This window comes from Cytobacillus sp. FSL K6-0129, assembly GCF_038007625.1.
Lineage (GTDB): Bacteria > Bacillota > Bacilli > Bacillales > Cytobacillaceae > Cytobacillus > Cytobacillus kochii.
Map to the genome: position 1 here is coordinate 922743 of NZ_JBBOXM010000001.1, position 57671 is coordinate 980413.

47 protein-coding genes and 1 riboswitch (1 of these 48 only partly in view) are annotated in these 57671 nt (G+C 35.9%); of the genes, 10 read left to right on the plus strand and 37 right to left on the minus strand.

Translation table 11 applies throughout. The features are described 5' to 3' along the window. Nucleotides 1-285 precede the first annotated feature (285 nt). The 10 genes from MHI57_RS04465 to MHI57_RS04510 all read right to left on the minus strand — a co-directional run bounded on the left by MHI57_RS04465 (nucleotide 286) and on the right by MHI57_RS04510 (nucleotide 12484). A complete protein-coding gene (locus MHI57_RS04465; RefSeq protein ID WP_340975230.1) occupies nucleotides 286-1515 on the minus strand; it encodes a Zn-dependent hydrolase in 1230 nt (409 codons plus the stop codon). Between the two features lie 21 nt (nucleotides 1516-1536). After that, nucleotides 1537-1749 (minus strand): hypothetical protein, encoded by a 213-nt coding sequence (locus MHI57_RS04470; protein ID WP_095373056.1) that lies wholly within the window; start codon nucleotides 1747-1749, stop codon nucleotides 1537-1539. Between the two features lie 13 nt (nucleotides 1750-1762). Further along, nucleotides 1763-3235 (minus strand): NCS1 family transporter, encoded by a 1473-nt coding sequence (locus MHI57_RS04475; protein ID WP_180316961.1) that lies wholly within the window; start codon nucleotides 3233-3235, stop codon nucleotides 1763-1765. A gap of 92 nt (nucleotides 3236-3327) precedes the next feature. After that, on the minus strand, nucleotides 3328-4737 hold the full coding sequence (gene hydA / locus MHI57_RS04480; RefSeq protein ID WP_307313519.1) for a dihydropyrimidinase: 1410 nt from the start codon (nucleotides 4735-4737) through the stop codon (nucleotides 3328-3330). Between the two features lie 24 nt (nucleotides 4738-4761). Beyond that, nucleotides 4762-6048 carry an NAD-dependent dihydropyrimidine dehydrogenase subunit PreA gene (preA, locus tag MHI57_RS04485; RefSeq protein WP_340975234.1) on the minus strand — a complete coding sequence of 429 codons (1287 nt, stop codon included), beginning with the start codon at nucleotides 6046-6048 and terminating at the stop codon, nucleotides 4762-4764. 19 nt (nucleotides 6049-6067) lie between these two features. After that, nucleotides 6068-7435 (minus strand): NAD(P)-dependent oxidoreductase, encoded by a 1368-nt coding sequence (locus MHI57_RS04490; RefSeq protein ID WP_307313514.1) that lies wholly within the window; start codon nucleotides 7433-7435, stop codon nucleotides 6068-6070. Between the two features lie 704 nt (nucleotides 7436-8139). Beyond that, nucleotides 8140-8538, minus strand: coding sequence for a VOC family protein (locus MHI57_RS04495; protein WP_095373052.1), 399 nt, complete (start codon nucleotides 8536-8538; stop codon nucleotides 8140-8142). 282 nt (nucleotides 8539-8820) lie between these two features. Then, entirely contained in the window at nucleotides 8821-10707 is a 1887-nt protein-coding gene (gene htpG, locus MHI57_RS04500; RefSeq protein ID WP_224938390.1) for a molecular chaperone HtpG, read from the minus strand. A gap of 112 nt (nucleotides 10708-10819) precedes the next feature. Continuing rightward, nucleotides 10820-11605: an SDR family oxidoreductase gene (locus MHI57_RS04505; RefSeq protein ID WP_340975238.1), complete on the minus strand. Its 786-nt coding sequence runs from the start codon at nucleotides 11603-11605 to the stop codon at nucleotides 10820-10822. A 12-nt stretch (nucleotides 11606-11617) separates the two neighbouring features. Further along, the gene (locus tag MHI57_RS04510) at nucleotides 11618-12484 is read right to left on the minus strand and encodes a MurR/RpiR family transcriptional regulator (protein ID WP_340975239.1); all 867 of its coding nucleotides are present in this window, start codon (nucleotides 12482-12484) and stop codon (nucleotides 11618-11620) included. A gap of 223 nt (nucleotides 12485-12707) precedes the next feature. Between MHI57_RS04510 and MHI57_RS04515 the strand changes: the two genes are divergently transcribed. Continuing rightward, entirely contained in the window at nucleotides 12708-14084 is a 1377-nt protein-coding gene (locus tag MHI57_RS04515) for an aspartate aminotransferase family protein (protein WP_281202563.1), read from the plus strand. Nucleotides 14085-14430: 346 nt separating this feature from the next. Next, nucleotides 14431-14601 carry an aspartyl-phosphate phosphatase Spo0E family protein gene (locus MHI57_RS04520; RefSeq protein WP_224938394.1) on the plus strand — a complete coding sequence of 57 codons (171 nt, stop codon included), beginning with the start codon at nucleotides 14431-14433 and terminating at the stop codon, nucleotides 14599-14601. A gap of 42 nt (nucleotides 14602-14643) precedes the next feature. Here the strand turns inward: MHI57_RS04520 and MHI57_RS04525 are convergent, their stop codons facing one another. The 4 genes from MHI57_RS04525 to tenA all read right to left on the minus strand — a co-directional run bounded on the left by MHI57_RS04525 (nucleotide 14644) and on the right by tenA (nucleotide 20755). After that, nucleotides 14644-15459, minus strand: a complete 816-nt coding sequence (locus MHI57_RS04525; RefSeq protein ID WP_224938395.1) for an ATP-grasp domain-containing protein — start codon at nucleotides 15457-15459, stop codon at nucleotides 14644-14646. A gap of 593 nt (nucleotides 15460-16052) precedes the next feature. Further along, complete coding sequence (locus MHI57_RS04530) at nucleotides 16053-18188, minus strand: peptidoglycan D,D-transpeptidase FtsI family protein (protein ID WP_251161753.1); 2136 nt, start codon at nucleotides 18186-18188, stop codon at nucleotides 16053-16055. A gap of 296 nt (nucleotides 18189-18484) precedes the next feature. Beyond that, the gene (locus MHI57_RS04535) at nucleotides 18485-19765 is read right to left on the minus strand and encodes an MFS transporter (RefSeq protein ID WP_340975243.1); all 1281 of its coding nucleotides are present in this window, start codon (nucleotides 19763-19765) and stop codon (nucleotides 18485-18487) included. 300 nt (nucleotides 19766-20065) lie between these two features. Beyond that, nucleotides 20066-20755, minus strand: coding sequence for a thiaminase II (tenA, locus tag MHI57_RS04540; RefSeq protein ID WP_340975244.1), 690 nt, complete (start codon nucleotides 20753-20755; stop codon nucleotides 20066-20068). Between the two features lie 123 nt (nucleotides 20756-20878). Continuing rightward, nucleotides 20879-20988, minus strand: a riboswitch (TPP riboswitch). Between the two features lie 348 nt (nucleotides 20989-21336). Between tenA and trhA the strand changes: the two genes are divergently transcribed. Next, nucleotides 21337-21972 (plus strand): PAQR family membrane homeostasis protein TrhA, encoded by a 636-nt coding sequence (gene trhA, locus MHI57_RS04545; RefSeq protein WP_307313496.1) that lies wholly within the window; start codon nucleotides 21337-21339, stop codon nucleotides 21970-21972. 122 nt (nucleotides 21973-22094) lie between these two features. On the opposite strand, the gene MHI57_RS04550 is transcribed toward trhA, so the two are convergent. The 8 genes from MHI57_RS04550 to MHI57_RS04585 form a co-directional block, all read right to left on the minus strand. Continuing rightward, the gene (locus tag MHI57_RS04550; RefSeq protein WP_340975245.1) at nucleotides 22095-22841 is read right to left on the minus strand and encodes a GNAT family N-acetyltransferase; all 747 of its coding nucleotides are present in this window, start codon (nucleotides 22839-22841) and stop codon (nucleotides 22095-22097) included. A gap of 137 nt (nucleotides 22842-22978) precedes the next feature. After that, entirely contained in the window at nucleotides 22979-24466 is a 1488-nt protein-coding gene (locus MHI57_RS04555) for an AbgT family transporter (protein ID WP_251162016.1), read from the minus strand. Nucleotides 24467-24811: 345 nt separating this feature from the next. Further along, on the minus strand, nucleotides 24812-26134 hold the full coding sequence (locus MHI57_RS04560) for a hypothetical protein (RefSeq protein WP_095373043.1): 1323 nt from the start codon (nucleotides 26132-26134) through the stop codon (nucleotides 24812-24814). 78 nt (nucleotides 26135-26212) lie between these two features. Continuing rightward, nucleotides 26213-27502 carry an amidohydrolase gene (locus tag MHI57_RS04565; protein ID WP_340975246.1) on the minus strand — a complete coding sequence of 430 codons (1290 nt, stop codon included), beginning with the start codon at nucleotides 27500-27502 and terminating at the stop codon, nucleotides 26213-26215. Between the two features lie 15 nt (nucleotides 27503-27517). Then, nucleotides 27518-28714 (minus strand): M20 metallopeptidase family protein, encoded by a 1197-nt coding sequence (locus MHI57_RS04570; protein WP_095373041.1) that lies wholly within the window; start codon nucleotides 28712-28714, stop codon nucleotides 27518-27520. A 152-nt stretch (nucleotides 28715-28866) separates the two neighbouring features. After that, nucleotides 28867-29919 carry a bifunctional transcriptional activator/DNA repair enzyme AdaA gene (locus MHI57_RS04575; RefSeq protein ID WP_095373040.1) on the minus strand — a complete coding sequence of 351 codons (1053 nt, stop codon included), beginning with the start codon at nucleotides 29917-29919 and terminating at the stop codon, nucleotides 28867-28869. Between the two features lie 120 nt (nucleotides 29920-30039). Then, a complete protein-coding gene (locus tag MHI57_RS04580) occupies nucleotides 30040-30612 on the minus strand; it encodes a histidine phosphatase family protein (RefSeq protein ID WP_095373039.1) in 573 nt (190 codons plus the stop codon). Nucleotides 30613-30946: 334 nt separating this feature from the next. Continuing rightward, entirely contained in the window at nucleotides 30947-31411 is a 465-nt protein-coding gene (locus MHI57_RS04585; RefSeq protein WP_340975247.1) for a GNAT family N-acetyltransferase, read from the minus strand. A 218-nt stretch (nucleotides 31412-31629) separates the two neighbouring features. Between MHI57_RS04585 and MHI57_RS04590 the strand changes: the two genes are divergently transcribed. The 3 genes from MHI57_RS04590 to MHI57_RS04600 all read left to right on the plus strand — a co-directional run bounded on the left by MHI57_RS04590 (nucleotide 31630) and on the right by MHI57_RS04600 (nucleotide 35329). Continuing rightward, on the plus strand, nucleotides 31630-32346 hold the full coding sequence (locus MHI57_RS04590; RefSeq protein ID WP_340978544.1) for an NAD-dependent deacylase: 717 nt from the start codon (nucleotides 31630-31632) through the stop codon (nucleotides 32344-32346). 487 nt (nucleotides 32347-32833) lie between these two features. Then, nucleotides 32834-35050, plus strand: coding sequence for an MMPL family transporter (locus MHI57_RS04595; RefSeq protein WP_340975248.1), 2217 nt, complete (start codon nucleotides 32834-32836; stop codon nucleotides 35048-35050). 60 nt (nucleotides 35051-35110) lie between these two features. Continuing rightward, entirely contained in the window at nucleotides 35111-35329 is a 219-nt protein-coding gene (locus MHI57_RS04600) for a methionine aminopeptidase (protein ID WP_095373037.1), read from the plus strand. A gap of 73 nt (nucleotides 35330-35402) precedes the next feature. Here MHI57_RS04600 and MHI57_RS04605 read toward each other — a convergent pair whose 3' ends face one another. From MHI57_RS04605 to MHI57_RS04620, 4 genes are all read right to left on the minus strand, one after another. Next, the gene (locus MHI57_RS04605; RefSeq protein WP_340975249.1) at nucleotides 35403-36497 is read right to left on the minus strand and encodes a metallophosphoesterase; all 1095 of its coding nucleotides are present in this window, start codon (nucleotides 36495-36497) and stop codon (nucleotides 35403-35405) included. 161 nt (nucleotides 36498-36658) lie between these two features. Then, complete coding sequence (locus MHI57_RS04610) at nucleotides 36659-36919, minus strand: hypothetical protein (protein ID WP_289433941.1); 261 nt, start codon at nucleotides 36917-36919, stop codon at nucleotides 36659-36661. 43 nt (nucleotides 36920-36962) lie between these two features. Next, nucleotides 36963-37979: a FecCD family ABC transporter permease gene (locus MHI57_RS04615; RefSeq protein WP_411675031.1), complete on the minus strand. Its 1017-nt coding sequence runs from the start codon at nucleotides 37977-37979 to the stop codon at nucleotides 36963-36965. Between the two features lie 2 nt (nucleotides 37980-37981). Continuing rightward, nucleotides 37982-39004, minus strand: coding sequence for a FecCD family ABC transporter permease (locus MHI57_RS04620; RefSeq protein ID WP_370873264.1), 1023 nt, complete (start codon nucleotides 39002-39004; stop codon nucleotides 37982-37984). Nucleotides 39005-39113: 109 nt separating this feature from the next. Between MHI57_RS04620 and MHI57_RS04625 the strand changes: the two genes are divergently transcribed. Continuing rightward, on the plus strand, nucleotides 39114-40085 hold the full coding sequence (locus MHI57_RS04625) for an ABC transporter substrate-binding protein (protein ID WP_370873272.1): 972 nt from the start codon (nucleotides 39114-39116) through the stop codon (nucleotides 40083-40085). Between the two features lie 47 nt (nucleotides 40086-40132). Here the strand turns inward: MHI57_RS04625 and MHI57_RS04630 are convergent, their stop codons facing one another. Continuing rightward, nucleotides 40133-40891: a TerC family protein gene (locus MHI57_RS04630; RefSeq protein ID WP_095373031.1), complete on the minus strand. Its 759-nt coding sequence runs from the start codon at nucleotides 40889-40891 to the stop codon at nucleotides 40133-40135. 299 nt (nucleotides 40892-41190) lie between these two features. Here MHI57_RS04630 and MHI57_RS04635 point away from each other — a divergent pair, with 299 nt between their 5' ends. After that, nucleotides 41191-41436: a methionine aminopeptidase gene (locus MHI57_RS04635; RefSeq protein WP_095373030.1), complete on the plus strand. Its 246-nt coding sequence runs from the start codon at nucleotides 41191-41193 to the stop codon at nucleotides 41434-41436. A 307-nt stretch (nucleotides 41437-41743) separates the two neighbouring features. Here the strand turns inward: MHI57_RS04635 and fsa are convergent, their stop codons facing one another. The 5 genes from fsa to ileS all read right to left on the minus strand — a co-directional run bounded on the left by fsa (nucleotide 41744) and on the right by ileS (nucleotide 50174). Further along, the gene (fsa, locus tag MHI57_RS04640; RefSeq protein ID WP_095373029.1) at nucleotides 41744-42403 is read right to left on the minus strand and encodes a fructose-6-phosphate aldolase; all 660 of its coding nucleotides are present in this window, start codon (nucleotides 42401-42403) and stop codon (nucleotides 41744-41746) included. Between the two features lie 75 nt (nucleotides 42404-42478). Continuing rightward, nucleotides 42479-43894: an NADP-dependent phosphogluconate dehydrogenase gene (gndA, locus tag MHI57_RS04645; protein WP_095373028.1), complete on the minus strand. Its 1416-nt coding sequence runs from the start codon at nucleotides 43892-43894 to the stop codon at nucleotides 42479-42481. 150 nt (nucleotides 43895-44044) lie between these two features. Then, the gene (locus MHI57_RS04650) at nucleotides 44045-45244 is read right to left on the minus strand and encodes an NAD(P)/FAD-dependent oxidoreductase (RefSeq protein ID WP_157733962.1); all 1200 of its coding nucleotides are present in this window, start codon (nucleotides 45242-45244) and stop codon (nucleotides 44045-44047) included. Between the two features lie 118 nt (nucleotides 45245-45362). Then, complete coding sequence (locus MHI57_RS04655) at nucleotides 45363-46565, minus strand: MFS transporter (RefSeq protein WP_095373026.1); 1203 nt, start codon at nucleotides 46563-46565, stop codon at nucleotides 45363-45365. Nucleotides 46566-47111: 546 nt separating this feature from the next. Next, a complete protein-coding gene (gene ileS / locus MHI57_RS04660; protein WP_340975250.1) occupies nucleotides 47112-50174 on the minus strand; it encodes an isoleucine--tRNA ligase in 3063 nt (1020 codons plus the stop codon). Nucleotides 50175-50646: 472 nt separating this feature from the next. Here ileS and MHI57_RS04665 point away from each other — a divergent pair, with 472 nt between their 5' ends. Beyond that, on the plus strand, nucleotides 50647-52692 hold the full coding sequence (locus MHI57_RS04665) for a molybdopterin-containing oxidoreductase family protein (RefSeq protein WP_095373025.1): 2046 nt from the start codon (nucleotides 50647-50649) through the stop codon (nucleotides 52690-52692). A 380-nt stretch (nucleotides 52693-53072) separates the two neighbouring features. On the opposite strand, the gene pstB is transcribed toward MHI57_RS04665, so the two are convergent. The 4 genes from pstB to MHI57_RS04685 are packed head-to-tail and all read right to left on the minus strand — an operon-like array spanning nucleotide 53073 to nucleotide 56526. Beyond that, nucleotides 53073-53891, minus strand: coding sequence for a phosphate ABC transporter ATP-binding protein PstB (gene pstB, locus MHI57_RS04670; RefSeq protein ID WP_095373024.1), 819 nt, complete (start codon nucleotides 53889-53891; stop codon nucleotides 53073-53075). 17 nt (nucleotides 53892-53908) lie between these two features. After that, nucleotides 53909-54733 (minus strand): phosphate ABC transporter permease PstA, encoded by an 825-nt coding sequence (gene pstA / locus MHI57_RS04675; RefSeq protein WP_095373023.1) that lies wholly within the window; start codon nucleotides 54731-54733, stop codon nucleotides 53909-53911. Between the two features lies 1 nt (nucleotide 54734). After that, nucleotides 54735-55640 carry a phosphate ABC transporter permease subunit PstC gene (gene pstC, locus MHI57_RS04680; RefSeq protein ID WP_233435231.1) on the minus strand — a complete coding sequence of 302 codons (906 nt, stop codon included), beginning with the start codon at nucleotides 55638-55640 and terminating at the stop codon, nucleotides 54735-54737. A 43-nt stretch (nucleotides 55641-55683) separates the two neighbouring features. After that, nucleotides 55684-56526, minus strand: a complete 843-nt coding sequence (locus tag MHI57_RS04685; RefSeq protein ID WP_095373022.1) for a phosphate ABC transporter substrate-binding protein — start codon at nucleotides 56524-56526, stop codon at nucleotides 55684-55686. 312 nt (nucleotides 56527-56838) lie between these two features. On the opposite strand from MHI57_RS04685, the gene MHI57_RS04690 reads away from it, so the two are divergent. Then, complete coding sequence (locus tag MHI57_RS04690; protein WP_095373021.1) at nucleotides 56839-57216, plus strand: nucleotide excision repair endonuclease; 378 nt, start codon at nucleotides 56839-56841, stop codon at nucleotides 57214-57216. A 144-nt stretch (nucleotides 57217-57360) separates the two neighbouring features. Here the strand turns inward: MHI57_RS04690 and pssA are convergent, their stop codons facing one another. After that, nucleotides 57361-57671, minus strand: the final stretch of a protein-coding gene (gene pssA, locus MHI57_RS04695) for a CDP-diacylglycerol--serine O-phosphatidyltransferase (protein ID WP_095373020.1). It continues 385 nt past the right edge of the window; 311 of the gene's 696 nt are visible here — the last part of the coding sequence; its start codon lies beyond the right edge, outside the window; its stop codon occupies nucleotides 57361-57363.

A 57671-nucleotide genomic window follows, 5' to 3' on the forward strand; every position in this document is an offset into this window, starting at 1 on the left:
CGTCAAGGAGGAAAAAAATCCTATTTCGATGAAAACGAATGGTTTTTTATCGGATTGATTTGTTTTTAATGGAAAATTAAGGATTGAATGACGATCGATTGAACCAAAAAATTTTATAAATGTAGGAAAAGTTATTTAAATATCTATAGTAAAAAATACAGGTGCTTTTTTGGAAATTCATTCATTTTTCTTTTAAAAAACCTTTATTTTCTATTAAACTCCAGATAAAAAAGAAACGAACTCTAAGTGAATGTCACTGTTAAGTTCGTTTCTTTGTTCATTCTATTATTTTACAAGTTCCAATACAGCCTCTAACATTACATTGACACCTGCTGCACAATCGTTATATGGAGTAAATTCATCTTCGCTATGGCTTTTTCCATTTATACTAGGTACAAATAACATAGCAGTAGGAATCATACTTGCGATAAACTGAGCATCATGCCCTGCACCACTGGCCATTTTTTTATATGGTAATCTCTGTTCTTTTGTCACACTTTCTAGTAATTGAACCATTTCATTATCAAAATGGACGGTCGAGCGATCCCAGAGTTTTTCAATGGATACAGTACATCCTTCACTATTTACGGTTTCTTGTACTTTTTTTATTTTTTCTTCTACAATTGCCATTACTTCAGGTTCCTTATGCCTTGCTTCTATAGTAAAGATTACTTCATTTGGAATAACCGTATGAACATTAGGAGAAACATCTAGTCTTCCTATAGTAAATACGAGGTCATCTGGTAAACTACTTAATTCATTTCTAATATCTTGAATAAAGTTATTGGTTGTAAATAGTGCATCTTTACGTAAATGCATAGGCGTCGTGCCCGCATGATTAGAGTCACCTACGATTTTAATTTCATAACAGACCATCCCTACTACACAGTCAACTACACCAATCTTCAACTCTTCATGCTGAAGAACCGGCCCTTGTTCAATATGTAGCTCTAAAAAGGCATACGCTTCTTTTAATCTATTGGCTTCAGAGCCATTGAAACCGATCTTCGCCAACTCTTCTTTAAAGACCTTGCCATCAGCATCTTTTTTGTTCAGCATCTTTTCACTATCGAACTTTCCACTTAAAACTCCGGAGGACATCATTGAAGGTTCAAATCTAGCACCTTCTTCATTCGTAAAATTAACTAACATAATAGGAATCTTAGGTGTAATATTATTGTCAACAAGTGTTCTCACAATTTCTAAACCTGTAATTACCCCTAAAACACCGTCGAAACGACCTCCGCATTTTACTGAATCAAGGTGGGAACCGATGACCACCGGTGGACGCTCTTCTAAACCTGGTAAGAGAGCATACATATTACCCATATCATCAGTTTTTACTTCCATTTTCAGTGCTTCACAGCAGGTTTTAAAATATTCTCGTGCTAAACGATCTTCTTCTGATAGAGCTAATCTTGTTACACCATTATTCTCTGTCCTACCAAAATTCGCGAAATGTTCAATCGTTTCTGTTAATCTCTCACTATTAATCCTTACTTTTTGTTTCTCCAAAATGTCATCTCCTTCAACTACTTATTTACGATTAATTAAATGGACAGAAAAATACTTGCGTGCATCAGCTGTTAATATGTGTAACGTTTCAGAGTAAATCGTTGAACCTGTAATTCTCTCAAACTCCACAAAGGCACCACTTAAATTCTCTGTAATGCTTTTAATTGTATAACCGTTATTTAACAGGACATCAATGCTTGTTTTTTCTTTCATATATTCAATGTGCTCAGACATTTGACCATCTCCTTTATTGGACTTTTTCTTTGACTTTAGTATTTACTATTTCCTGTTCATCAATAGATAAAACCCAATCTCTTCCGACTGTAATTCCCAAGTATTTCTCATCACTAGGATCATTCATTTCGCTTTGCTTGTATTTTTTAAACCACCAGTACTTCGCTAAAACATAATAGAGAACGGCTCCAACGACAAAACCTACAATGGAAGAGTAAGTAGACAATAGATTTGCACATATCCCCCCGACAATCCAAGCAATTAGTCCAGCACCATTAAAACCTGCAAAATATTTGAATTGCCCTTCATTCTCATATAATGCTGGCACATTTACTCTTCTTTTTCTTAATAAATAATAATCAGCAAATAATATACCAACGATAGATGTTAGGATTCCCCCAATGACTAATAGCGCTTGATTAAGCACATCAAACAAGCTCCATGGCTGCGCAAGAGTACCAATGATTCCTGCAAAAATGACCCCTACCCAAAAAGGTACTTTCGGCCCGCCTACATTAGAGAAAACAGTTGCTGCTGGTATAATGTTGGCCGAAGTATTTGTAGACCACTGTGCTAAAACAATCATTAATAGAAGAATGCCTAAAATAAAACCACTAGCTGATTCTTGTAATGCCACAATTGGATCTGATGTGCTAACTGCCATATATGATACAGCGCCAATCGCAATCATGAATGTATTCACAATTGGCATCACGATGATATTACCAATTAACTGAGATTTATTGCGTTTAAACCAATTCCTCTCATTTCTTGGGGCTTTAAAGAATCTTGATAAGCTTGGCATATCTGCTGCAAGGGTAGCCCAAAAGCCCATATTTGCCATAATAACAACCATAAAAGCTGTAAAAGCAGTTACACCTGTCGCAGGATTTTCCACCCAGGTCCAGACATCTTTACCTTGGCTTGTTGCATTATCTGATAATGTAATATACATCCAACATGAGATTATAATAATAATAGGGGCAGCTAAATCAGCAAACCTTTCAATCGATTTAATCCCTAATGCTGTATTGACTAATTGTGCAGCAGCAAAAAGAATAAAACATACGAACCACTGATCAAAGCCAAAAAGAAGATTAAGTATCCCGTTTATAGCGGAAGCACCAAAATAAGTGTTTATGCCAAACCAACATGAAGCAGTTATCCCCCTAACAACCGAAGGAATATGTGTGCCAATTGTTCCAAACGGCGCCCGCATGTATACAGGAAAAGAAAGTCCATGTTCCACACCAATATCACCAATTAAGGACATCAATATCCCAATGACCACTGAGCCGATAATGGTTGCTAACAGAACCATAGGAAGCGATAAATGAACAATTCCGCCACCACCAATAGCAAATGCTGCTAGCACAATCGCCATACCAATCCAAATAACTGCAAAACCAAAGGTACCAATTTTCCTTTCCTTATAACCAATTGGCATTAGGTCCGGTGATTTTAAATAATTATCTTTCTTCTCCAATATGGACACCCCCTTAATATGAACAACACATTTAGTAAAGTTCTTGAAGTTGGATACCCTGCTGAAATCATTTCAGCAGGGCGCAATAAAAGTTAAATCATTGTTGGTAGTTTTTCTAATGTTTCTCCGTATTTAGCACGCTTAATAAATTTACCCTGACCTGCTTCTCCTACAAATTGTTTATCTTTGATGATAAAGTTACCCCTAGATAACACTGAAATAGGTTCTCCTGTAATTTTCATGCCTTCAAAAGGATTGTAGTCAACTGCCATATGATGCGTTTTAGCCGACAACGTCCTTTCGACATTGCCATCATAGATAACAAGATCAGCATCAGCGCCAACAGCTATCGTACCCTTTTTCGGATATAATCCAAACAATTTAGCTGCACGGGTTGAAGTAATCTCTACGAATTGATTAAGCGATAATCTCCCTTTTTTCACACCTTCTGAAAATAAAATACTTACGCGATCTTCAATTAATGGACCACCATTTGGAATCTTAGAAAAATCACCTTTTCCTAAGTCTTTCTGACCAACAAAATCAAAAGAACATTGATCAGATCCGAGCGTTTGTAATTGACCTGTCTTTAACGCATTCCATAAATGATCTTGATTCCATTTTTCTCTTAATGGCGGTGACCAAACATATTTAGCTCCTTCAAAATCTGGTTTCTCCAAATAGGTTTGATCCAAGACCAAATATTGCGGACAGGTTTCACCCCAGATATCAATACCTTGACTTCTAGCTTCAGCTATTTTTTTAGCCGCATCTGCACACGATACATGCACGACATATAATTGGGATCCAGCAAGTCCGGTAAGTGTTGCAGCTCTACCTGTTGCTTCTGCCTCTGCTTCAGGGGGACGAGTTAAAGCATGATAAATAGGGTCAGTATTTCCTTTTGCTAATGCGTCTTTTACTAAATAATCAATCACATCACCATTTTCAGCATGCACCATGACAAGTGCCCCAAGTTCTTTAGCGGCAAGTAAAGTTTTATATAGGGTCTCATCATCTGCTTGGAATTGATTTTTATAAGCCATAAATACTTTTAATGAAGTTATGCCTTCTTCCTCAACCATTTTCGGTATCTCTGCTAATACAGCGTCACTGCTCTCAACAATTTGCAAGTGAAAACCATAGTCAATGACCGCTTTATTTTTTGATTTTTGATGCCAAGTTTCAACCGCGCTACTGAGTGATTTCCCTTTTGTCGTTAAACAAAAATCAACAATCGTAGTTGTTCCACCAAATGCGGCAGCTTTTGTACCCGTTTCAAAATCATCTTTAGTGACCGTTCCACCAAAAGGCATGTCTAAGTGAGTATGGGGGTCAATCGCACCTGGGAAGACATAATGTCCTTTTGCATCAACGACTTCCGCACCACTCTCTTGAATATTCTCTCCGATTTGCATAATTGTTTCATCTTCAATTAGGATATCTGCTTTGTAAGTATCTGTTGCTGTAACAATTACTCCATTTTTTATGATTTTTTTCATAAGTAACCACCCTTTCTCACTCTTTTACTTCGCTGTACTATTTGCAACATAGCTTATATTTGCAATGGCTTCTTGCCTTTCATTCCAAGTCATAGGTGGTAGTTCATTTCGTTTTTCGACCATAACGATTGCTCCATCTACAGGACAAACAATCGAACATAAATTACAACCGACGCAATCTTCTTCGCGAACTTGGAGATAAGGCTTACCATCAGTTCCGGTCAGCATATCAATACATTGATGGGAGGTATCTTCACAGGCAATATGGCATTTATTACAATTAATACAAACATCATTATTAATGTGTGCGACAATTTGATAGTTTAGATCTAAATCGCCCCAATCAGAATATCTCGGTACAGACTTACCGATGATTTCATTTACCGAAGCGATCCCTTTACGATCTAAATAATAACTCAGGCCATCAATCATATCTTCTACGATGCGGAAGCCATGATGCATGGCCGCTGTACAAACTTGTACGCTTGTTGAACCCATGAGCATAAACTCCACAGCATCTTGCCAATTAGATATCCCACCAATTCCTGAGATTGGCACACCAATTCTACTATTACGGGCACATTCTCCAACCATATTTAGAGCAATTGGTTTCACTGCAGGTCCGCAATAGCCACCGTGGGCACCCTTCCCTCCAACATGCGGAATGGTATTCCACGTTTCAATATCTACACCTGCTAAACTATTAATCGTGTTAATCATACTAATTGCATCTGCTCCACCATTAACCGCCGCCTCAGCTGTTGCAGTTATATCGGTGATATTTGGTGTTAGTTTCACGATTACCGGTGTCTTCGCTACTTCTTTTACCCAATAAGTTTGTTGCTCAACAAGTGCTGGTACTTGACCTGAGGCTGCTCCCATTCCTCTTTCAGCCATCCCATGCGGACAACCGAAATTTAATTCAAGTCCATCGACACCCACTTCTTCCACCTTCTTGACAATTTCATGCCATTTTTCTTGTTTCGGTTCGACCATCAACGAAGCAATAATTGCATGATTAGGATATTTCTTTTTTGTTTCATAGATTTCTCTCAGATTTACTTCCAACGGTCGATCAGTAATTAACTCAATATTATTAAACCCTGCTACTTTTTGACCATTAAAACTCACTGCTGCAAAACGTGAAGAAACATTTAAAATGGGGTCACCTAATGTTTTCCAAACTGCACCTCCCCACCCAGCTTCAAAGGCGCGCTGTACTTGATAACCTGAATTGGTTGGCGGAGCTGAAGCTAACCAAAATGGATTTGGGGATTTAATTCCAGCTATATTTGTACTTAAATCTGCCATTATTTCACCTCCAAGATATTTAAGCAGTTTCTATCGTTTCTTTTAATAGAGAGCGGTGGATGCTTATAGCACTCGCTTTTCCTTGTTGTGCAGCAGACACAACCATTGCTTCACCTTGTCCTTTACCAAATATACAATCTCCACAGGCAAATACCTTACTGTTAGATGTTTGAAAGCTTTCACTATCTATTGTCACAACACCACCATCGTGACTAATTTCAAATTGTTCTATTAAATCAATATAACGACTTTGTCCGATCGCTTTAATCACTGCATCTACTTCAATCGTAAATTCAGAATTAGTTAAGGGTACAGGACGTCTCCTTCCATCTTCACCAGGTTCCGATAAAGTCATCTTGACACATTTAATACCTGTAACTTTCCCTTCCTCATCTCCTAAAATTTCAACCGGAGCTGTTAACCATCGAAATTCGACACCATCCTGCTTTGCAAATTCATATTCAAAATCATAAGCAGTCATCTCAGCCAACGTTCTTCTATATAAAATTTTGACATTATCCGCTCCTAATCTAACTGAACAAGTTGCAGCATCGATAGCCGTATTACCAGCCCCGATTACTGCTACCTTTTTTTTGTATAAGTCATCATGAATTGGTGCTGTCTTTGTTTCTTTTACAAATTCAATCGCATCATGAACGCCATTTAAGTCTTCACCAAGAATGCCCAATTCTGGTACAGATGACATACCAATGGCTAAAACAACAGCATCATTTTGTTCCAGAATTTCTTTAGCAGAGATATCTACCCCTACCCTCGTATTTGTAACAATTTCTACATTCAATTTTTTTACTTGTTCTACTTCCCAAAAAGATATATTCTGCGGTAATCTAAATGAGACGATTCCGTAAGTATTTAATCCTCCCGCTTCACTTTCTGCTTCGTAAATCGTCACTTTATAACCCATTCTTGCTAATTCTCTGGCTGCTGATAAACCGGCAGGACCACTTCCTATAATAGCTACTTTCTTTCCATTTGGCTTTCCAGCATGAAACAGGGTCGCTTCATTCTTAATTGCCCAGTCCGTTGCATACCTTTGTAAATTTCCTATTAAAATAGGTTTAGTAGAATGATTGAGTACACATGCGCCTTCACAAAGTTCTTCTGTCGGGCAAACGCGCGCACAACTAGCTCCTACAGGATTAGCAGACATAATTGTTTTTGCAGATCCAAATAAATTATCTGTGGCAATTTTTTTAATAAAACTAGGGATATCAATTCCCGTTGGACACGCTTGAATACAAGGAGCATCATAACAATACAAACATCGATTGGCCTCATCCAGTGCATCATGCTTAGAAAAAGGCGGTTCTACTTCTTCAAAGTTCAGCTTTAGTGTTGCTAATGTCTCTTTTCGGTCGCTTTTCACTATAGAGTAACCTCCTTAAAAGATAGCATCTTTGAATGTTAGTTTTTCTAACATTAATTAAACTGAATTGTTAGAATCTTATAATCATTTTACTGTGTTCTAATCGATTAATCATTATACAATTCGTAAAATAGTTCACTAGTCTTGCTTGTCAAAATGTAAAAAGCAAAGGTTTGTAAGCGCTTCACTTAATACTTGTTCCAAATAGTTTTTTCTTTCTAATTTTCAAATGTTATTTATCCTTACATACCCTGTAAATATTATTGTTCTTTTATATCCTTAAATGGCAAGCCGACGCAATTTATTATGTCTCACAAATAATAATTGAATAATGCTTGTTTTAAGATCTTGTAAGAAATAGAATCATAAACCTTAAATATTAATGTAAAGAATTATTAGGGAGAGCCTTTACAAGACCCTAGAGATGTTTTTTTAAGAGGATACGAGTGGAAAGGACTTTGCAATTCACTATAATGTTATTTCTATTTATTTTTTATGTATGGAAAAACGAAAACAGTAGTGAGCTCATACAAAGCAAGTGTTTTTCAAAGATCATTTTTTACAGACTTCTTATGTTTATTAGGTATATACCTATTTCTTAATTATTGATCTACTTTAAATTAACACTGTTTTTCGTGACCTTGTTGTTTTTTACATAAATGAAAGAGAACCTCTCTCGTTGTTCCCTTTCTTACCAGACTTTTTCAAACTTTTATTGTTCCTTTGATCGTTTTAATACGTTCTTGCTCTTCTCCCTTATCTAAGTATTCGAAAAAACCAAGTCGATTTCCCCATGGGTCTGTGAAAGTTCCCCATTTCACTGGTACTTCAGGTCTTGAATGTATTTCAAACCTATTGATTTTTAAAACTTCTATAAGTCTGTCTCTTTCAGCCTCAATATTAGTAACTCCTAAACGCAGAGGTCCGTTACCCTCGGAAAGAGTTCCTTCTGCGACCTGCAACCAACATCCAGGAATGAGTTCCCACTCAGCGAACCCCTCATGTGGAGTAAAATCAGGCTTCTTATTAAGCAGTGTTTCATACCACTTTTGCCCTTCTTCAATATTGGCAACTCTAACTTGAGTAGTCATTTCAAAAATCATTTATATCCCTCCTAAATGTAAAATTAAATATAATACATCTTGTACTTTCCGTTATCACTATGAAAACGATTTTAACGAATAATAAGCTTATCAATTTCCTGGAAACAAGTCATTTCTAATAGCTTTAACAAGCACTAATTGTTCCTTTGAAACCCTTCTTACAAATTGAAATGCTTCCTTAACCACGATGAAGTTAACCCAAAATAATCGGAAACAGCGTAAATTAAAATAGACCCGAACAATCGATCGGGCCTCATGTTGAAAAAACTATTTCAAAGTAGATTATTGCATTACCTTACAAATATCATTTGTGAACGCTACCGGGTCTTCCACAGATAAGCCTTCAATCAGTAATGCTTGGTTATAAAGTAAATTAGTGTATAAAGCTAATTTTTCATCATCATTATTATTAAATGCAGCTTGGATACTATTGAAAACAGAATGGTGGATATTCAGTTCAAGTACTTTATCAGCTTTGACATTTTGATTATCTGGCATCATACTTAATACTTTTTCCATTTCAATGGTTACTTCACCATCAGCTGATAAACAAACAGGATGAGATTTTAGTCGTTTGGATGCACGGACCTCTTTTACTTTACCAGTAAGTATTTCAGACATTTTCGTTAATATTTCTTTATTTTCTTTTACTTCATCTTCATTGTCTTCTTCTTTGTCTTCCGCATCAATTCCTAAATCTCCACTAGATACTGACTTAAACTCTTTTTCTTCATAGTTAACAAGCATTTTAATCGCAAATTCATCAATATCCTCTGTAAAATAAAGAATTTCATATCCTTTATCGGCTACGATTTCTGTTTGTGGTAGCTTGTCAATACGATCAATTGAATCACCTGTAGCATAATAAATATATTTTTGCTCTTCTGGCATTCTGCTTATATATTCATCTAATGTTACTAGTTTTTTCTCTTTGGACGAATGGAACAATAGTAAATCTTTTAATAAATCCTTATGTGTACCAAACTCATTGTACACACCAAACTTGATTTGGCGACCGAATGATTCATAGAACTTCTCATATTGTTCACGTTCATTTTTCAATAATGTTTTTAACTCGCTTTTAATTTTCTTATTAATATTTTTGGCAATCAATTTTAATTGACGATCATGCTGGAGAATTTCTCTTGAAATATTTAAGGATAAATCTTCAGAATCAACCATCCCTTTAACAAAGCTGAAATGATCAGGTAATAAGTCTGGGCATTTCTCCATAATTAACACGCCATTTGAATATAACTCTAACCCTTTTTGATACTCTTGAGAGTAATAATCAAAAGGACGATTTTCTGGGATAAAAAGAATGGCATTATATCGAATGGATCCATCGACACTTACATGCACATGCTTTAATGGCTGATCAAACCCATACCGTTTCTCTTGATAGAAGTTTTGATAATCTTCATCCGTTAATTCATTTTTGTTTTTACGCCAAATTGGAACCATGCTATTAATGGTTTGTTCTTCTATGATCTCTTCAAATTCTTTGTCATTATCTTCTTTCGGTTTACTCGTTGTGACATCCATTTTGATTGGATAACGAATGAAATCAGAATATTTCTTAATAATTGATTTTAATTGATATTCATCAAGGAAATCATCAAAGTTCTCTTCTTCTTCATTTTCTTTTAATTTAAGTGTAATGGTTGTACCTACTTGATCTTTCGTTGTTTCCACAATAGTATATCCATCGGCCCCTTGAGATTCCCAAAGATAAGCTTGGTCACTATGCAAAGCTTTGGACAATACTTTTACCTCGTCTGCTACCATAAATGCTGCATAAAATCCGACACCGAACTGCCCAATAATATCATGACCATCTTTTGCTTCATTTTCTGATTTAAAAGCAAGGGACCCACTTTTAGCAATGACACCTAGATTATTTTCTAGTTCTTCTTTTGTCATTCCGATACCAGTATCAATAATGGTTAATGTGCGTGTTTCCTTATTAGGAATCACCTTTATGTAATAATCGTCTTGTTCGAAAACAAGTTGGTCGTCAGTCAACGCCTTATAATAGATTTTATCAATTGCATCACTTGCATTAGAAATTAATTCACGTAAAAACACTTCTTTTTGTGAATAAATAGAATGTACCATCATATCAAGCAATCGTTTCGATTCAGCTTGGAATTGCATTTTTTCTGCCATCTTCACAGTCTCTCCTTTATCATGAAATTTTCAAAGACTAAATTAGCACTCTATCTTGTAGAGTGCTAATACTATTTTAATATCCTCTTTTTTCCCAGTCAATAGTTAATATTTATAAAGAACGCACCATTCCGCCATCTATTAAAATGGAAGAACCCGTTACGTAAGTATTAATATCTGAACATAGGAAAGTGACAAATTGAGCAAATTCTTCCGGCGTACCATAACGACCTAACGGGATCGATTGTACTGATGCTTTTTGCACTTCTTCTTTCGTCATCCCCTTTCTATTGGCCGTTAATTGATCAAGATAGTCAATACGATCTGTTGCTATTCTACCTGGTGCAACCGTATTGATTAATATTTGATGCGGAGCCAATTCATCAGCAAGCGTTTTAGTCAAACCGACAATTCCTAAGCGAAATGTATTAGATAATAATAAACCTGGAATTGGTTGTTTAATAGATGTGGAAGCAATATTAATGATTTTCCCACCATGTTTCTTCATTTCAGGCAATACACTTCGGATTGTTCGTACGTAACTAAGTAAATTTAATTCGAACGAACGATACCAATCTTCATCCGATAAATCCTCAAATCCGCCACCAGGGGGTCCTCCAGCATTATTGATAAGGATATCAATGGTTCCATATGTAGCTTTTGTCTTTTGAACAAGTTCTTCAATATCTTCCTGTTTTGTAATATCACACACTTGGTACTCCACTTCCATGAAACCACTTGATTTTAGCTCTTGTTGTACGACTTGTAGTTTACTTTCATCTCTACTCGAAATCATTACTTTGGCGCCTTCCTTGGCTAATTCAAGGGCAATCGCCTTTCCTAAACCTTGACTGGAAGCTAATACTAAAGCTACTTTACCTTTTATTTTTAAATCCATTGACTACTCCTCCTATTTCTTTCTATAAAATATATCAAACCGCTCCCATAAGTCTTCTAACTTCTCTAACCTTTCTTCTACAACATCTGTCCGCTCTTTCCCTAAATAAACAATTAAAGCATTAATTAAGCTAAGTGGTGCGGTAAAGGAGTCGATAAACGTCGGAAGCTTGCTAGAAGCAGTTAATACTACGTCTGCATATGGCACTAATGGTGACGTTAGATGATCAGTAATAGCAATCACTTTTGCTCCATGTTCTTTTGCATATTGCACTTGTTCAATTGTATTCATTGAATAACGAGCAAAGCTGATACCAATCACTACATCATGCTCATCCAACTTAAATAACTGTTCTGATACAGTGTCAGCAGCCCCTATTAATTCACTATGTCCAAGGATAATATTTAAATAATATTGCAGAAATACACCTAATGACCGAGCACTGCGATTGGCACTGATGTATATTCTTCTTCCCTCTAATATATATTGTGCTGCTCTCATAAATTGTTGTTCATCTAACTTTTCCATCGTAAATTGGATGTTAGCCATATCATCCTGGAACAGAGAGACAACCCCTTCTCTTTCGTGTTCATACACATCTGATGACATTCTCAATCTCTCTGTTGTAGTGAGTTGTTTTTGTATAGAGCTTTGCATGTATTGCTGTAGATCAGAGTAACCAGTAAATCCAAGAAAAACGGCAAATCTAACAACAGTAGCTTCACTAACTTTCGTAGATTTGGCTAGTTTAGCGACAGTTAAGAATGGAATTTCATTTTTATGATCAAGCATGTATGTAGCAATTTTCTTTTGAGATTTACTCATTATTGGATATTGATCCGCGATTAACTTTTCGATATTCTCCATTTTGTAAGTCATACCTTTTCTTCAAAATTAACAGATTTCTTTCTCATCCTTTTTATTATACGTGAAAAGCTTAAAAATTGATAATTTGTATAACCAACAATGAATTATTTATTTCATTTTAATTAAAAATGAAATTAATACTTCACAAATAGGTTTTTTCAGCGTATGATGTTCTATATATTTCTTATATTAATAAATATGAAATATACATTTCATTATAGAGGTGGAAAATACAGTGAAAACAAGTTCATTAGATGATGTACACGAACAATTAAAAGCAAAAACGAGTAAATCATATCAATTCTCTTTAGATGCCCAAAGCTATATGCCAGGCGGTGTGACAGCAAATATTAAATACTTTGATCCATACCCGATTGTTATGCAAAGAGGTAGTGGCGCTTACTTATTCGATATTGATGGCAATGAATACATCGATTACTTATTATCTTATGGCTCTTTAATGCTCGGTCATGGTCACCCAAAAGTGCAAAAAGCATTAGCTGACCAAATGCAAGTGAATGGTACACATTTATTCGGGACGCCTCATCAACTTGAACTAGAAATGGCAAAAAAATTACAAGCACTTTATCCTTCGATGGAAAAACTTAGATATACAAACTCAGGTACTGAAGCCACTTTATTATCAATAAGATTAGCCTATGCTTACACTGGTAAATATAAGATTGCTAAGTTTGAAGGTCATTACCACGGCGGATATGATCAAATGCTTATTAGTGTCAATCCAAAAGTAGATCAAGCAGGTCCAGCTTCGGAACCAAATGCTTTAATTGAATCTAAAGGTGTTGATCCCTATCACGAAACACATACGATTGTTTTACCTTTTAATAATTTAGAAGCAACAGCAGAAATTTTGACAAAGCATAAAGATGAGGTAGCAGCAGTGATTTTAGAACCTGCTCAAAGTGGCTTTATCCCTGCTACACAAGAATTTATGACTGGATTGAGAAAAATAACGGAAGACTTAGGTATTGTTTTAATCTTTGATGAAGTAAAAACCGGCTTTAGATTGGGGCTTGGTGGTGCACAATCCATTTATCATATTTCACCTGATTTAACAACCTTAGGTAAAGTAGTTGGAGGGGGTTTTCCTGTTGGTATGGTTGGAGGCAAAGAAGAGATAATGATGTGTTGTGCTCCTTCTGCCTTCTCGGATGTTTTTGACCATAGTACAGGTAAGAACTCCAGTGCCAAAGATGTTCTTTTCCATAGCGGGACATATAATGGTCACCCTTCAATCCTTGCAGCAGGTATGGCAACCATTGACGTATTACAAAATGAAATCTCTACTGTTATAGCTAGAACGCATCGTTTAAAACAAGAACTAACAAGTCTTTTTGAGAGAAAAGGATTAACGATGCAAACCATTGGACTCGGGTCCATTTTTAACATCGTATTTACTGATAAAGAAATATGGAATTATCGCGACTTACAGGAAGCGAATTTTGCCTTACGAAAAAGATTAGATCTATTATTATTAATTAATGGTTTATATACAAAACCAATGAATCGTTTCAGTCTATCTACAGCACACACTGATTTAGAAATTAATAGAACCTTGGAGATATTCGAAAAAGCTTTACAAGATTTATAATCATTCGTTGTACCCAGTGAATAAGCACAAACAAAAACTCCTAAAAAATCGTTTTTGTTTGTGCTATTTATGAATCATCTATTTATCGCTCTCCATAACTATCTGATGCTCTTCAATGATTTTTTTAATTTCTCTCTTTTTCTTCTTTTTCATCTCGTTGCTAAAACGAAAGCAAAATACTGGGCATGACACAATTTATCCTTTTACTAGATTTATAGCATTTTGATTCAGGTTATAAAAACTGCAGCTCTGTTATAACTTAAAGAGATAACTATTGATTGTATAATATGTAAAAATATGTGATAATATAATTAGTTATGATATTTTGAATTCGAGGTAATGACAGATGCAGGTAACTTCTATAGACATAGAGAGTCAGATAAAAGATACAAGAGAAATGCTTTTAATTATCGGGGATATTTTTGGACTATCAGACCCGTTCACTATTCAAATAAGCGAGGAACTCGACCTCTTAATTAATATGGTACAAAAAGAAAAATACGCAATGTATAAATAAGTAAAAGCCTAGTTTCCTCTGAAAGAAATTAGGCTTTTACCATTAAGAAACAACTTTATTTCCTGGTGTTGGCGATGTTGGAAATGGTGGTAGAAATTGTGATAATAAATATTGATAAATCGTTTGTTCCACTGATTTTCCTAGTTTATTTAACCCTTGATTCCCAAATAACACATTAAATTCGATAATATAGTATTTCCCTTCGCTTACCATGACATCAAACCCTGCATGATTAATACCTAATTGACCGGCGATATCTAAAACAAGGTCGATTGCTTCTTGTGGAATAAAATCGGCACATAGTTCTCCACCTTGTGCAATATTATGAAGAAACTCTCCTTCTAGTCCCACTCTCCAGTAGGCGCCCAGTACTTCATTCCCAACCACACATATACGTAAATCTTTGCCATCATTCGGTAAATATTCTTGGATATATAAAGCGTCCACTTTCTCACAATACGTTAGAAAGTCTTCTCTCGATTGGATAAGGAAAACACCTTTTCCCATAGAGTTTCGTGATTCTTTTGCTACAAAAGGAAAGGGAAAAGTATCTAACACATACTCAATATTGCTCCTTGTATTAGCAAGGATTTCAGTATAGGGAGCATGCTCAGGACTCACCGACCAAAGGGCCCTTGTCATTTCAATTTTACTAAAACCTAACTGCATTGTTTCTATGCTAGGAAAAATCTTTTTCTTCAACCCATACACAAGTGACGGTACTTGCCACGTTTCAGGAAATAACACGATGTCTGCTTGCTTTATTGCATCTATTTCCTTAAACATATGTTCTGGCTTTATATAGTGCACATTGGGCATACCAATCGTGCGAAATGCATTAAAAGAAACAATTTTCATTGATTCATTCACCTTCATTATTCAATTATGTTTTCCGTATTACAGATGTTAAAAAATGTATTTAAAAGAATAGAAAACTATTAATATCATAGCATTTTTGTAAAAAAATACAATCAGTTTTTTTAAGAAATATTCTTATTAATATTTCTAAATATTTATTGTAATTATACGGAAGTAGAATAAAGAAAAATCAGGAAAATAGAACCGGTTTTTTGGAAAATTAAAAGAGTTGAATGCATTTACACTCATTTTCTTTATTTTTTTTTCGAATGCCAAATTTTAAAAACCAACTGTGTCAAAAGATTCTCCTGTTTAAATTTCTAGTGTAGGACATTTACCTTAAATTGAATAGAATGACTTGTTTTGTTAGTCCTTCTAAGGGAACCACCCTCTCTTTTCAAAACACACACCCATTATCTTACAATCGTTTTACTACGGATTCCAACTACCTTTGCTAAGGAAGCGTGACCACCTTCCCTAGCAAGAGAGAGGATAACAATTTTTTGCTTAATAGCCCCATCATCATTCACCATAAAAAACACCCCGAGTGTTAGACTTTCGGGGTGTACATCAAGAGCTCTATTCTTTTTTATTTAAAGTTCTTCATTTTCTTCGTCTTTTTGTTTAGTCTTCATTTTAAAATAAGCATCAAATACCTCATCAGCAATATGAAGATTAATCTTGGATTTATCTGAAGACAACCATGGAATGACGACTGAAATGGCAATTTCAGGGTTATCATACGGCGCGTAACCGACAAAGGTTAAATTCCAAGTATCCGGATTTGATTGCACCTTAAGCGGCCCCCCGTAGTAAGCTTGGGCTGTTCCTGTTTTACCTGCAATCTTGTACTTTTTATTTGTAATCCCACTATTTGCTGTTCCCTGCGGATGGTTGACTACTTGGATGAACCCATCCTGTACATGTTCAATCCATGCATCCTTCATCGTAATTTTATTCAAAACATTTGGCTCAATGGATTGATAAACCGCACCAAGTTGATTATTCTCGAGATTCGGTTCACGAATTTCCTTCACAATCTGTGGTTGCATACGGTAACCACCATTTGCTATCGTTGATACATATTGTGCCAATTGTAGCGGACTATAAGTATCGAATTGTCCAATGGCAAAATCAAGCGTATTCCCTCCATTAGGAGGAATGGGTGATTGTCCTGTTACTTCACCTGGTAAGTCGATACCCGTTTTCACCCCAAGACCGAACTGGTGAAAATTATATCGTAACTTTCTAATACCTTCATCTTTATCAATACGAAGTTTACCTCGCGGAATGTATTCTTGTTGCCCACCAATTCTCATCGCTATTAAAAACATATAAACATTTGACGATTTCCTAAGGGCCGTTAGATCATTAATGGCACCAAATCCTGCCGTATTCCAAGATCGTTTAGGTTGTGTTCCGTCAAAATACAAAGGTCTATCCACCAAAACACTCCAAGGTGAGATTACCCCTTCTTGGTAACCTGCTAACACTGTTGCGCCTTTTATAGTGGAACCCATTGAATATTGACTTGTCATATTACCTAAGGCGTAATCCATGACTTCTGTTTCACCTGTTTTTTCATCTTTGACAAATTGTTTGCCAGCCATTGCGAGAACCTCACCTGTTTGTGGGTTCATCGCTGAAACGAAGCCACGATCTAAAAAGTAATTACTTCCCCTCAGACTCCGAACATGCTTTTCAATAATTTTTTCTACCTCTTGTTGGAATTCGATGTCAGTTGTTAAGACAAGGTCTTTTCCTGCTTGTCCTTCTCTTACCACATCTTGCTTTGTTACTTCACCTGTTTTATCTGTGTAATTTTTCATGATTTTCTTTTGCCCTTGTAAAACAGACTCGTATTGCAATTCTAAATAACTCTTGCCAACACGATCATTACGACTATAACCTTTAGATTGATAATATTCGAGCATTTCACTAGGTAAGCCCTCTTTTGAACTTGAAACATTTCCAAGTACAGAACTTAATGTCACTTCGCCGTCTTCGTCTTTCAAAGCATTATAACGTTCCCAGTCTACCGTTGTATCAATGCCAGGTAATAGATGAAGATTCTCACTAACAAGAGCAAATTCATCTTCATTGACATTTTTGTTCTTAATAAAATGAGGTGTCAACATTCGACTACTTGCCATTTCTCGAAATATCGCTAAAACTTCTAGTTCATCCTTCTTAAAAGCATTCAGTTCTTCTTCTGTTATTCGTTCCCGCGTTCGTTTATATATTTCGTCATCTACTTCTTTTGATGACATATCACTTGCTAGCAATTTATCTTTTTCTTTATCCGATACTTTTTCTGCTGCTTCATTCGGATACTTTATTATCCAAAAGTCTTGTTTATCTCTTTCAGTAATCGCCTTCAAGTCTTCTTCCGTGTCTTTTTTAATCATCTTCGCTAAAAGCTCTGATGTCTGAATCATTTCTTCTTGTGTTGTAGATTGGGAGCGAGTATAACTTATGGCTAATTGGGGTTTATTCCCTACAACCAGTCTACCTTTACTATCATAGATCTGCCCCCTAGGTGCCGTGCTTGCTACTGGCACCTCCACTTCCCGTTCAATCTCTTTTTTATAATTCTCTCCGTAAACAATTTGAACAATACCTAAGCGGAAGATTAGAATCGAAAAGAGTATAAATACTGCAAAAAACATTAAATTAATCCGAAAAACCATTTTTTTATTTCGTTTTTTTCTTCTCTGTTCTCCCGCCATCATCAACACAACCAATCATCAAAGTATGAATGTTCTTAATTATTACTATATGTAACTATTATATTTCACAAATATGTTATCTATTAAAATTAGATTAATAATATAAACTATCTTACAACAAATATCCAATTTTTTCAATTGTTATGAAGAAATATTTGATAAAAAAAGATCAATTTTACACTTTCAGTAACATTTCTCTAAAGACGCTAGATGGTGAACAAATCAGGTATCCACTCGACTGCTTTTAAGTGATGATTGTTCTTCATTTTTTATTAGCTAAATAAAAAAATCGATTGTTAACCAACCGATTTTTTCATTTGACTCATTTGAAGTTTTTGACGATATACTGTTGGCTCATATAACATGAATACTCCAATTAACCCAATAATCGCAAAGCTTAAAGGAATATAAAGTCCATATTGATAAGCGGTTGTAACGTCAAAATTAGCAAAATGGTCCAATACTTTTCCAAAAATTGCTGGCAGCAACACTGCGCTAAGAAAGCCTCCCGTATTAGCGAAACCGGAAATAAGCCCCACTTCCTTTATATGAAAGGACTGTCTAACAACTGTAAAGGTTAGAGCACTGGCACCATTTGCATAACCTATGATTACGAATAAAAGAATGAATAATAAATATGGTGGCTCTCCACCCATCAATACTAAAGCGATCCAAGCAGAAACCGACAGCATCTGCACAATGACATACGGTGCTTTGACTCTGTCAAAAAAAGTAGATAGGTAGGTTGTTAATGGTGCTCCGATAATGGCACCAAATAAGCCGTACATAATTACTTCACTTGCACTTGATCTTGATAAACCGTAAATGTCCATACCATAGGGAACTGCCCAAGAGCCAATAAAGCCGATATATGTGCCCACTACACCAAAGTGACAAAGGAATGTCGCCCAAGCTTGGCGATTGACAAGTAATCTTCTTATGATGACTAATAACGGTTCATTTGTTTCTTTTTGATTTTTTTCTTCTTCCATTTGAAATTTCTTCTTAGGATATTTTATTAAAACCACATAAAGTCCCATACCAAGGGTGAATATTACAATGCCAACAATTAAAAATGGAAGTCGCCACCCTAATAGAGAAATGGTCGAACTAAAAGGAACTGTTGCTAATAAGAATCCTAAACTTCCGGTCATTCCGGCAAATCCCACTAGCATCGAAAACTCCTGCTGCTTGAACCAAATGCTCAATACAAGAACTAAATTGACCCATATAGTAGCATCGCCAATTCCACATAATAACCTAGCAAAGATGAGCATATAACTATTATCTACCGTACTATACAGGATGGTACCTAGCCCGTTTAGCAGTGTTCCAGCGACTAGAAATACATTTGGACCAAATCTATCAGAGAATAATCCGATGGGAATTTGCAATCCAGCATAAGCAAAAAATTGAATACTCGTTATCAGCCCAATCGTTGCTGCAGTTAAATGAAATTCTTCCATTAATTGATCAGTAATTAAACCAGGTGCTGTTCTTTGACTAACCATAAATAAATAGGCTAAAAGTAAAACACCAAATACAACCCATCTGTACTTACTTTGTTGTTTATTCATTTTTAAAACGCCTTCCTCAATTTAACATTCGTCTCTCATTATACGCTTATTGTCATTATATATATATAGGAAGTTTATATGTCTATGAGGGTGGAGAAGTAGAAGTCATTTCTATTGACTAGATGAGTAGTTTTTGAAGTCCGAAATTCTTTTTAGGAAAATCCGATACGGCAAATTGTCTTTATTCCATAAACAAACCTGATACTACAACGATTATAAAGGGTATGATGTTAACAGAATTGAGTTAGTATGAACTAACCTTATTCTGTTAACACTATTCCCGCTTTCATTTATGAAGTTTTATGCATATGTTTTATCACTTAGCCACTTTTCTTGGGTATAAGCCATTTCCCAAAAAGCTAATTCATATTGACAGCTAATGGTAAATGCCATTTTCATTTTTTCTTTTTCTGTTTCAGATGCCATTTCAGCAAGCCGATCAAGATGATGAATTTGTTCCAGTACAAGTTTAACAAACCATTCTCCACCGTATGTATCAATCCAGGTACGATAGATTTCTTCTTTTGGTTTTGCCCCTTTAAAGCTCTGCCCAATATCATAATAAATCCAATAACACGGAAGCAAACTAGCGATGACCTCGCCAACTGTGCCTGTCTCTGCTACACGATATAAATGGGATGTATATGCATAGGCAGTAGGAGCGGGTTTAAACTGGTTTAACTCTTCTTCAGAAACTTTTAATACCTCCATAAATTTGTTATGTAACCCTAGTTCAGCTTCATAGGTACCTTGCGCATGCGAGGCCATTCTTGAGGTCATATATAAATTCTCTGCTTTAGAAGCAGCGATTGCTTGCACACGAGAAAAATGTGATAAATAGTAAGAATCTTGTAACACATAAAAGCGGAAACACTCAATTGGTAAATCTCCCTTAGCAATTCCTTTAACGAAAGGGTGTTCAAAATTCGCTTCCCATATATCATGTACTTCTTTCCTTAACGATTGTGTAAACGTTTCTTTTGTTGTCATCATTTCTACCTCTTCTCTTTTTTTTATCGAGCATAAAAAATCCAGAAAAGCGAAAAACCACTTCCTATAAGAAAGTGGTTACTGTATACATTATTCATTTAGTTATAGTTATAATGTTAACTAAATTTATATACGCCACTTCCCTACGCTGGTATCAACCAGATCAGGTTCTAAGAGTCTTAAAGTTATTACACTTTAATCTCAGCCTTTTAAAGGCACCCCTAGTGGATTTATTCAATTATGCTTTCAAAGTTATGTTATCATCTTATCAATAAATGTCAACCTAAATGGAAACTGCAAGTTTAGGAATTGAGCAATGTCAAGCTTCTCTTTCAGTAACGATTATGAACAAGTTGGATGAATGCTGTCGTTACCTAAACACTTCAACTGATCTAACACCGCGGCTTAAATTGGCATTGACTCAAGGATGGATAACTCCAAATATTCTCCATGCATTTACACTCTCCACCCTCTTCGCCTAGTGAAGTTTTTCTTTATAATGAAAGCTTACGACTTTTTATCAGCTAAAAAAATGTTTATACTAGAATTATGATTTTGGATAAAGAATGGGTGAATACTACTTGGAAACACATATTTTTTCAAAGGGAGAAGAAATCGCCAACGCGATCGTACACGGAATCGGTGCGCTATTAAGTATTGCGGCTCTCGTCATTTTAACTGTTTTCTCATCCTTATATGGAACAGCTTGGCATATTGTCAGCTTTGTTCTTTTTGGTACAACGATGGTTATTTTATATTTCTCATCAACTTTGCTACATAGTTTACCTGCTGGAAAAGCAAAGGATGTATTTGAGATTCTCGATCATTCTTCCATTTACTTTTTTATTGCTGGAACGTTCACACCGTTTCTATTTATAACAGTTAAAGGAACCTTAGGATGGACCTTATTTGGTCTTGTATGGGGGCTAGCAATTGCTGGAACAGTTTTCAAATGTTTTTTTGTTAAAAAATTTTTAGTCTTCTCGACATTACTATATGTTTTGATGGGCTGGCTAATTATATTTGCCTGGGAGCCTCTGGTTACACACTTACCTACACAAGGAATGATTTTCCTCATTATCGGTGGCGTTCTATACACTGCTGGTTCAATATTTTATGTATGGAGAGGATTTAAGTACCATCACGCATTGTGGCATGTTTTTGTTCTTGCTGGTTCGATTATGCATTTTTTTGCTGTTCTCTCGCTTTTACCTTGATCAAAATTTACCTCTTTATAAATGATCTGCAGATGGCTACTCTCACCACCTGCAGATTTATTAATATCAGTTTGTAGAGTTTTTATCACATTACTTGTTCTATATTAATAATAAACTACTACTTATAATAACTTCATTACTTCATAGCGAAAGCTCAATTTTTTATACCCTTGTTTACGATACATATCCTTTGGCGTGTCATTGCTGTCGGCTACAAGTATAACCCTATGATTGCTAAATCGCTTCATTACTTCATATTGCAAGCTTGCAGCAATCCCCTTTAATCGGTGAGCTGGTAACACACCTACATTATCAATTTCAGCTGTACACTTATTAAAAAATACTTGTAATGAACCTGCTGGCACACCATGATCATATGCGAGTAACTGTAATGTATCTTTTGCATTATGATGATAGGAATGCATGCTTCTATTAAGGTTCACATATTCCTCACCATAATCTAGATCAAAGTTTCTCTGCAATTGTAGATATTCTCGTAAATTATCATTTGTCACTTCCTCAACCACGATTTCGTTCTTTCTATCTTTATAGATAAATTGAAGAGGGTTAATTTCATATAACTCCTGACACCCGATTGTATAGAATTGTTGATAAAGGTATAATAAAACATCCTCTTGAATCATTTCGTCTGCTGGTAAATAAAACTTCAAATGTTCTTGTTTATGCTCTTTCTGATAGTCTTCCAAATACATTTGTGCCAGTTGAAAATCTTGCAAACTAGGATTTATTTTAAATTGGATAAAGTTTGCATCATATTTAAAATAGAACTGTTTTGTGCCATAGTGATCAAAATTGGCTTTTTCTGCTATTAAATTACCATCATGATGTATATCTCTGAAACTAACCACTGACCATCTCTCCCCTACTTATAGCCCTTAAGTATAACGATTAATTCCTTACGGTAAAAAAATACCTCTATCTATTTTATCATTTTTCACAAATAAAGAAGCCCGAACATTTATGTTCGGGCAACAACACCGCATTATTACAAATACATTTCGATACCGGGTCCAATCGGAATACCGAATAATCCAAAAATGAATAGCATGACTACCCAAATTACTAAGAAAACCATTGAATAAGGAATCATTAAGGAAATAAGCGTGCCTAAACCTGCTTTTTTATCGTATTCTCTCATAAAAGCAAGAACTACAAGGATATACGGATTTAGTGGTGTAATAATATTTGTAGTTGAATCGGCAATTCTATACGCTGCTTGGATAAAAGCAGGGTTATAATCAAGTAACATAAACAATGGAATAAAAATTGGGGCTAATAATGCCCATTGAGCAGACCCACTAAAGATTAATAAATTCAGAATAGAGACGAAAATAATAAATCCAATAATAACAGGAATACCAGTTAAATTGATGGAAGATAAGAATTCCGCACCATTGACTGCAATCCAAGTACCTAAATTGGACCAGTTAAAATAAGCAATAAATTGTGACGCAGCAAATATAAGGACGATATAGCCTGCCATATCTTTCATCGAATCTGCCATATACTTTGGAATATCAGCACTTTTTGTGATTTTCTTTACTGTTACTCCGTATGCTGTTCCCATCGTTATAAAGAATAATAAAACAATTGGGATAATTCCACTTAAAAATGGGGAAGGAATCATACGACCTTCTTCGTTTCTAAGAGGGGAGTCTGGCCAGAAGATAATTGTAAGTAAAATAGCAATATATGCTAGACCCGCTATAACGGCATTTCTTAACCCTTTTGACTCGATAGCTGAAACCGGTTCAAAATTCTTTTTCAAATCCCCATCATATTTTCCTAATCTTGGTTCAATTACCTTTTCAGTTAAGAATCCACCGACTAAAGTTAAGAGAACAGTAGAAATCGACATAAAATACCAATTATCAACAGGTGATACAACAAATGAAGGATCGATTGCTTTAGCAGCCTCAGTAGTAATTCCCGCTAATAATGCATCTGTTCCAGCGATTAAGACATTAGCTGAAAAACCTGCACCTACTCCAGCAAAGCCGGCTGCTAAACCAGCTAATGGATGCCTACCAACAGTGTAGAAAACCATCGCAGCTAAAGGTGGTACAAGTACAAACGCCGCATCTGAAGCAATATTCCCCATAATACCAATAAAGAAAACAGCATAAGTGACTAATGACTTTGGTGTACTTAAGATCGACTTTTTAATGGCTGTTTCTAGTAAACCAACTTTATCAGCTAAGCCTACACCAAGCATCATAGCTAACACAAGACCTAGTGGGGCGAAGCCAGTAAAGTTAGACAGCATCTCAGTTAATATAAACTGCAATCCTTCTCCAGAAATTAAACTTTTTATTGCCAACTCTTCCCCGGTTCCTGGGTGCTCAACAGTAACATCAAATTGATTAACAATGAACGTTAATATCATTACAAACGCTGCGAGATAAACGAAAATAAAAAATGGATCTGGTAGTTTGTTCCCTATCGTTTCAATGCCTGACAAGAACTTGGACATCAAGCCCTTCTTTTCTTGTTCGTTGTTTACATTTGCTTGCAAATTATTTCACTCTCCTTACTTCGAAATTTATCGGAATTTATCCTTAACATTTCCGTTATTATATCATCACATCTATATTGTGAATAGTCTTTTTTTAATCTTTTTTGTCTTTTTTAGTAATTTTCTAATAAATATCATTTTTATTTACAAATAAAAGAATATATAGGAATTATATGGCTGATAATGATTCTCAATGTTCGTCTTTTATTAGGTGTTATTTAACTTAAACGATTATAAAAACCTAAACAACTGGAAATAAGTGATATTTCTAGTGTTTAGGTTCAAATCATACGGATTTATTTTTTATTGTTTGGCAAACTGATTAAAGTTTATTTGATAAATTTTTCGTGGTCTCCCTCGATGACCTGTCTCTTCTCCTATAATTTCAGCTAAACCTATCTTTTCCATCTCCATCAATATTCTTCTTGCGTTGCGATCAGTGCTTTTTAGCCAATGAGATAAATCTTGAGAAGTAATCTTATTTTTTTGGTAGTGTAATGATAAAGACTCAATTTTTGCAACAATCTTACTACTTATACCTGCATCTTTAAATATTTTTTCCCAATCATTTCCGTAAATCCTTGAATGAAAACTTATTTCTTCTTTTTCATTATTAATAATTGTTAATTCTTTCTCTTCATTAACAGAGATAACAATAGGGCCCTTAAATTCACGGGCATGAGAGAAAGCCATACTCACATTTTCCTCAGCCTCTAATACCGTTAAGCCAAAGCCTACACCTATGCGAACACGTAACCGACTATGAACAAAAATCTCTTCACTGATCGTCAACATCGATTGGTCTCGCATAAATAGCTCAAGCTCTCCTCGCGTAGTAAAAATATAGTGAACGCCATCATCCATCTGGACTATCGAACCATTCATTTGTTCACCAACGTCAAGCAAGACTTTTTTTAGTTCTAGTTCTTGATGCTTTAACCGGAAGGATCGCCTTCTTTCTTCACTTTCAGAAGAAGCAACGATGCGTTCGACACCAATAATGACAAGCTGTGATTTCCGGTACCATGATGCTTGCCCCTTTTCTTTAATCGTTTCTAAAGAACGTCTGACCGTTAGTTCAGATTGCTCAATGCGATAAGTTGGGATATTCATCTTCGTTAATTCTTTATACACCTTATTCAAACAAGTAATAGCCACATCGACTTTGTTACTTTCATATAATTCTTTATGAAAAGCAATAATTTCTTCAGCTGGCATATATCCATCGTAAGAATTCATCTGGAAAAGGACTCGATTCCTCACTAACGGATCGAGTCCTCTATCCATTTCTTCTTCTTGAATAGTGTCCAAGCTAAAACGCTTTTGCACTTGATCGCTATCTAAAAAAACCTTTACTAAGACAGCAAGCAGGCTCGCACCACTTAAAGGAATATAACTCGCTTCTTTTTTTGTAATCACTTTCTTGGATAATGCATAAAAATATGGCGCCTGTCCTGAAAAAAGCCACTGGTCAACCCATTCTCTATTTCTAATAATAATTTGCTCAGTTTCTTCAGTCGATTCATACACAAAGGGAATAAAGTGAAGTTCGCCGTAGTCCGCCCCTGTATCTATAATCATTTTAACTGAATCTTTTGGTCCAATAACCCCCACTCGAATTTTCATTCAACGCACCTGCCTCCAACAAATTAAACAATATAGCCTTATTTTAACATGACTGGTTAAGGTTCGTTCTTTTTTAACTTATTGCCATCCTAAAATCACGCGACAAATTGATTCAACGGCGATAGGCAGTACCTTTTCATCATAATCAAAACATGGATGATGATGTCCAGCAGCGAGCGGTGTTCCAAATAACATATAGTTCGCCGCTCCCCCATTATTCCTCACCTTCTCTAACATAAAGGCAGCGTCTTCAGAGGCCCCTAGAGGTAGTTTTGGAATCACATTTTTAATATTTGTACTGGCTTTCACTGCCTCATTAATAAAATCCACCCATTCTTCTTGACACTCTGCACTTGGCGCTTGGCCAACGATTTCAACATTTGTTGTGACATCATAAAGTGCTGCACTAGCTTGAATAATTCTCATGGCTTCGAGGACCATGTACTCTTCATTAAGTTCAGTTGAAGCACCTCGGGTTTCTAATTGCATTATCGCATAATCAGCAATAATATTTCGGCCACTTCCAGCCTCTAGTGTTCCTATATTGATGCGCGTCGCACCACCTGCGTGTCTCGTAATACCATTTAAATGTAATGAAGAGGCTGCAGCGGCTAATAGAGCATTCCTGCCTTCATTTGGCTCTAATCCAGCATGTGCTGATTTGCCAAAGTATTCAACGTTTATCTTTGTACTCGCTAAGAACTGATCTGTTGTTGCAACGATGTCACCAATGTTTAATGAGTGGATCCCTATATGTCCGCTTAAAAAGACATCGGCATCATCTAACAATCCTTTATCCACCATCGGCTTTGCCCCTCGTCCGCCTTCTTCTCCAGGTTGAAATAACAAGGTGAAACGGCCGTTTAATTGATGGCGATTTTCATGAATATAATGCGCCACACCTAAACCAATGGCGGTATGCCCATCATGACCGCACGCATGCATATAGCCCGCTCTGTTACTATGAAACCCATGCACAAAAGGAAAATGTGCTTCATCCTCTGCTTCATTAATCGGCAGGGCATCAATATCAAATCGTAGAACAATATGTTTTCCTTTTCGACCAGTGTCGAAATAAGCTTTAAGTCCGGTAAAAGCACCTTTCATTAAATATAAATACGCTTTATTTATGCCCGCTTCCATCGCTCTTTGTTCTTCTTTTTCTATCTGATCTTCTGTTGGCAACCCCATTCTTGTATGTGGATGGAGAATCGCTTGTCCCATCTCTACTTCAAAATCAAGCTTTTCTATCTCTTCAGCAATTTTTGCAGTTGTCACATACTCTGTCCACGCTACCTCTGGATATGCATGAAACATTCTTCTCATTTTAGTTAAATACGGGGTGATGTCTTTTATGAATGCTTCCATTGAAAAAAATTCCTCCTATAAACCCTTACTTTGTAATTGTTCAATTGTATCAATGGCAACTTGAGCCATTAATTCCATACCGATCGGCAAAATGTTTTCATCAAGTTGAAAAGAAGGGTTGTGAAGCGGCTTTTGATTATTTCCTATTGAACAACCTAGCCAATAATATACACCTGGATATTCTTTTAAAAAGCGGCCAAAATCCTCTCCTGCCATTGAGGGTGCGACTTCTGGGACATTTTCCTTACCTACAAATTTTGCCGCTGTTTCCTTTACTCTTTCAGCCCATTCCGGAGTGTTTACTGTGGAAGGATAACCATCAAGGTATGTGATTTCGACACGTCCACCTAGCGCCTTAACAGTGTCTGTTACGATTTGATGAAAACGATTCTTCACTTGTGTTTTTACCTTATCTGTTAAAGTCCTTACTGTACCTTCAATAATTACTTCTTCCGCAATGACGTTATGGGCAACACCGCCAGACACCTTACCAACTGTGACTACCGCCGATTCTAGCGGATCAATGTTTCGGCTTACGATCGTTTGCAACATTGTAATTACTTGATTCGCTATAATAATTGCATCTATTGTCGTATGGGGCATACTTGCATGCCCGCCTGAACCAGTGATTTTCAAAGAAAATCGATCAGAGTTACCCATCATTGGTCCCGGTCTAACTCCTATTTGACCTGGCGGAAGGTCTGGCCATACATGCTGACCAATAATAACAGACGGTTTATATTCATCAAATACACCATCTTCCATCATGATTTTCGCTCCACCTATTGGAGACTTTTCTTCCGCTGGTTGAAATAAGAGCAAGATTGTGCCGGATATGTTACCTTTATGTTTATTTAAAATAATTCCAGCTCCTAATAACATTGCTGCATGGCTATCGTGACCACAAGCATGCATCACACCTTTTACTTTCGAAGAATAAGAGACACCACTTTGTTCTTCAATCGGTAGGGCATCAATATCCGCTCTTAAACATACTGTCGGTCCCTGTTTTGCCCCTTTAATAATTGCTAGAATACCAGTTTTTGCAAAACCAGTTTGATATGGTATTTGATAATCGTTTAATTTCTGTTGTATTTTCGAAGATGTTTGTACTTCTTCGCCACTTAGCTCTGGATACTCATGAAGCTCACGTCTAAACAATGTTAATTCAGTAGCTATTTCTTTTGCTTCGCCTTTAAAAGAAACGGTCATAATGATCTCTCCCTCTATCAAATCATTAAGGAAAAATTCCTTATCAATTCCGATAATACACTAAAATGAATCAAATTTGAGGGAAATCCGAGAATTTTTTAAAAATTTACGCTAAATTTCTTTTGTGAATAGAAAAATATCCGTTAAGATACTCATTTTATTTCACTCTCTGTCTCGAGACGTAAAAGATGCTCCTTCCTTTCTATTCCTCCGCCATATCCACCTAATTTACCGTCTGCTTTAATCACACGATGACACGGTATTATAATGGCTATTTGATTGGCTCCGTTCGCATTTCCGACAGCCCTTACATAATTGCTACTTCCTAATAGCTGACCAATTTCCTGATAAGATACAGTTTGTCCATAAGGAATCTTTTGCAAAAGAGACCATACTTCGAGTTGAAAAGGAGTTCCTTGAAGGAAAAAAGGAATTGTAAATTGTCGAAGTTGTTTAGCATAATAAAGCTTGAGCTGCTCTTCTAGGTTTCTATTAATCTTTGTATCCCCTGGTAGAATTCGCGCATTTTGTTTGTTTCTTAAGTTTTCTATCTCTTTTTCAAGTCCACGTCTATCAACAAATTCCAATAAATATAAATACTTTTCATCACTAATACTGATCATCCGCCCTAGAGGTGTTGATACAATATTTGCATATAATATCGATAAAGAAGCTCTCTTAGGAGACCTACCAAAAATCTTTGAGAATGCATCATTAAACGCACTCGATGAATCATACCCGAGTAATACTTGTTGATCTATGACTTTTTTTCCATTTAATATTTCTTTAAAGGCGATACCCATTCTTCTTGAGCGGGCGTACTGCACAAATGTCATTCCATAAATTTCTTTAAACCTTCTTCTGGCAGTTGCTGAATGGATACCAATTTCTCGAAAATCTGCTTCCTTCCATCTTTTTTCCGGGCTTCCCTCAACGGCTACAACTAATTTCTCAATTTCTTTAGGAATGCTATTTGGATAGAATAATGGTGTACACCGCTTACAAGGGCGATATCCTGCTAATAATGCTTCCTCTGCAGTTAAGAAAAATTCACAATTCTCATACTTAGGCTTTCTTGCCGAACAGGTCGCGTGACAAAAGATACCGGTTGTTTTTATACCAACAAAGAAAATACCATCATATTTTGGATTTCTGTCAACTAAAGCTTGATAAAACTCTCTTGCCTTTTCCTCGCCTATAACCATAGTTGCCCCCTCCTTTATTTCGGTTAATCGCTACTATAATTATAGCGAGACTAAGCAAGATTTCTTTCGAAAAATGAACAACTATTTTTATTTTTGGTTTATCCCACTTTCTAAGTTATTTCAATCATATAGATGATGGGTTATATTATATTCTTTTATGAGCCAGTCTTTTTTCTTTAAAGTAATTGTATTAATACAACCATTTAATAGACGGTCTTTTTTTTGATGAATTTCTCCTTTTGAAAAATGATTTAGTAGTGTGCCAATCACCGCACCATGTGCAACAAGAAGGACTTTTTTATGAGGATATTGATAATGAATGGTTGATAAACCGATTTTTATTCTTTCCATTAATATTTTATCACTTTCATAACCCGGGATATTATGTGATGGAAACTGCTCTTTTCTTTCTTCATAAGTCATTCCCTCTGCTTCTCCAAAACATCTTTCAATAAATTCATCCATGACAACAATAGGTAATTGCAGCTTCTCATTTATAATTTCTGCTGTTTGTCGGGCTCTTTTCAAGGGACTTACAATCATTACATCTGCATCCGTTCCAGAAAAATAGTTTCCACATTGCTTCGCTTGTAGCTTTCCTTTTTCGTTTAGGATAATATCCGTTCTACCTTGAATTCTTCTCGCAGCATTCCAATCGGTTTCTCCATGTCTAATCAAACAAATCGTCGTCATTCTTTTCCCCTCCAAAAAGTTAACGCTTTTTTCATCTTGCGTTCATAGGTTATTCATATTTTATGTGTATATTAATAATACAGCTAGGACATAAACAAATTCCCCCCCTTTTGAAATAGGGATTGAACATTGTTCAATCCCTTTCTTATTGTTTTACATACCGATTTTTCTTATTTTTTTATTCGTATGATGCACATACTTGTCCTGATATCATAAGATATTAACGAATAAAAATTTCTTTCCCGCTAAAACCAGTTTGCTTCGCCTTGTGGCCCACCTAGTGACAAAGTCTGCTCGGTGGGCGAATTTATTAGTTTTCAATTTCAAACTCGTTTTATCTATCAAGCTTTTTCTCGTTTTTTTCAAAAAAAGCCAAAGTAATATGCTCACTTACTATCTTCTCGCCCACCAATTGAAAACGATTTTTTTTATAAAAATTGACTGCTGGTGTATTTTTAGTTGCTGTCGAAACCTTCAGTTTTTTTGACTTGTTTTCATTCTCAATAAAGTTTAATAGTGCTTGTGCAACTCCCTTTTTAAAAAAGATTGGGTGGACCACTAAACGGCAAACCTCTATCACATGCCTATCAATATTGATTGATATAACCCCATATAACCGTTCTTCGCTGTAATAACCAAAAAAAGATTCCCCACAATTTTGCAGCGTTTCTATTGTCTCTTTTAATGGGGGTAAATCATATGAACCAATAATCGCCGCTTCTATTTTATATGCTGCGATTTGAATGGAGAACACCTCTTGAGCTGACTCAAAGTTAGTAATATCAATTGTTTTTATCATTTTACAAATCCCCCAGTCTTCCAACTCTTATGAAGCTTTCACATTGATTGATCATCTGTGGTGTGTATGGCCATTATATCATCAAGTTTTTAAACAAACGCTATAGTTAATATCAAATAACATCATATAAAATCTAGCCATAATCTGAATTTCTTTTCCTTCGATACTTGATTGTCTATAATAATAAAAAGTAATGAAAGGCGGAGAGGAAATTGGATATGTTAACAAAGTGGCTGAATAATGCACATTCAACAGTTGTTTTTACCGGGGCTGGTATGTCTACAGAAAGTGGGTTACCAGATTTCCGCTCATCTACAGGACTATGGAAGCAATTCGACCCAAAGCAATTAGCTAGTATTGACGCATTGAACAATCAACTCAGTGATTTTATGCAATTTTATATAGAAAGAGTGAACAGTGTACAGCTTGTAAAGCCTCATCAAGGGCATAGCATTCTTGCACAATGGGAAAAACAAGGGTTAATTGAAGGTATTATTACGCAAAATGTTGATGGTTTACATCAAGAAGCAGGTTCTACACATGTAGCAGAACTGCACGGTACATTAAAAAGATTTCACTGTCAAAGCTGTGGGGAGACAAAGGATAGGGAAGATTTTATAAAGCAACAAATCAAATGTCACTGTGGTGGTAAGATAAGACCGTCTATCGTATTATTCGGTGAGCAGTTACCAAATAAAGCTTTCGAAGATGCGTCGCATCTCTCTTCATTTTGCGACCTTTTTATTGTTTTAGGTTCCTCTCTTTCTGTAGCCCCAGCCAATCAATTTCCTTTAATCGCAAAAGAAGCAGGAGCAAAATTAATAATCATTAATGAAGAATCAACCGATCTCGATCATTATGCTGACTTAGTCATTAATGAGAGGAAGATTGGAGAAGTATTATCCGCTGTGGATCAACAATTACATAGCATTTAATTTAAGAAAATTCGATATAACTTATTAAACGAGCGTTATATATTCTACTTTGTAATAAAAATCATTCGTTCATTCCTTCTATTCAGAACACGTTGTTTTACCTCGGTTAAGCTCATCTTCGCTTTTGGATTCATGTAGGCATATAATTAATTTTTTCTTCATTCTCATAGAGAACTTCCCCACTATCAAAATTGTCATATTTCCATCATTTCATTTCTAAAATGACTAAATTTTTCAGACGGTAACCACAACGATCAAAAAAAGCCTGATAACAATAGTTATCAGGCTTCCTCCCAAGTGGGGCTTAGGATCATATACTTACTATATTATGATTCTTTTCGTTCTGCATCTATTTTGTTAAATAATCTAACATGTTTTTTTATTTTCTTTGCATACGTTGGCTTAGGCTGAATCAAATGTCATCTAATGTTCATTCTCCGTTCAAATTAGCTAGATAGGATTGATTTTGAAGGAGATGAAACGAATAATGAAATCATTAAAAAAAATCGTGCAATTTTCCAGCAGTAAAAAAGGAGCTAAATGGGTCATATTCTTTTGGATCGTCATTATGATCCTATTAAGTTTTACTGCACCTAGTTCGAAAGAATATGCTTCAAATAGTAGTGAAAGCAGCATATCTGGCAAAATGCCATCAGAAATCGCTCAAGACTTATACGAAGAAGAATATCCATCAGATGATGGATTAACTGCTTTACTCGTTTTCCACCGTGAAGGTGGTCTTAAAGTTGAAGATCGAGAAAAAATTACTTCTTTTAGTGAATGGTTAACAACTGATGACAAGCCAGAAGCATTTTCTTCTGTCCTCCCTTTTCATCAATTTAATGAATCTATACAAAATCAAATGTTTTCTAAAGATCAATCCACTTTAATTATAAATGCATCTTTAAAAGAAAATATAGATTCTGATGTAGCTAATCAGGCATTTGACTCTTTACGTAATCAATTCACAAGAATGGGAGCAACAGATATTCAGTTCGAAATAACAGGACCAGCAGGTATATCCGCTGATACAGTGACCCTTTTTAAAAATGCAGACTTTGTGCTTATGATTACAACCATCTTACTAATATTCTTTTTACTGATGGTCATTTACCGTTCACCAATCATTGCAATCATACCAGTAATAATTGCCTTAATCGCATATGATGTGATTGACCGCATCCTTGGTATAGCAGGAAAATGGGATTGGTTTACTGTCGATAGTGCCAGTATCTCTATTATGCTCGTCCTTCTATTTGCTGTCATAACTGATTATAGTCTTTTTATTTTTTCTAGGTATCGAAGTGAATTGAAGAAATATCCGTCTCATTATGAAGCGATGCACCATGCGGCTACACCTTTAGCTGAGCCTATTTTCTTTAGTGGCGGTACTATATTAATGGCAATGCTGACATTATTTTTTACTGTTTTTAAGCCTTATAATCATTTTGCACCAGTGTTTGCTGTAGCTGTCATATTAATCTTATTAGCAGGTTTAACCTTGATTCCCAGCATGTTTGCCTTATTTGGAAGAAAAGCCTTTTGGCCTTTTATTCCTCAAATGGATGCAGCAGATACTAATAAGCATCCGTTTTGGGAAAAAGCTAGTCAATTGATTGTGACATACCCAAAAAGAATGGCTGTTTTACTATTAATTATTTTTGGACTTAGTGCTTATCAATTCAGCACGATTAGTCCTTCTTATAATTTATTAAAATCGTTTCCCGAAGATTTATCCTCACGTGTAGGTTTCGAAATCTTAGAAGAGAACTATCCAGCCGGACAATTAGCGCCGTTAACAGTGTTAGTACATCAAGATCAAATTGCGACTAACAATGTTGCAGAAAATGTAGCAAGTTTGCAGGCGTTGGCAAAAAGTATAGAAGAAACAGAAGGAATATCAACTATTTCGCCTTCCATTACAGATGAGATGGTATCTGCACAAGTATCATTACCAAAAGGTTTTCAATCAGATTCTCTAAATAGTTTTTCCTTTCAAATTATACTAGATGATCACCCTTATGAACAATCGAGTATGGATACGGTGGAAAGCTTGTTGCAACAAAAAGATGAGTTAATGAAAAATGCTGGTTTTGATTCTGAAGAAACTCAACTATATTTAATCGGACAAACGGCTAAATTAGTTGATATCCAATCTATGAATCAACGGGATACTATCGTTTTGATAACACTTGTTACCCTACTGCTGATAGGGCTACTATCAATTCAAACCAAATCATTTAAATTGGCGTTCCTTATGGTAGCAACTATTTTACTATCTTATTTTGCCTCATTAGGCTTCAGTTGGTTGATATTTAAATACTTACTAGGGCTAGATGCCATCAGCTATCGAATACCCGTCTATACATTTGTTTTTATGGTAGCCCTTGGAATTGATTATAATATTATGTTGCTAGCAAGAATTAAGGAAAGAGCAAAAGAAGTTGAATGGATTCAAGCTGTGAAAGAAGGCGTGACGCTAACAGGTGGAGTCATCTCGTCTGCAGGGGTTATATTAGCAGCAACTTTTGCAGTGCTTATCACACAACCTCTACAGGAATTATATCTTTTCGGAATGACGATGGCTATTGGTATCTTACTGGATACTTTTGTTGTTCGTGGTTTCTTATTACCCACACTTCTTGTTTGGACTACTAAAAAGAGAAAGATTACTTTTAATTGTGAAGACACATTAAAAAAATAAAGTAGGTATATCTCTCCACACTTTGATGCAAACTAGTAGAAAAAGTAAGGAGGGACTTTCATGGGATTACTCAATGCTTTTAACGAGTGGCGTGAAACAAGATATGCTAATCACGTAGAGAAGATGAAAGATCTCGAAAAATGCCCTGATTGTCGTGGAAAGGGATTTCAATATTTTGCTGGTCAAGAATATATGTTTATGGACGACGATGCCTACTACTGTGCAAGCTGTAATGGCAGTGGTGAGTATGATATATGGGAAAGTAACCAAATTAAATGATATTCCTCCTGAATTTATTTAAATAGACAAACATAGGAAAACCATCTCCAGCATTATCTCTGGAGATGGTTTTTTATCGAAAATCTATTTCAATGATCATTACTTCTGATTGAGATCCTATACGTAGTGTTGGCCCCCATAATCCGAATCCTGAAGTAGTAAAAGAATGTAATTGCTCTTTTTGCATATAACCCCAATCATTCTCGAACAATTTCGCAGTAATTAAATTTGCTGGAAATAACTGCCCCCTGTGTGTATGACCAGATAATATCACATCTGCTCCAGCCACTTGTGCTTCTGTAATCTCATGAGGCTGATGATCTAATACAATAACGGGTAAATCTTTTGTTTTATTCGTAGCAATAAGTTCCTCTATGGTTTTTCTATTTGGGTTCGTTAAATCCTCTCTGCCAATTACTACAAATTGGTCATTTACAATTTCTGCTTCATCCATTAAATAATGAATACCGATTTCATTTAATTCCTTTTTCAACTGTTCATTATCACCACCATAATAATCATGGTTACCAGGAGAAGCAAAAACACCAAGTGGGGCTTCTAGTTTTGCCATCGTTTTATTCATTTCCTGTTCTACATATGGGGTAATATCATCATTAATAATATCACCAGGTATAAGAATAATATCAGGTTTCTCCTGGTTCGCTATTTTCACCAACTTTTCAAGATGATTATTTCCTATAATCGTACCCAGATGCAAATCTGCCGCTAATAAAACCTTTAACTTCCCTTCTTTTGCTTCTGTCGGTTGATCGATTGTTATTTGATAGTCTCTCACAATCGGAGTCCATGCATTATATGTACCATATACAAAGACAAACGTAAAAAACGCAACCATCGCCCACCCTGAGTAAGTGAAAAATTTAGCATTTTTCTTTGAAATAAAATAAAGCAAATTGATAATCGGTAATAGGAGAATACCATAGCCAACAATGACAAGCCAATATCCACCAATCCATTCAATGACCGGCAGATGAATCGCAAATCCAACAAAAAATGATATTGCAAGAAGAAAAACAACCACGATAAATGTTTTTTTGAATCGAAAAGAAAATGTTTTACTTAACCAACGCCATGTATTAAAGCCAATATAGTAACAAGTTAAGCCATAAATAAGTATCATTGTGATGCCAACGAACAATGTAAGCATATTTTTCCCCTTTACATTATGTATAAAGTATAGAACTGTAAAAAATATTATCAGAGACGTTTGTTGAAAACAACTAATTGCTTCTTAATTACAAAAATAATGTTAAATAACTTTATTACATATATAAAAAGAAAGAAGCCTCCACTTTTACTGTGAAGACTTTAAGGTGTGATTTGTTTTTTGATTTGCTGTAATTCTTTTAAAGATAAACCCTCTAAAGATTGTTTAATTTCTTTTGCAATTTCCTTCTTATGTCGTTCTTCATACTCATTCCACCACTGTCTCAGTCCTTCAGTAGAATCAAGAAGATAATCAAAGTCTATCTCCTCGACTGTTTCATCTGTTAAATAATTCATTACAGCTGCAAGCATAGAGTTGAGATGGTCGATTTCCTTACTATTATTTTCTTCCTTTTTAGCCATGTTTTCATACCCTTCATCTATTGTTAACGATAGTATGGTCGATTTAGCTTTTAATTAATAAATAAATAAAATAAGGTGCGCCAATTGCAGAAACGACTAAGCCAATTGGAATTTCTGAAGGTGCTAAAATGGTACGTGAAACAAGATCTGAAAAGAGTAGTAACACCGCACCGACTAACGCTGAAACAGGCAATAAAATTTCATTTCTTGGCCCTACGAGTTTTTTCGCTAGTTGAGGAGCCACTAAACCTAAGAATGAAATGCCTCCACCAACAGCCACACAAGAACCAGCTAGTCCAACAGCAAGTATTAATAACCATTTTCTTTGACGACTGACATTGACACCTAAGCCAGTAGACATCGCATCTCCTAGTGTAAGAACATTTAAATACCTCGCCTTGAATAACACAATGGGTAACAGCACAATTAACCATGGTAAAAGAGCATAAGTATAACTCCAACTCACCCCAGAAATATTACCCGATAACCAAACAGTTGCTTGTGTAAAGGAACGGGGGTCCATTTTTAATTGGAGGATAATAATTAAAGCAGAAAAAGCCGCATTAATACCTATACCTACTAAGATTAACCTTATAGGTGTAACACCAGAAGACTTTTTCCACGAGAAAATATAAATCAAAAATGCTGCAAGCAGCGCCCCACATAATGCAAATATAGGAAGAATAAACAGTTGTAATAACTCAGATTCAAATCTGATACCTTGTGTAAAAAAGATAAACAAAATTACAGCAAATCCAGCACCACTATTAATACCTAATATCCCCGGATCTGCTAGACCGTTTTGAGTCGCACTTTGTAATATCGCACCAGAAACAGCCATACCAATACCAATTAAAATGGCTAGAACAATCCTTGGTAAACGAAATTCGAAAAGAATTAAGTCATATTGACCAGGTGTAGAAGATAAAACACTATTGAAAATAGCAACGGGTGAAATAAAACTGGCTCCAAAGCTCAAACTAGCAATGAAGAGTAAAGCTAATAATATCGTTAGAAAGAATACAACCACTTTCCATTTTTGTTTCCTAGATTTATACATCATTATCTTCCCCCTTCCCTTCTTGCTAAATAAAGAAAGAAAGGTACGCCGATCAATGCCATGATGGCACCAACTGGTGTTTCAAAAGGAGGATTTATCATTCTCGCACCAATATCCGCTAACACAAGTAGTAGACCACCTAATACTGCTGAGCAAGGAATGATTAAGCGGTAATCTGTTCCAACTAAAAACCTAATCATATGTGGGATCACGAGCCCCACAAATCCAATCGTACCCGATATAGAAACTGCTGCTCCAGTTAAAAGCAAAACAACTATAAAACCAATTGTACGTATCAAACCTGTCTTTTGCCCTAGTCCGATAGCTACATCTTCTCCCATACTTAAAACAGTAATGGAACTGCTAATCATAATTGCTAGGATTATACTTATAATAAAAACAGGAATAGCAGGAACTACACTTTCCCACTGGATACCAGCCACACCACCTGCATACCAAAAGCTTAAATCTTTTGCGACATTAAAGTGAATAGCAATTGCAGACGAGATAGAACTTAAAAGAGCCGTAATAGCAGAACCTGCAAGAGCCAGTTTAACAGGAGTCAGCCCATTTCGTGATAGCATTCCGACACCAAAAACAAGCCCTGCTCCAATGCTTGCACCGATAAAAGCAGCAAACATAGTTCCAATTGGACTTAAAGTGGTAAATAAGGCTAAAGCAACTGCAATTGCAAATGTAGCGCCAGAGGTAACCCCCATTATAGATGGTGAAGCTAGTGGATTTCTTGTCATCCCTTGCATAATTGCTCCGGCAATGGCAAGTGCAGATCCAACTAGTGCTGCTGCCACTACTCGAGGCACCCTTAAATTCATAATAATTTGATGTGTCGTTTTAGACGGGTCATATGATACAACACTTTCCCATACAGTTGAAAGATTAATATTCACTGCACCAAAAGCAATGGAAGCAGCCATCGATAAACAAAGGATGATTGTACCAAATGTGACGATCATAATCGCAAAAAAACGATTTCTACTCGTGTTTGTTCCATTAAGTAAAGCCATTATGTATCTCTCTTTCATCAAGTTGTGCAAGAAATATCTTGTAATCGATAGTGATAATTGTTATCATTTGCATAGGCTAATTATATCATAGTTCATTTAGGAGGTTAACATCTTGTTTTCATTTCACAAGAAAAAAAACTTATTATTAATTGCTACAATTACAACATCTCTTGCCCTTTTTGGTTGTGGTAATGAGGATGCTGAAAATAGTAACAATGACTCAAACCAAGCAGCTGAGCAAACCGAGGATCGTGTATTAACTGATGCATTAGGAAACGAAGTAACAATTCCTGCTAATCCTGAACGAGTAGTTGCTACATACTTAGAAGATCATCTTGTCGCTTTAGGCATTACACCTATTGTACAATGGTCAGTTGCTAACGGCAAACAAGAATACCTTCAAGAATATTTAAAAGATGTACCTACGATCGCTCATGATTTACCTTTAGAAGCGGTATCTAGTCAAAATCCAGATTTAATCATTATGGATGGAGCAGGTATGGTTGAAGGTGGTAAATATGATCAATATGCGAAAATTGCGCCAACTTACGTGATTGGTGAAGAAGAAAATAGTGATTGGCGTACAGAACTTGAAACAGTTGGTAAAATCTTCGGTAAAGAAGATAAGGCAACTGAAGTTCTTAAAGAGTACGAAGATAAAGCAGCACAAGTTGAAGAAGAGCTACAAAAAGATCATGCTGGTGAATCTGCTGCAGCTATTTGGTTAGTGAATAACAGTTTATTTGTCGTAAGCAAGGATCTTTCTGCAGGTGATGTAATTTATAATGATCTAGGTATGGCAGTTCCTTCTGTCGTTGAAGAAATTTCAGCAGATGCTACTGGGAACTGGTCTGCGATTTCTTTAGAAAAATTAGCAGATATGGATGTGGACCACCTATTCTTTATTAATAGTGATGGTGAAGGAGCAGAAGTCTTATCTGACCCTTTATGGGCAAATATTCCGGCAGTAAAAAATGAGAATGTGTATGAATTCTCTAGAGACACAGGGTGGTTATACACTGGAACGATAGCGAATACACAAATCATTGAAGATGTGGAAGAAACTATTCTTAATAAATAAGACAAGCAAAAAGGCTAAGTTTTCCTTTTGGAATCTTAGCCTTTTTCTTATGCCACGTGATCATGTCCACCTTGTTTATTATGATAAATATGAACAAAAAATGTGATAACGAAGGCTGCAATGATAATACTAAAAAATAATATATGTCCAATCTCTATATGGAACACACTTAATAACATTTTAATTGCAATGATTCCAATAAGAATAAAAGCTGTTGTCTCTAACTCAGGAATCTTATCAATTAGCACTAAAAATAACTTAGCTACTGTACGCATCATTAAAATACCAAGCATACCTCCAATTAACAAAATCCATACTTTATCTGAAACAGCAAAGGCAGCCAATATACTATCTACAGAAAAAGCTAAATCCATTAACTCTACTGAAATAACCGTTCCCCAAAAAACACCAAAAGTACGAATCATCCAACTGTCTTTCTTTACTCCGTCGATATCTTCTTCAGGGGTTTTAAACCAAAATTGTTTAATCACTAAATAAGCTAAATAAGCAGCTCCAAGTACTTTAATCCACCAAAATTTAATCAGCCACATACCTAAACCGATAAATAAAAATCTGAAAAAATAAGCGCCAATTAAGCCATAAGTAAGTGCTTTTTTTTGCTGCTCCTTCGGCAAATGCTTAACCATAACGGCTAATACCAATGCATTATCAGCTGATAATAGACCTTCTAGGACAATGAGTGTGCCTATATAACCCCAAGAAACAGGATCTGTAAGAACCTCTTTCCACATTGACCAATCAAAAAATGATGCATAGGTGGATAACAACTGATTTAATACTTCCATTGACAAGACTCCTTTAAATGAATTGAACCTATTATACTCTTCTATTATATCAAATAGATTCGCTACCCGAAAGTTTCGTTAATCTAACAAAATATTTTTCATTTCCTCTCATAAAGTATGAGCAAAAATAATTCTTTTTAATATAATAATTAACAGAAATGTTTACAAACTTTTGCACCCTATAAGATGTACGGGTATATTCAAGACCTTTCATAGTTGAAGCATGAAGTTTAACAGTAGTTTGTCTAGCATCACGACAATTTATCGCTTCATTAAAAAGCGATGCAGAGGTGAAGCCGATGAGTCTAGGTAAATCTTTTAATCAATGGAAAAATGCACGAGAACATAAACATTTAGAAAAGATGAAACGAAGTAATAGATGCCCAGAATGCTACGGACAAGGCTTTTTATTATATCCTAGCCTTATGTACTCCCTACATTCTGATACACTCTTTTGTCCAGGATGCGAAGGAAGTGGTCGTTTCAATGATTGGGTGACTATTCAAGAAAGAGAAAAGCACACAGAGGATGAACAAGTCGAATAACGAAACTTCTACTGAGCAACACAAGTCGAATGTTGAGTGCCTTTAATTATTTGGCAAAGAGTTTTGTATAAGTTACTGCCATTGCCTTTAACTGGAAAGCGTGAATGGACAGAGAAAAGGATGTTTTTCAGCTATATATTCCCATTTCATTATCGAAGTATGCACACATACTCTTTTTAGCTCTGCTCTAATTACTAGGTAACACATTCTCCTCACGCAATATCAATTAATTTTCAATATCAGTATAGAACAATAGACCAATCAAAAAGCCCTCTCCTAAAAATGAAGGAGAGGGCTTAAAAAAGGCTTATACTGTTTTCCAATCAGCAGCGAACTTTTCCATCCCTTGATCTGTCAATGGATGCTTCGTTAACTGCTCAATTACTTTATACGGAATTGTCGCAATATGAGCGCCTGCTAATGCAGCTCTTGTGACATGATCCGGATGTCTAACAGATGCAGCAATAATTTGAGCATCTATTTGATGAATACGGAATAACTCAGCAATTTTAGCAACAAGGTTAATCCCGTCTTCTGAGATATCATCAAGTCTGCCTAAGAATGGTGAAACATAAGTAGCACCAGCTCTTGCAGCAAGTAATGCTTGGTTCACAGTAAAGATTAATGTGACGTTTGTTTTAACACCTTTTTTGGATAAATATCTTGTTGTTTCGAGGCCAGCCATTGTCATTGGCACTTTAATAGTAATGTTCTTATCACCATTATTTATCTTAATCAGTTCCTCAGCCTCTGCAATCATTTGTTCAGCTGTTTCTGCGGAAGGAGTGACCTCAGCAGATACTGATTCTAATTCTGGAACAGCTTGAAGAATTTCCTCAATTCTTGTTTCAAACTTAATCCCTTCTTTAGCTACAAGTGAAGGGTTAGTTGTCACGCCTGAAAGGACACCTAACTTGTATGCTTGTTTAATTTCATCTAAATTTGCTGTATCTATGAAAAATTTCATTGTAAATACCTCCCTTTCTAGCTTCCTTTAACATTATACCATACTAAAGCTGGTAATCGTTTCTAGTTTCATTTGTTACTTTTCCATCCAATTAGTATGATACGTTCCTTCTTTATCTACTCGCTGATACGTATGTGCTCCAAAATAGTCTCTTTGTGCTTGCAGTAGATTAGCTGGTAATGTTGCCGTTCTATAGCTATCATAATAAGCAATAGCACTCGAGAATGCAGGTACAGGAATACCTTGTTCAATAGCAATAGAAAGAACTTTTCTTAATGAAGACTGGTAGCTTTCAACAATTCCCTTAAAATATGGATCCAATAGTAAATTTGCTAATGCTGGTTCACGATCATAAGCATCTTTAATTTTTTGTAAGAATTGGGCACGAATGATACAACCTCCGCGGAAAATCATGGCAATATCGCCATATTTTAAATCCCAATTCTTTTCATCAGACATTGCGCGCATTTGAGCAAACCCTTGTGCATAGGAGACAATTTTACTCATATATAATGCTTGTCTAACAGCTTCTATTAATTCCGCACGGTCTCCACTATAGGTGTCTTCTTTAGGTCCTGCAAGAATCTTGCTAGCATGAACTCTTTCTTCCTTCATTGCGGAAATGAACCTTGCAAATACAGATTCTGTAATAATCGGGAGGGGTACCCCAAGATCTAAAGCATTTTGACTTGTCCATTTACCTGTCCCTTTTTGACCCGCTTTATCGAGAATCACATCAACAAGTGGTTTGCCAGTTTCGTCATCTACTTTTGTAAAGATATCAGCTGTAATTTCAATTAAATAGCTATCTAACTCACCCTTGTTCCATTCTGCAAATGTCTCATGAAGTTCATTCGCTTCTAAACCAAGTACATGTTTGAGGATAAAATAAGCTTCAGAAATCAACTGCATATCACCATATTCAATCCCATTATGAACCATTTTCACATAATGACCAGCCCCATTTGGACCAATGTATGTACAGCAAGGATCGCCATTTACTTTAGCAGAAATAGCTTCAAAAATTGGTTGTACAAGGTCAAATGCTTCCTTCTTACCACCTGGCATGATTGAAGGTCCTTTTAAAGCTCCTTCTTCACCACCAGAAACGCCTGTACCAATAAAATGGTAGCCTTCTTCTGCTAATTCTTGATTACGGCGGATGGTATCTTCAAAATATGTATTACCACCGTCAATTAAGATATCGCCTTTTTCAAGATATGGCTTTAGCGATTCAATTGTCGCATCTGTCGCTGCACCCGCTTTAACCATTAACAAGATTTTTCTTGGTGTTTCGAGTGATTGAACAAAATCTTCAATAGTTTTAGCACCAGTAAAGTTCTTGCCCTTTGCTTCATTTTGTAAGAATGCTTCTGTTTTTTCATAAGAACGGTTAAAAACAGCTACTGAGAAGCCACGACTTTCTATATTCAAAGCAAGGTTTTTCCCCATTACTGCTAATCCAATAACACCTATTTGTTGTTTACTCATTTAATTGGTCCTTTCGTCTTTCATTTTTTCTTGACTGATACTTTAGTCAAGAATAGAATAACCCTCATCTGTGATTATACAAAACGATAAGGGTGATTACAATCAATCCTATTATTGAACAAACTGTGTGAACTTTCTCACTATATCACTCTAATGATAGTATAGTTCCATACCGTTTGAGTCTCCATTGACAATGAATTTCTTCATTAAATCCGATAGAATCATACTATATACCGTGCCATTGCCGCCATATGTGAGAAGATAATAGGCGTTTGAGTAATTCGGATGTCGTTTGATCATAGGTAAGCCATTATGAGTCTCTCCAAAAAAGCCTGTCCAGTAATAGACAGGTTCTAATTTACCCTCTAACGTGGGGAATAACAAAAATAATTGTTTTAATAATTGATCCCTTTTCTGGACTAACATCCCATCTCTTTTTTTAGAGTCTGAAGTTTTCTCATCAAGACCTCCAATAATGATTCTTTTATCTAATGTACGGCGCAAATATAAATATGGTCTGGCAGTTTCCCAAATTAACATATCTTCTGGCCATTGATAATCAACTGGGTTAGTAGCTAAAGCGTATGAGCTTACAATCATTCCGTTCTTTTCAGCTATATCACTCTGCGCTTCATACCCTGTAGCATAAATTACATATTTCGTTTCAATTACGTTTTTATTATCAGTATATAATTCGACCGTATTTTTCCCCCATTTTTGACCTACAATTTCACTTTCTTCAAAAACGTCCACCCCTTTTTTACTAGCCGCACTTAGTAAATAGTGAACATTTTTAAATATATTAATCTCAGCGTCTCCTTCAGTAACAATGGCACCTTCTTTTTCAAAGGACCAACTATCTCTCATATCTCTCCTTGACAAAAAGCGCACAGGAAACTGATGTGCTTGTAAATTGGCAAACTCTTTTTTCAGCATTGTTATATCTTCACTTTTAGAAGCAAAATATAAGCTTTTTCTTTTTAAAAAATCGGGATTATCTTCTAAAGTAGGCAAAATGGTGTTTTCATAATTAGATATTGATCGAAAGCAGTTCTGTAAATGCATTTTCGCTTTCCTTATGCCAAAAGAGTTAATATAAGATGTAAATGATTTATCATTACTAAATTGTAGTAATCCAGTATTTGCCGAGGAACTACCCATACCGATTTTTCGTTTATCAATGACGATTGTTCGGATGTTTTCTTTCGCTAATTGGTAAGCAAGAAAAGCCCCACTCGAACCACTGCCAATGATACACACGTCACATTTCTTATTCTCTTGCAAGCTGCCATACTTTTTCACGTTGTTCATAGTAATGGGCCAATATAATTTGCCAGTTTTTAAATTCATTGTCATTATCCTTTCATCAACCTATAGAAGGTCATGACATTACTTTCCCCATAAAATATGTATAAGAAACATGATAAGAAAGAAAGTAATGACAAAGAATGGCCATGTCATTACTCATTTACGAAGCTTTTCTATTATGAGATGGCAATAGCGTTAATTTGGTTTTTCTTCTTATATGAGCAACAAAATAGAGCAGAAAGATAACGACGGCGAGTAAAGAAGATAGGATGTACATAAAACCGTATCCCTTTTCGTTTGCAGCAATACCAAGCAGTAATGCGCCCATTGCTAAACCCATATCCATAAAACTTAAGCTCATGGCATTAGCCGTCGCTCTTTTTTCTTTTGGTACGAGTCTAACAGCCCAAGCTTGGAATGTCGGTTGCATGACACCATATGCAATGCCATAAAAAACAGCGGCAATAAATAATGTTGAAACACCTTTTGCAAATGCAATCAGTAACAACCCGATAAATGCTGCAATTGTTGCGCTATATATTAAATAAGCATGTCCAAAGCGATCGAAAATCTTCCCTGAAAATGGGCGAATGATAATGAGCATCGCCACTAAGATGAGAAAGAATAAAGAGGTTTGTTCCCCAACCCCAATAGAACTTCCTAAGCCTTCAATAAAATTCACCACTCCAGCAAACGTAAAATAAAATAATAATACTAAAAAACATGGTAAAAAAGCGCGTGAATCAAAAGCGGATTCAACTATTGACAATTTACTAACTGTCTGCTGATTTATGTTTTGAGAAGTTTTAAGCGCCAGACTACCAATTGTAATCACTATAATAAGAATAAGAGAAAAGTACAAAACGGATTCAAATGAATAGACATTAATCATTGAAATAGCTAAAAAAGGTCCGCTTGTTGTACCTACACTAGTAGCTAACCCAAAATAACCGATTCCTTCACCTAAACGGTGGTCAGGAATTAAATTTGTGGTTATAGTTGCTAATAAAGTAGTAATAAAACCGAAAGCAATTCCTTGTAGTATGCGAAGGATAGTGAATAGAACGATAGAGTTTGTGAATGTTGTCACAAAAATAAACACCAACATACCTATTAAAGATAGAATTAATAACGCTTTTTGATTCAAATACCGTAAGCAAAATCCTAAGAAAAGTCTAGATATAACAGCAGCAATCATAAATGCTGTAGTCATTAACCCTCCATACGTCGGGTTATCACTTAATGCAGTAACATAGATTGGAAATCCCCCTAACAAGGATTGTAAACTTAAAAAAAATAAAAAAGTAAGCATAAGGGCCATGATATACTGTCTGGTCCAAAGCTTGCCTCCTAACGTGTGCATGTTCAACCTTCTTCCTCAAAAAAATGAATATATTATATTTCGACTATCTAAGCAATTATAGCTTAAAATCCTCCAATAAAGTATAATCATTTTACTTATTTTTTTGTCGAAATAAAGTGAAAATTTTTTATTGTTTATGTAAGCGTTTTCATATATACTAAGTATTAGGCGGATAGCAAGTGTGGCTATCAACGTACTTGGCGAAGGTGGGGCCGGTATATTCAATGGTGATCATTTTATTTAGTACATATATAAAGGTTGTGATTAAGCTTGAAAAGAACTAACTTTTCGTATTTTGTTAAGAATAATGAATTTAACCTACAAGCCTACATCAATTATTTATTGTTGAAATATCATTCATCCACTATTCAAATTCAGTCGCATTCTCATCAGACGAAACTTTAATAGCTTAATAATCAAAGCCTATACTAAAAGGTTACCATTACACTTTTTGTAGGGAAATGGATACGTAAAGATGAATGGTTAAACAACATATCCCCCAGTAAAAATCACAGCCATCCGCCATTGGCTGTGATTTTTCATTGTTTAATGGTCTATTTTGAATTTGATTGTTTCTCCATCAACATCAAGATTTGTCATTTCTTCAACTTCTGCTAATGTAATGGTCTGGACAAGTAATGATTCTTGTACAAGCGCCGAAAACTTCTCTAACGCACTTAAAACCCTTTCATTGCCAAACATTGTTAGATGAATACGTAGTTCAACCGCTAACCCTTGCTTTTTTCGAGTGTTTTGCACTTCTCTAATTACTTCCCTCACTAACCCTTCCTGCAAAAGCTCTTCTGTTAATCCGATATCCAGTAGGACCGTACAATCTTTTCCTTCCGCAAATCTATATGGGTGTTTTGCTTTTTTCTCTACTAACACATCCTCATTTTCTAAAAAGAGCATTTCTCCATTTTTCTCTATGTTTAATATTCCATCCATCAGTAACCTATCTTTTTCATGGACCGTTAATCCTTTTATTACTTGCTCAATCATTTTTACTCTTTTACCGAATTTTTTGCCGGCAATTGCGTAATTAACTTTTAACTCAATCATCATGAATTTATTTACATATTTTTCATAAACAATGTCTTTTACATTTGTTTCATCTTTTATAATCTGTTCATAGGGTGACAAATTAACCTTCCCATTAACAGCACTTACGATTAATGTTTGAAGTGGCTGCTTTGTTTTGATATTAGCTGACATCCTGATCGATCTAGTGAGTTCAACAATTTGTCGAATAGCTTTCATTTCCGATTCTAATTGGATGATAGTCTTCATTTTCTCTTGTTTAGGGTAGTCAGTTAGATGAACACTACTGCCGACTAATTGTAAGTGAATCTCATCGGTGACGAACGGCATAAAGGGTGCAAATAATCGTGTTGATTGCTGAAGCACTTCGTAAAGAGTTGTATACGCTGCCCTTTTGTCGTGATCTAACCCTTCCTTCCAGAATCTTTGCCGTGATCGTCTTACATACCAATTACTCACATCATCCAAAAATTCTGCCAGTAATTTAGCACTTTTAAAAAAGTCATAACGCTCTAACCCTTCTCTTACCTCCGCAATCGTATGATGCAATCTTGAAAGTATCCATTGGTCAAAGAGTGCAAATTCCTTGACTCGATGTTGCCTGAAGTCAAAGCCATCTATCTTTGCATACATATCATAGAAGGAAAAAACATTCCTCAACGTATCTACTATTTTTGATTTTGCTTGTTGAACGGTTTTTTTAGAAAATCGCTTATTATTCCAAGGGGCACTATCACTAAGAAGAGCCCATCTTAATGCATCTGCGCCAAACTCTTCAATCAACGATGTAGGATTTAGAGCATTCCCTTTGCTCTTAGACATTTTTTGTCCTTGTTCATCTAATATATGGCCAAGAGATAAGACATTTTTATACGGTGCAACACCTTTGTATAGGGTGGATACGGCCAGTAAACTGTAGAACCATCCTCTCGTTTGATCCACTCCTTCTATTACAATATCTGCGGGAAATTGTTCTTTAAATGGCGTGGTCTGTTCGAAAGGATAATGATATTGGGCATATGGCATTGAACCACTATCAAACCATACATCAATGACCTCTTTCTCTCGCTTCATTTCACCACCACAAGAACATCTCAAATGAATACGGTCAACATAAGGTTTGTGCAGATCGATGCGAACATCTACTTTTTCAATCGCTCTTTCTTTTAATTGTGCAATGGAACCTGGGGCACTTTCTAATCCGCATGTTTGACAAGTCCATACATTTAACGGCGTTCCCCAAAAACGATTTCTTCCAATATTCCAATCAACAAGTTGGTCAAGAAAGTGACCGAATCGACCATTCTTCATATGCGTTGGGTACCACTCAACCATTTGATTATTGTCTATCATTTTTTCTTTAACATCAGTTGTTCGAATGAACCATCCTTCCATCGCATAATAAATCAGTGGATTGTCACACCTCCAGCAATACGGATAACTGTGCTCATACTTCCTCTTGCTATAAAGTAGATTTTGCTGTGCTAACATTTGAATGATTGTTACATCACTTTCTTTCACTCTCTTATTTGCTAGCGGGGCAACTTGTTGAACATACCTCCCTTTCTCATTCACGACTTGAAGAAAATCTAATCCATTTTCTTTTACAGCTTGGTAATCATCTTCACCATGTGCAGGGGCAATATGGACTAACCCAGTTCCTGAATCATCCTTTACGAAATCCGCAGCAATTACAATATGCCCCTTGTTGAGCGGAACAAATGAAAATGGTGCTACATACTTTATACCTATTAATTCTTCACCTCGTATAAACTCGATAACTTTGTAACCTTCTTTAAGTACAGTTGAAACCAAGCTTTCTGCAACAATCAATCGTTCATTATTTTGCTCGACTTTCACATAACGTAGCTTAGGGTTTACCGCTACAGCTACATTTCCCGGTAACGTCCAAGGGGTTGTTGTCCAACAAAGTAAGTATTCATTTTCAGCCACTTTAAATTTAACTGTTGCTGAAAGGTCATGCACATCTTTATATCCTTGTGCGACTTCATGCGAGCTTAGGGACGTTTCACAATGAGGACAATACGGGACAACTCGATGCCCTTTATATAAACGCCCACCTTGATGAATTACTGACAATATATGCCAAACTGATTCAATATACTCATTATCGAGAGTTATATAGGGGTTATCCATATCCACCCAATAGCCCAATAGCTCAGTAAACTGTCGCCATTCTTTTTCATATGTGAATACACTTTTCTTACACTCTGCGATAAATGCTTCTACACCAAATGCTTCAATATCCTCTTTGCTATGCAATTGTAATTTCTTTTGTACTTCAAGTTCTACAGGGAGCCCATGTGTGTCCCACCCTGCTTTTCTTAAAACTTGATGTCCCGTCATTGTTTTATAACGGGCAACAAAATCTTTTATCGTTCGACCAAGTGCATGACCAGCATGTGGCATACCATTTGCTGTTGGCGGGCCTTCATAAAAAACAAAGGATGGCGCCTCTTGCCTTTGCTGTATGGACTTTTGAAATATCCGTGTTTCTTTCCAATAATCAGAAATCTTCCTCTCCTTTTCCACATCTCGTTCTTTCATTTGTAAAGACCCCTTTCGATATCCATTCATATACGAAAAAAAACTCGATTCCTATACGTAGAATCGAGTTAAAATATCCCCTCTAAAAAACAAAAAAAACCAACTGTAGTGGTTTGTATTTGCTCTCACTACGTACCATCATACGCGTCCAGGTTATCGGTTGGATGCCGTCAAAGCTTAGTTTCACTTCAGCTTTGCTTCTCAGAGAGGATTTTCATTGTGGTCTTAACGTCAGCCTCTCAGCAAATGGCTAACTCTCTTTGGATAAGATGTGCACAACTACTCTTTCTCGTCAACGAATTGAATAGAATTTAATTAATATGAAAGTATCATATGTTAATAATTATGAATTGTCAATAGAAATAAATATTTTATCATTGCAGGATGAAGAGAAGTAACCTATTATAATAATTATTAATAAAAACATGTTAAATAGACAATAAAGCTTGCCTAGAATAAAGGAGATAACAAAATGACGATTCACACCGAGAAAGAGGGCATTTTCACGTCCGTTTGTTCACTTGATTGTCCGGACCAATGTGGTTTACTCATACATAAAAAAGAGGGGAAAATCATTAAAGTGGAAGGCGATCCTAACCATCCTGTAACGCAAGGGAATATTTGCAATAAAGTAAGAAATATGGCTGAACGGCTATATGACCCGAAGAGATTAACTCACCCTCTCAAACGAACTGGTCCAAAAGGTAGTCTTCAATTTGAGGAGATCAGTTGGGATGACGCACTACAAATAATTACAGATAAATGGAAAGATTTAATTAAAACACAAGGTCCCGAGAGCATTCTTCCCTATAGCTTTTACGGTAATATGGGTAGAGTGGCTGCAGAAGGAATGGACCGCCGTTTCTTTTCCCGATTAGGTGCCAGTAGACTAGAACAAACAGTTTGTCAAGCAGCAGGTAAAGAAGGTTACCGTTACACAATGGGTGGAGGCTTTGGCACTGATCCGGAAGAAACAAGTGAAGCCAAGCTCATCATCCTTTGGGGAATTAATGCTGTCAGTACAAATATGCATCAAGTTATCCTTGCCCGAAAAGCAAAAAAACATGGAGCAAAAATCATCGTGATTGATGTCCATAAAAATCAAACAGGCAAAATGGCTGATTGGTTTATTCCCATTAAACCAGGTACGGATAGTGCGCTTGCACTTGGGATGATGCATATCTTGTTCGCTGAGCATATGGTAGATGAGAAATTTCTTGAAACATATACCATTGGACATGAGCAATTACGAACACATGTAAAAAAATATACGCCAGAAGTAGTCTCGTCTATTACAGGGGTATCTGTAGATGATCTTTATCAATTAGCAAGAGAATATGGTCAGAGTACCCCTTCATTTATCCGGATTGGCAATGGCTTGCAACATCATGATAATGGTGGGATGAATGTACGTGCCATATCTTGCCTTCCTGCTCTAACAGGCCAATGGCTGCATAAAGGTGGTGGCGCACTAAAATCAAACTCTGGTTTTTTAGCTTTCAATACCGCGGCTATGCAGCGTCCCGATTTATTAGCAAATAAACAGACCAGATCGATTAATATGAATCTCATAGGCGAAGCTTTAGTACAAAAAGATAAACCTATCCGCTCCATGTACGTTTATGGTAGTAATCCGGCTGTTATTGCACCAAATAGTAATCTAGTGAAAAAAGGGCTTGAAAGAGAAGATTTATTTTTAGTTGTTCATGATTTATTCTTAACGGAAACAGCTCAATTTGCTGATATCATCTTGCCGTCTACATCATCATATGAGAATACAGATTTTTACACTTCTTATTGGCACCATTATATTCATTTGCATGAACCTGTAATAGAACCGTATGGTGAGTCACGGTCCAATCATCATGTTTTTCAACAGCTAGCACATTATATGGGATATACTGAAGATTTATTTAAGGATTCCGAAGAAGATTTAATCACATCCGCTTTAGAGAATACAAAGAATGAATATATGAAGGAAATTAATTTTGAGCGTCTAAAAGAAAATCGCTTTATGAAAGCAGACGTACGTCCATTACTTCCTGGCAAACTTAAGACACCAAGTGGAAAAATCGAACTTTATTCTGAATTAATGGAGAAGGACGGTTTAAATCCACTGCCGACCTACAATCCAATTGTAGAAGAAGGCGATGCGCCATTTTTATTCGTTCCAGCACCAAACCATAATTTTTTAAATAGTACTTTTTCAAATAATGACAAGCATATTAAATTAGAAAAACAACCAAAACTCCACTTGCATAACAAGGACGCACAAGCTTATCAAATTGAAGATGGAGATCCAGTAAAAATCTTTAATGATCGGGGAGAATGTGAGTTAACCGCTGCTGTCGGAGAAAACGTACTTCCTGGGGTTGTTGTTAGTCAAGGTCTTTGGGCTGATGAGCCAGGTAAGAAACAACTCGTTAATACCCTCACACCTGATAGAGTCGCTGATATGGGAGGCGGGGCGACTTTCTTTTCTGGCAGAGTGTATATTGAGAAAGTCATTAGTAATTAATCCTTTTGAGGAATTGGACAAATGTCAAAAATTACAGAATGGCTAGGACAAACTGTTATCATTGAACGTTTGTTCTAGTCTTTTTATGGTTCTTAAGGGAAGAAGACCAATGATTAGGTTTACTTCTTTAGATTAGTTTCCGTTTTGCATCAACTAAATTGGAAGGTGACCTATTGTTATTTATGTTTAGCTATTTACATTGCCCATGTCCGAAATTGCTCACCTGTTGCCTGTTTCTCCCCTTTTGCGCTAATCTCACATCTCATTAGTTTGGTAGCTATGCATTTACTTCTTCCAATCATACATTTTCCCAAAGAAAAGAGCCGAACAAATCCCTATTTAATAATGGAAATTTGTTCGGCACCTAACGTTTATTTTTTTTAGCCGAATCTGCCAGTCACATAATCTTCTGTACGGCTATCTTTTGGCATGGAGAAGATTTGATCGGTTTGTTCAAATTCAATGACTTCTCCGTTAAGGAAGAACGCTGTCTTATCGGATACACGAGCAGCTTGTTGCATATTATGAGTAACGATGACGATCGTATAATCTTTCTTCAAATGAGCAATAAGTTCTTCCACTTTAAGTGTTGAAATGGGGTCAAGTGCTGAAGTTGGCTCATCCATTAATATGACGTCTGGTTTCATGGCAATTGCTCTGGCAATACAAACACGTTGTTGTTGACCACCTGATAAACCAAGTGCCGAAGATTTCAAACGATCCTTTACTTCGTCCCAAATCGCCGCTCCACGTAAACTTTCTTCAACAATTTTATTCAATTCTTTTTTATTTTTAATCCCTTGCATTCTAGGCCCATAGGCTACATTATCATAGATGCTCATTGGGAATAGATTTGGCTTTTGGAAAACCATACCGACTTTTGTTCTAAGTTCAATAACATCTTTTGATTGATATATATTATTGCCATTAATGTGGATATCTCCATTAATTCTCACACTATCAATTAAATCATTCATACGATTCAATGTTCTTAAAAAAGTCGATTTTCCACATCCAGAAGGACCAATTAATGCTGTTACCTCTTTTTCACGAATATCTAATGACACTTGATAAAGCGCTTGGTTATCACCGTAGAATAAATCTAAGTCTCTTACACTAATTTTCACTGAACGCTGATCATTTTGATTTTCAACATTTGCAGACTCTTTTACTTCTTTACGTTCTAGTGTTGTATTCATGAATAGAACACTCCTTTTTAATAGTCAGCTTTATTAAGCTTTTTAGAAATAAATGTTGCAGCAAAGTTTAGAGCAAGAATCATTACAATTAACACAATACCAATTGCTGCTGCTAATTCAATATCACCAGATTCTTGTGTAACAAGATACGAGTGAACCGTTAATGTTCTCGCTGAGGAGAAAATCCCTTCAGGCATTGCAGCTACTGTACCTGCTGTTAAAAAGATCGCTGCTGATTCACCAATGATACGTCCCATAGAGAGGATAATCCCTGATAAAATCCCGGGCATAGCGCTAGGTAAAATGACTTTATATAGTGTTTGTAACTTTGTTGAACCTAATGCAAGGGAACCTTCTCTATAACTAGCTGGTACTGTTTTTAAAGCTTCTTCTGTTGTACGGATGATCACTGGTAAAACAATAATTGTTAAGGTCAAGGATGCTGAAATAATAGACATCCCCATCGCCAATGTGGTAACAAAAAATACAGCACCGAATAATCCGTATATAATAGATGGAATACCCGTTAAACTCTCTGTTGCAAACCGGATCATTCGAACGAGCTTTCCTTGTTTCGCGTACTCCTGTAAATAAACTGCTGCTAAAATCCCAATTGGAGTGGCAATGACTAGCGATATCACAATTGTATAAATGGTAGTAATAATCATTGGCCAAATTCCACCGCCGCCGACAGGTGAATAGTCACCAAAGATAAAATCAAGATTAATTAATCCGATACCTTTATAAAAAATATAACCAACGATAATAAGTAGGATAGCTACAGTTAAGAAAGCGCCAAACCACAATAAGCCTAATAATAAATTATCTTTAAACTTTCTCACTTTACTTCCCACCTTTCGAACTTATTTTTGCTAATACGAAATTCAATATTAGAATGAATGAGAATAATACAATTCCTGTCGCAAATAACATTTCTTGATGTGTACCATAAGCGTAACCCATTTCAAGGGCAATATTCGTTGTAAGTGGTCTTACACTATCAGTTAAGCTTGTTGGTATAATCAAACTATTACCAGCAACAAGAATGACTGCCATCGTCTCTCCGATTGCTCGTCCTAGCCCTAATACAATGGCTGCCATAATACCTGATTTTGCTGCTGGAACAACGACTTTAAATATGGTTCCGATTGGCGAGGCACCTAATGCTAAGGAACCTTCTCTATACGTTTTCGGTACTGCCCTAATGGCTGTTTCAGCAACGGTTACAATTGTAGGTAACATCATGATCGCTAATACGAGAATAACCGCTATTAAACTTTGCCCTTTTACTAAGCCAAGATTATTTTGTAAGAAAGGAACAATAATCGCTAAGCCGAATACACCATATAATACAGATGGGATACCCGCTAACAATTGTACAGCTGGTGAAATAATTTTTGCAATTGGTTTCGGGGCTATTTCCGATAAAAAGATCGCCGTTAATAACCCAATTGGTACTCCAATGACAAGCGCCCCAATCGTTGCATAAATGGAAGCGACAATCATCGGAAAAATGCCGTACTTATCTTCACTCGGTACCCAATCAGACCCGAAGATAAAATCAATAAAACTATACCCGTCTGCAATGAATGGGTTTGATCCTTTAAAGAAGACGAATCCAATAATGAGAAATAAACTAAGCACAGAGATTAACGCACAGATTAAAAACAATTTCTCTGAAATGAACTCCATAATATATTTTAATCGATTTGATTTATTTGTTTGTTTTACTTCTGATGGATTTGGCAAAACACATACCTCCAAAGTCACTTGCTAATTGTTTGATGTAGCGTTATTCTTCTATAATTGGTATAGCCCCTGCTTCTGCAGCGATTTCCTGCCCAGCTTCACTTAAAATGAAGTCAATAAACGCTTGGCTTTCCTCTGATAAGTCTTTATGCACGAAAAGGAAAGGACGAGATAATGGATATTTCTCTTCAATTACATTTTTAGCGGTTGGTTCTACCCCATTAATATTAATCGTTGAAATTGTATCATCTATATATTCAAAAGAGATAAACCCAATAGCATGTTCATTTGTTGCAACTGTCGTTTTTATATTTCCGTTTCCACTAGCGATAATTGAGCTCCGTACTAACTCACCAGAAGAGTAGTCAACAATTTCCTGAAAAGCATCTCTCGAACCTGACCCGTCTTCACGTGAAACGACAACAATCTCCATATCTTTACCGCCTACCTCTTTCCAGTTTGTTATTTCACCAGTAAAGATCTTTTTCACTTCTTCCATTGTTAAATCTTTTACTTTATTGTTTGCGTGTGTAACGACTACAATTCCGTCAAAAGCAATGATTGTAGGTGATACTTCTTCTTCTTCTCCTGACTCTAAGTTACGAGAAGACATGCCAATTTCGGAAACTCCATTTATTGCATTTGTAATTCCTGCTGAGGAACCAATTTGATTGATTTCAATGTTCACATCTGCATTTTCCATATATTTAGCAGCTAGCTTTTCTGCTAGCGGACCAACTGACGTAGAACCAGAAATGGATATCGTGCTTCCGTTACCTGTACTAGCTTGTCCCTCTCCTTCTTCTTCACCACCATTGCATGCAGTCAAAATTAAAGTAAGTGACAAAAGTAACAAAATACTCTTCCATTTTCGAAGTTTTAACATAGAAAAACCTCCACTTTAGATTGCTTTTAGCTATTTTGTTTGTGTTAATCCCAATATAACGAATCATATTTAATTCTCTATTAACCTTTTGTAAAGCCTTTGTAAATTTCATCAATATACCCATAAATTTATGGAGAAATTGTAAAAATCAACCTAATAATATTATTAATTTTTCAAACTTTCATTTTTTAGAATACGTTTATTATCTCTCCATTATATGATTTAAAAACATTTAAAGAAAAATACGCGGAAGTATGGGCTTTTTTATGTAGGTTGTGGTACGATGATTGCTAGAATAGGAAGTGATTATTGATGATTAATATTGAAATACCTCATCCAGACTTAGTTATCACTAAAAAGAAGCCTGGCGGGGAACAAGGAACAACGGCCATCAGCCATTTATATGGTTTTACGGACTTTACAAAGATTCCAAGAGATAGAGGTGGAATGATTTTATTCTTTGACAAAAAAGAGAACCTTCTTTTTGTTGGGAAAGCACGTAAACTAAGACAACGTGTAAAAAAACATTTCGACGACCAAGTGTCTCCCATTAAAAATCACCGTGAACAAGTGTCTAAAATTGCATGTATGTATGTTGATGATCCTGTTGAGCGTGAAATATACGAAACCTACATTATTAATAAGTTAAAAGCAAAATATAATACTGAAAAAGTTTTCTTTTCAAGCTAATTTTATTTTAGTTATGGGATGAAGGAGAAACCTCCTTCATCCTTTTTTTATAAAATGATTTTTCTCTCCGAAAGACTCAATTAAATTCCTGACTTTATGGTTTCCTAACAACAAAAAAAAGACTCCCAAACTGTAAAATTCTTACTAGTCGGAAGTCTTATTATTTTGGTTCTTTTTAAAGCGGTACGCTAAATAGGCAATGTATAATGGAGTGGCAATATAAATTAAATAAGGATAGGAACCATATGTCCCTTTATAAAGAACAAAAAGCATACAGCCTAAAAAGATTGTCACAATTGTCCCGTACTTTGGTAATGGGATATCTTTTAAACTCGGAATACGAATACGACTGACCATTAAAAAACATAGCGCGGTAAATACAACTGTCGTAATAATACTGGGCACCCAGTGACCAAACAATGTTAAAATAGCTAAAATACCACCAGCGGCAGTAA

Bases quoted from the DNA above. Each gene is read 5' to 3' on its own strand.
- MHI57_RS04470 (WP_095373056.1), bottom strand. From the start codon at position 1,749: ATGTCTGAGCACATTGAATATATGAAAGAAAAAACAAGCATTGATGTC.
- hydA (WP_307313519.1), bottom strand. From the start codon at position 4,737: ATGAAAAAAATCATAAAAAATGGAGTAATTGTTACAGCAACAGATACT.
- preA (WP_340975234.1), bottom strand. From the start codon at position 6,048: ATGGCAGATTTAAGTACAAATATAGCTGGAATTAAATCCCCAAATCCA.
- MHI57_RS04495 (WP_095373052.1), bottom strand. From the start codon at position 8,538: ATGATTTTTGAAATGACTACTCAAGTTAGAGTTGCCAATATTGAAGAA.
- htpG (WP_224938390.1), bottom strand. From the start codon at position 10,707: ATGGCAGAAAAAATGCAATTCCAAGCTGAATCGAAACGATTGCTTGAT.
- MHI57_RS04505 (WP_340975238.1), bottom strand. From the start codon at position 11,605: ATGGATTTAAAAATAAAAGGTAAAGTAGCTTTAGTATTAGCTTCCAGT.
- MHI57_RS04510 (WP_340975239.1), bottom strand. From the start codon at position 12,484: ATGACTTACAAAATGGAGAATATCGAAAAGTTAATCGCGGATCAATAT.
- MHI57_RS04520 (WP_224938394.1), top strand. From the start codon at position 14,431: ATGCAGGTAACTTCTATAGACATAGAGAGTCAGATAAAAGATACAAGA.
- MHI57_RS04525 (WP_224938395.1), bottom strand. From the start codon at position 15,459: ATGAAAATTGTTTCTTTTAATGCATTTCGCACGATTGGTATGCCCAAT.
- MHI57_RS04530 (WP_251161753.1), bottom strand. From the start codon at position 18,188: ATGGCGGGAGAACAGAGAAGAAAAAAACGAAATAAAAAAATGGTTTTT.
- MHI57_RS04535 (WP_340975243.1), bottom strand. From the start codon at position 19,765: ATGAATAAACAACAAAGTAAGTACAGATGGGTTGTATTTGGTGTTTTA.
- tenA (WP_340975244.1), bottom strand. From the start codon at position 20,755: ATGACAACAAAAGAAACGTTTACACAATCGTTAAGGAAAGAAGTACAT.
- MHI57_RS04555 (WP_251162016.1), bottom strand. From the start codon at position 24,466: ATGTCCAAGTTCTTGTCAGGCATTGAAACGATAGGGAACAAACTACCA.
- MHI57_RS04560 (WP_095373043.1), bottom strand. From the start codon at position 26,134: ATGAAAATTCGAGTGGGGGTTATTGGACCAAAAGATTCAGTTAAAATG.
- MHI57_RS04565 (WP_340975246.1), bottom strand. From the start codon at position 27,502: ATGGAAGCATTCATAAAAGACATCACCCCGTATTTAACTAAAATGAGA.
- MHI57_RS04570 (WP_095373041.1), bottom strand. From the start codon at position 28,714: ATGACCGTTTCTTTTAAAGGCGAAGCAAAAGAAATAGCTACTGAATTA.
- MHI57_RS04575 (WP_095373040.1), bottom strand. From the start codon at position 29,919: ATGGTTATAGGCGAGGAAAAGGCAAGAGAGTTTTATCAAGCTTTAGTT.
- MHI57_RS04580 (WP_095373039.1), bottom strand. From the start codon at position 30,612: ATGACGACGATTTGTTTGATTAGACATGGAGAAACCGATTGGAATGCT.
- MHI57_RS04585 (WP_340975247.1), bottom strand. From the start codon at position 31,411: ATGATAAAAACAATTGATATTACTAACTTTGAGTCAGCTCAAGAGGTG.
- MHI57_RS04590 (WP_340978544.1), top strand. From the start codon at position 31,630: ATGTTAACAAAGTGGCTGAATAATGCACATTCAACAGTTGTTTTTACC.
- MHI57_RS04595 (WP_340975248.1), top strand. From the start codon at position 32,834: ATGAAATCATTAAAAAAAATCGTGCAATTTTCCAGCAGTAAAAAAGGA.
- MHI57_RS04600 (WP_095373037.1), top strand. From the start codon at position 35,111: ATGGGATTACTCAATGCTTTTAACGAGTGGCGTGAAACAAGATATGCT.
- MHI57_RS04605 (WP_340975249.1), bottom strand. From the start codon at position 36,497: ATGCTTACATTGTTCGTTGGCATCACAATGATACTTATTTATGGCTTA.
- MHI57_RS04610 (WP_289433941.1), bottom strand. From the start codon at position 36,919: ATGGCTAAAAAGGAAGAAAATAATAGTAAGGAAATCGACCATCTCAAC.
- MHI57_RS04615 (WP_411675031.1), bottom strand. From the start codon at position 37,979: ATGTATAAATCTAGGAAACAAAAATGGAAAGTGGTTGTATTCTTTCTA.
- MHI57_RS04620 (WP_370873264.1), bottom strand. From the start codon at position 39,004: ATGGCTTTACTTAATGGAACAAACACGAGTAGAAATCGTTTTTTTGCG.
- MHI57_RS04630 (WP_095373031.1), bottom strand. From the start codon at position 40,891: ATGGAAGTATTAAATCAGTTGTTATCCACCTATGCATCATTTTTTGAT.
- MHI57_RS04635 (WP_095373030.1), top strand. From the start codon at position 41,191: ATGAGTCTAGGTAAATCTTTTAATCAATGGAAAAATGCACGAGAACAT.
- fsa (WP_095373029.1), bottom strand. From the start codon at position 42,403: ATGAAATTTTTCATAGATACAGCAAATTTAGATGAAATTAAACAAGCA.
- gndA (WP_095373028.1), bottom strand. From the start codon at position 43,894: ATGAGTAAACAACAAATAGGTGTTATTGGATTAGCAGTAATGGGGAAA.
- MHI57_RS04650 (WP_157733962.1), bottom strand. From the start codon at position 45,244: ATGAATTTAAAAACTGGCAAATTATATTGGCCCATTACTATGAACAAC.
- MHI57_RS04655 (WP_095373026.1), bottom strand. From the start codon at position 46,565: ATGCACACGTTAGGAGGCAAGCTTTGGACCAGACAGTATATCATGGCC.
- ileS (WP_340975250.1), bottom strand. From the start codon at position 50,174: ATGAAAGAACGAGATGTGGAAAAGGAGAGGAAGATTTCTGATTATTGG.
- MHI57_RS04665 (WP_095373025.1), top strand. From the start codon at position 50,647: ATGACGATTCACACCGAGAAAGAGGGCATTTTCACGTCCGTTTGTTCA.
- pstB (WP_095373024.1), bottom strand. From the start codon at position 53,891: ATGAATACAACACTAGAACGTAAAGAAGTAAAAGAGTCTGCAAATGTT.
- MHI57_RS04685 (WP_095373022.1), bottom strand. From the start codon at position 56,526: ATGTTAAAACTTCGAAAATGGAAGAGTATTTTGTTACTTTTGTCACTT.
- MHI57_RS04690 (WP_095373021.1), top strand. From the start codon at position 56,839: ATGATTAATATTGAAATACCTCATCCAGACTTAGTTATCACTAAAAAG.